We start from the raw sequence: 57,671 nt of genomic DNA, 5'->3' as shown, positions 1-57,671 counted from the left end.
TCATTGCCTTCACATAGTTTTGCACCTCCTGCCAATCCTCACGTTTTTCGGGGGCTATGAAAGACTTATCCATGAGAACTTCATCAATCTCTGTTTTGGTGCCTTCAATTTTGCTCGAGCTCTGAGCCTCCTTAAATATGTGCATACCTATATACAGATCGATATCAGGTATAAAACGAGAGAAAGCATTGAGCTCCCCTAAACACTTATTTGCCTTCTCAAGCAAAATATTTATTTTAGCATCGCTCCATATCCAGCTATGATTGATTTGTTGCGGGGAAAAGCTTTTGTGAGACCCCTGATTCACATAGCACCCTGCTTTATACTTTTTAAGCTCCATCATTTAATCCATTCGCTTGGGTTCAGATTCATTTTCTGCATTATTAATATGTTATTTTATGCTTGATATGCAAATTAAGTGTCTTGTTTTTTCTTAAATGAGCTGTATAACGCTGAGTATTATTTGTTTTATTAAGAAATCATGCAATATTATTTCTTTTCCTTAAAGAATTCCTTTTCAACGCTATCACACCTCTTTTTCGTGAGATTATTTACATGTCTTAATGGACATCTATCATTTATAACCTTGTTGGCATGCCCAAGGACATAGTTTATCTTTTCAATTGAATAGCCACTGTCCTGAGCTATAGTCGGAAAAGTAACTGTGTTAAAAGTCTAGTATTTAAATATATATTCCTCTGCTCTCAACCTCAACTCTCTGAATGACCACCGCCTGAATATGCTGTAAATATATTCACAACAAAATATGAGATTATTATAAGATGCCTTAGCCGATAATGAAGTAAAAAAGCAGTAATTTTAATAAGGATTGTAATAAAACGCTCTGACGGGATCAAAAAAAGCTGCCGGAGGTGGGACTTGAACCCACACCCTGGTAATCAGGAAAGGATTTTGAATCCTTCGCGTCTGCCGATTCCGCCACTCCGGCATGGAAAGCGTATAAAGATAAGTAAAAGGGGTATTTATGTCAAGCAGTAAGTGGCCAATGGCAGGCAGCTCAAATCCGGGACTGCGCAGATTTGAATTTTTGTCTCACTGCAATGTGCGTGATAAAACCGCAAAGGATTCTATCAGGAGATTACGCTGATTTTAAAGGTTCTTCATGAATGTTAATCGTTGTTAAAAAATTATAAAAATTCTTCTTGTCCTTCTCGCACTTGGTTGTTCAAAACCAATCCCACGAGTTTTAAAACCAATTATCGCGCAGGAAAAAAAGATATACTGTGAATAATCAGCAGTGTATTTCGCTGTCTGAAAAAATCCGGCGGTAAATCCGAGGCTGTTTAGGTTCACCAAACGGACAAGGCTTTATATTATAGATCGATAAAGACAATTAAACATTAAGATTTTTATACACAGCCATCCCATAAGTCCATAAATTTATCGTTGAGGGCTTGTTTATTGTATTAAAACGCCCTTTTCTTGAAGGATTTGAATTACCCCAGTTTGCATTTTTTTTGCTTTTGTTCAATTGGCAGTTTTTTGCTCAATACTGCCCGCTCTCTTTTCACCTCTTTATTTTCGTAAAATCTTGCTACATATTAAAACCCGGCAAATAAGCCTGCTGAGGGCTGCCAACCATACGCGGTGAACCACGTGCTGTCCCACAGGCAGCCATAACGCTAAAAACATCCAGCCGGCTGAATAATAACCCCTCAGTAAAGTAAACAATCGGCTGAATGCTCCTTTCCACTGACCGAGGAAACCTATATACCTTATTAAAATATAAGCCAGCATAGCCGTCCATACTTGCCATAGAATTGCTTTTTGGCTATGCCCTAGGAAATCGCTTAGCTGCAAAGTCTGTTTTATCTGCTTGAAAAACACCTCTATACCCCAGCGGCACTTATATAGGTCGCAAATACTGCTCGGCGCCCACTGCATATTGTTCGTGATAAATTTCATAAGCTTTTTCTCGCCGTTAATTTCCACATAAGCCTTAACTAAACGGAGCTTCTTCGGGTATGCCTCGCGGCTTTTCGGCATTTCAAGTTCAATTAAAGCATCGTATTGGATATTACCTTTTGGTTCTGTATTCTGTTTAACAAAACGATATTTCATATTATCTTTGGCTCTGGTAACCCAGAATAATTCTCGCCTGTCAAGATCTGCTAGATGCTTAAAATCCACGTAAGCCTTGTCAAAAACCGCTATTTCGCCGCTTTTAAGGTCCTGACAGAGCTGATAAGCTTCTGTCGAATCATGGGTTGAGGCTTCTTTTACAATAGCAAATTGAGGCAGGAACGTCTGGAGATTCAGCTGCATATGGCACTTTGCAGCCGCTTTTCGTCTGCGATGTTTAGCCCAGTCAATACAGTTAGCTACAAGCTGGATCGTGGTTGAGTCAACCGCATATATTGCTCTCTTAAAACGCCTCGGAAGGCCGGAATACTTATGGCCTCTCCCAAAATCAAGATGTTTGTTCTGGATATGGGACAGCACCTCCCAGAAGAGAGTCTCTGCCATAAGAGGATCTCGAACCCTGTTTGCATGAGAAAGCCCATTCCTGCTTGAAGGGGTTGCACGGCGGATAGGAGTCAAAGCTCCAGAATGATTACGCAATGTGTCGGAAACGTCGTTGAGCGAGAGACTGTGAGCAATCTGGACATGAAGCATAGATACAATGTGCGACCAGCAAGAAAATGTTCGTGATTGCTTGTCAATACCGAAAGACCGAGACAATTTTGAAACAAGATGTGCAGGAATATGTTGGCATATTTGCTTAAGAATGCTATATTGATGTTTGGCGGGTGTCATGGGTTACTCCTAATTTGTTTAATTAGACTGAAAGAATTAGTGTAACTCATACCCCGCTGGTTTTAAAGAAACATCTTGTATTTTGCTCTTCTATGGGATGGCTGTGGAAAAAATTTTGATTTTTCACGATTTTGAACGCTAAGTGAGAAATCGGGGATAAGTGAGAAATCGGGGATAACAGCCTCAAAACCCACTTTTTGCAGAGTTTTCCACAATCATACCGCCGAAGTCAGGAAAACCAAATTCAAACTCATTTTATATTTTGTAAAGTTTTATGTGTGTTTTTTTAAGAAAAATTGAATTTAATTCATAATTTCCAGAAAATACAGCAAGCTGCTGGCATATTTCACAGTAATTCAGGTATGCCGCTTAGTCGAAGGGGAAACCTGGTGATTAGGATCATACCACAGCAAATTTGCAACATTCAAGTATCTTACTGCAACAATCCTCTCTTTACCATTTAGATGAAAAGAAAAGAGATTTTCTACTTGATCATCTTTTTGAGTTTCTTTCAATCTCTTCAAAGCCTCTTTCGACAAACTCTCTTGAGACAAGTAGTGATGATTTTTACCCTCTATCTCCTGCCACTTACAGCAATCGAAATCATAAAGCTTAGACAAAATTTTAAGCTCTTTCTTTTGGCCTTTAGGCCAAGCAAACGGCCCTTTTCTATCTACAGTTGAAAACCGCCAACTTACTCTTAAAGCTGTTTTTCTTTGAGGTATTTTTACCTTCTTCTCGTTTGGTCTGTTAAGGGCCTGCTGGGGAACTTTCTTTTTTTCAGAGCGAGCCATAGTATTCAGCCATAGTCTCCAAAGATATTATCCTCTCGCCCCTTTCAGTTTCACAAAGCCCTTCGCGAGCCTCTATCCAAGGCCGTTCTGCATGGGTCTGATCACTCAGCCATTGGGGTGTTTTATCTTTATAAGCGTTGAGTACTGTATCAACAGTATCTTTTTGATTTTCGCTCAATTTGGAGATATCTCCATCTGAGAAGGTATCTGAACTAACGATGTAGCTGCCCTTGTGAAGATTATAGAGCTCTCTTACTACCGGCCCGTTAGCCCAAGCCTCTATTGGATCATCAAAAAGTTTGCAGTCGTCCCATACAAGCGACCAAGCTTGGCTGTAATACACAAGCTTCTGAAGCTTCATTGCAGTCATCGAGCCTAACTCTTCGGTGATATACTTAGCAATATCAACCGCTTTTAGAGAATTCATTTTTTCACTCCTTTGTTTTAGGACTGCCAATTTAGACTGACATCACGTCAATTTATTATAAAATCAACTTAATAATGATTCAATCTTTAATACGAAAATTGTTCAAATTTTGTTTATGAGCCAACAGTACCATTTTTTTAGCATTAAAGCAGCAAAACTTTATTCAATATCATATAAATTCTTCAAAGGCCGTGCTATATATTTCTGGAAGAAATCGTGTTTCCTCCGGACGTGGCATTTTGCCCCGCACGAATCTCCCTGCTCGTAGCTCTTCCATACGCAGCACTGGCATGGGTTTACCAGAAAGTGTTTCACCTTTTTGAAAAAGCCGAATCCAATCACCCCGAAAAGGAGAAAACCGAAAGGCCAGTGCCATCCGGGCACTTGAGGATCCCCAACATCCACTCCCTCTCCGAAAATAACCGGCACGCAGCACTGCTTTATCACAAGCTCTCCCTGCTGCCTGAAGGCTCTGTACTGATAATCGGGGAAAACGAGCCTGTCGGTGAGGTATCCCGCAGTTATCGCTAGCACAATCAGAGCGCCGGCATAGTAAACAGCAGGCTTTTTGCCCATAGACTTGCCTATTGCGTAGAGCTCGCCGAAATTTGTAGCCGGGCCGGCTATCATATACGCCATCGCTGCCCCGGGCGAAGCGCCCATAAGCAGAAGCCCCTGAATAATGGGTATAGAAGGGATGCTGCATGCGTAGGTAAAGATTCCAAGAATCACCACATACACCAGCGTAAACAAATCCTGCTGCCCGAGCCATCTGGAGATCCACTCCATCGGCAGGATTGCTAGAATAACCGATACAATCCCGAGGCCAATCAGAATATCAATACAGATATCTGCCCCGAGATCCAGAAACGACCACCTTACTGTTTCAAGCAGCTTTCCTGTCCTTCCCTTTTCTGCGAGTCTGCTGTGATACTTAAATTCCATATTCTCGCAGCAGCAGGCTGATGAAAAACCGACCTTAGGCGGGAAGAGCCTGTTTCCAATCCAGCCTATAACCATAGCCCCGACAACAGCCGAAAAAATCAATGTGAGCGTTATTTTGAAGCCGAGCAGTTTTATCGCAAGCACAATCAGCACAGGAGAAAGAACTGGAGCGGATGTCATAAACGCAAGCATATTCCCTACAGCTGCCCCGCTCCTGTACAGCCCGATTCCAAGCGGTATCGTCCCGCAGGAACAAAGAGGCAGGATGCAGCCTATCCCTACCGATTTGAGCAGTGTAAGCGGGGAGTTCCCGCCGAGATTCTCACGAAGTACATCCTGAGGCACATAATTACGAACCGCCCCCGCAATCAGCATACCCAGTATTACATACGGGGCAGCCTGCATAAGCGAATCGAAGAATATAGTGAAAAAATCCATAGCTAATCATTCTCTGCAAGCGAGCATTCAGCCTCATCCACAATAAATGCGGCTTCAAACGGTTTCGAAGTGTCTATCCGGAACCTCCCGCTCAAACGTACAATAGCCGCAGTCATCTCAACACGGGAGAGAACCCAAGGCTCCGCGAGATTCACACGCACGCGATACCTCATCATAACCTCAGGCAGGATTGTGCAGGCATCAGCAATCGATAATGAAGGAACGAGAAAAAAGTATTCCACAGAAACCTTATCCCCCGAAGCGGAGCAGCCGGAGCCGTAAAACATCGCTGCTCCGGTTAGAGTGATTTGCTCGCCGTCCTTGCGGCGAAGCTTCTCAGGAATGTCAAATTCTGCGGTCTGATTGTCTATCAGCGATGCACGAACGCGGTAAAACGGCGCCCACTGTTTATCAGCATCGCTGGCCTTCACATTATCCAAACCGGGAACCCTCTGCGAGCCGCCCACTTCAATTTTGCTCAGCTCTATAATGTATAAACAGGCAATAACTGCAAGGCCTGCAAACGCTATTGCCCATTTATTTGCTTTTCCGGATTTCATTTAATCGGATGAATCTTCCAGTCGTAACCGCCGTCATCTGTTTTTACTCTGGTTACCGTGCGCGGCCAGCCAGTCATCTGCTCAGCACTGGATTTGGTAACATCGCACTTCCTCGGCCAGCATTCAAACGTAACGCTTTTATCTTTCTTGTCGAAGCGGATAAGCCCGAAGCCGTCTTTGAGTATATCGTTTTTGATATAGGGGTTGGCATAAGCGTACATAGTAATCTTGTTATTGAATCCGTCGAGATAGTCGCCGGTGTATTTGAGCGGATTATTCGGCTCGCGGTTTTTGCCGGGCTTTTCATCCGCCGGAGACCACCAGCGATGGTAATATGTGTTGATAATAGCAGGGGCAACAAAAGCGAAAGGCCCGTCGCGGAATTCATCGATCCCGTGGCGAACAAGCGTTGTCAGGTGCTGGTCGCCGGCAAGATGCACTGCGCCGGCCTTGTTTATAACCCTCAGGGCTTTCTTTCGCCCTGTCTGCGGCCAACCGTTGCTGTCGAGGTCTGCGTGGAGCAGATTCTTGAAATTCCCGTGGCGTGTTGCCGCCCCGCAGAAGCCCGTCTGGGAGAGCACGGCTTTAAGCGGCGCAGGCTGGTCTGCCCAGTCGTTCAAGAACTTCAGCTGCCTGTCGCCCAAGAGCTTTAGCCCCTCGAGGTCGATTGTTTTGGGGTCGTAGGTGGTATCTCTAACGTGATCAGGTCTTGGCCCCATCTGCGGTATCTTCTTGGCCGGCCCGCTCTTGAATTTGCGATCTTCGACTATTGCAAAGCTCACCTCCCCAACGCTGAGCTCTGTGTAGTACACGCCAATGCCCTGCTTTATGGGTGTAGGGTCGTACGGGTCCGGCAGATGCGAGGTCTGGCAGCGTTCCACCATCTTTACGTAATCAGGGTCGTAGAAATAGCCGCCGTGATCGCCTGCTGGGCTGAGGGCCTTTTTGCCGCCCTCGCCCCAGAGATTCCCTTGGCCTATGTCGTGGTCGTCGGGGATGGTAATGCAGGGGCGGTCGCGGAAGACATCGCGGAACTGCAAGCCGAAAAGCAGCCAAGCAGCAGTATGCTCGCGATGGTCGTAGCTTTGATCGCCGGCAAAGAAGAGAAGGTCTGGGTCGAGTGCTCTTAGGTTGCGAACGTAATTCTCTCGCATACCGCGGTCTTTGTTGGAGTTGCAGTTGAGCGAGGCCACGGTAATCTCCTCCTTGTTTACGGGGTCTTTTCGTATAAGCCCTTCAAACTCGGCCTTTTTACCGTGGCGGAGGCGGTAGCGAACGTCTTTGGATTCATCCCAGTCTTCAATCCGGAAAAGACAAGACCAGCCTATATCGTTCACCTCTTCGCGTGCGGCCTCCTGCCATTTGCCGTCCTGCATAAATTCCAGACGAACCGTACGCGTTTCGTTTGGATACAGCGGAAAGAGCTGGGCAGTGAGCTTGAGCACACTGTCTTCGGTTGTGTACATACCGAAGCAGATTACCTCATCACGAGGCACATCAACATCGACAATCTTATTAGCATTGTCTTTAATCTTCTCGGCGTGATTCCACCAATCGTTCACGCAGTAGGTATCAAGCTTCTCGAACGGAGCCTTCACCGGCGGGGTCATCTCTGCTGCCGCTGCACCCGCAGAAATTAAGAACATGCAAAATAAAAACGCCTTGATAAACTTATTCTGATCCATCTTAGATCCTCTCATAAAAATTAATAACTAAAGTAAACTTCAAAACTCAGCTTCTGCAATAAATTTTTCTAATATATCAGCTTGATTCATAAGTTATATGTCTAAACAGGTTAAAATTTTACGAATTATTATATATATTTTCAATGCGCAATAATACTACGGACTAATATTTCTATTATTTTAGCCCATTTTTTGTAACATCCCTTTGACCAATCGCTGCGGAACGAACTATTCCTCTTGTATCTTAGCATACAGCAATGTTTAAGAATTTGGATTGAGTATGAGAAATATAAGCAGCGGTTTTTAGCAGACAGCAGTTTAACTGTCCTCAATTCTCAGCAGACAATCTGCGGCCTGTTCAGATTTATCAAATATAGAGGCTTCTGACGAAAAAGCCATTTAATTTTAAAATATTTCAATTTGGGAAAGGGTTTTTGCTTGCATTGGAGGCTATTTTTTGTATGTTATGCCGTCTCGCCTGATTTTAAGCATTTCATCGAGGGTGTAGCTCAGCTGGTAGAGCAACGGCCTTTTAAGCCGTAGGTCTTGGGTTCGAGCCCCAACACCCTCACTTTTATTCTACACCATTTTCACAACAAAATCTCATCACAGATTATGCAAGATTATTCCAAATTTGCAGAAAAAATTTCACACTATCATCTGCTCGGGTCTGTTCATTTAGCTTGTAGCTCTCCCATAGAATTGAACACTTTAAATTAGACGGTTCCTGAATAATATAAACCAACTCAAATATTTAGAAAGGAACTTAAAATGCGAAGATCGAGGTTTAGTGAAAGCCAGATACTTTCGATTCTCAAGGAGTCAGAAGCCGGTTTAGAGGTCAGTGATTTGACCAGGAAATACGGCATATCCCGTGCCACATTTTACAACTGGAAGAGCAAGTATTCTGGTATTGGCGGCAGTGAGATAAGGCGTTTACGCGAGTTAGAGCGAGAGAACGGCAAGCTCAAAAAGATGTATGCGGACTTATCATTAGAGAATAACGTTCTCAAGGATTTAATAGAAAAAAACTTCTAAAGCCTGCCGAGCGAAAGGATTTTGCCAGGCAGGCACATTCTAAGGGCTTATGCGTGCAATCATCTTGTAAAGCAGCAGGCATCAGCCGGGGCAGTTTTTACTATACTCCTTCAAGAAACGATGATGCTGAGGTAAAAAGACAGATAGAGCTGGTAATAGATTCCCGTCCTCGACGCGGATTTCCAAAGATATTCGACAGTATCCGCCGCAAGGGATATAGCTGGAATCACAAAAAGGTTTATCGTGTTTATAAGGAAAATGAATTTCAGCTTAACAACCGTAAAAAGAATTTGATAAGGCAAATAGAGCGTAAACCTATGCCAGAAGCCACGAGAGCTAATGAGATATGGAGTATTGATTTTATGAGCGATAGTTTGAGTAATGGTCGGCCATTCAGGGCTTTCAACGTTATCGATGAGTTTAACCGTGAGGCATTGGATATTGAGATCGACACGAGCTTACCTTCGCTTCGCATAATTCGTAGCCTTGAATTAATAGGCTCTGATCGGGGTTTCCCCCGCTTTATTCGCAGCGATAATGGGCCGGAATTTAGGAGCCTTCAATTTCGCAGGTTCTGCTGCCGAAACAGAATCAGGCACCGCCGTATAGAAGCAGGCAAGCCTCAGCAAAACAGTTTTATTGAACGATTCAATCGGAGTTATCGAGAGGATATACTTGATATGTACAGTTTTAAGAATTTATCAGAAGCTCGTAATTTAACTTTAGATTGGCTTATAGAATATAATTATGAGCGTGGGCACGAATCACTGGGAGGGAAAGCTCCTGTAGAGTATGTCCGCAGTTTTTTGCCTTTCACCCCTCAAAATAATTCTGAAGGGGCAAAAGGAAAAAACTGCTGTTTGAAGGAATTTGTCTAATTATTACTGTTCAAAGACAGGGGAGAGGCACAAGCTGAGTAAACGATTTTCCACCGATTTGATATTTTTCTCTCCAGCCGGATATTATACACACACGATTTTTTTCTCAAACCGCAATTTTACAGCCCGCAGAAAAGATGGCTATTTGGCTATACCAATAAACAGCTCTTGATTTCTGATGAAATCCTGCTATTATAATACCTGTTGTTTATGGGTGGCACCGAGCTCTGTGTTTGCATCTCCCTCCTAAGCCCTTAAAAAAAAAGACTTGTATTTTTATTTAAGGAGAAATCCAAATGAAGGAATTCACCAATCAGTATTCTCTTACCAAAACGCTCCGATTTGAGCTTCGTCCTGTTGGAGAGACAGCAGAAAAAATTGAAGATTTCAAAAGTGGAGGGCTCAAGCAGACTGTTGAAAAAGACCGCGAAAGGACAGAGGCTTACAAGCAGCTCAAAGAAGTTATTGATTCATACCACAGGGATTTCATAGAACAGGCCTTTGCAAGGCAGCAAACTTTAAGCGAAGAAGATTTCAAGCAAACTTATCAGCTCTATAAAGAAGCCCAGAAAGAGAAAGACGGCGAAACATTAACTAAACAATACGAGCATCTCAGAAAAAAAATTGCAGCCATGTTCAGCAAAGCCACTAAGGAATGGGCTGTAATGGGGGAAAATAACGAATTAATAGGCAAGAACAAAGAATCAAAGCTCTATCAATGGCTCGAAAAAAATTACAGGGCAGGCAGGATTGAGAAGGAAGAGTTTGATCATAATGCAGGGCTTATCGAATATTTCGAAAAATTTTCTACATATTTTGTTGGCTTTGATAAAAACAGGGCAAATATGTATTCCAAAGAGGCTAAGGCTACAGCCATATCTTTTCGCACCATAAACGAAAATATGGTTAAGCATTTCGATAACTGCCAGAGATTGGAAAAAATAAAAAGCAAATACCCTGATCTTGCTGAAGAGCTAAAGGATTTTGAAGAATTCTTCAAGCCTTCATATTTCATTAATTGCATGAACCAGTCCGGAATTGATTATTACAATATCAGCGCAATTGGCGGGAAAGACGAGAAGGATCAGAAGGCCAATATGAAAATCAACCTTTTCACCCAGAAAAACCATCTCAAGGGCTCTGATAAGCCCCCGTTTTTCGCCAAGCTCTACAAGCAGATTCTCAGCGACAGAGAAAAGAGCGTAGTTATAGATGAATTCGAAAAAGACAGCGAACTTACCGAAGCTCTCAAAAATGTTTTCAGCAAAGATGGCTTAATCAATGAAGAATTTTTCACTAAACTAAAATCAGCTCTCGAAAACTTTATGCTCCCCGAATATCAGGGACAGCTCTACATCAGGAACGCCTTTCTAACAAAAATCTCAGCGAACATTTGGGGTTCAGGCAGCTGGGGTATAATCAAAGATGCCGTTACTCAAGCGGCAGAAAACAACTTTACCAGAAAAAGCGACAAAGAGAAATATGCCAAAAAGGATTTTTACAGCATCGCCGAGCTTCAGCAGGCAATCGATGAATATATCCCAACCCTCGAAAACGGAGTTCAAAACGCCTCTCTAATTGAATATTTCCGCAAAATGAATTACAAGCCCAGAGGCAGCGAAGAAGATGCAGGCCTAATAGAAGAAATAAACAATAATCTACGTCAGGCAGGAATAGTTCTTAACCAGGCAGAACTGGGCAGCGGAAAGCAGCGAGAGGAAAATATCGAAAAGATCAAAAATCTGCTCGATTCGGTTTTAAATCTGGAGCGTTTTTTGAAGCCCCTCTACCTTGAAAAGGAGAAAATGAGGCCGAAGGCAGCGAATTTGAACAAAGATTTCTGCGAAAGCTTTGACCCTTTATACGAAAAACTGAAAACATTTTTCAAACTCTACAATAAGGTGAGAAATTACGCCACCAAAAAGCCATACAGCAAAGACAAATTCAAAATCAATTTCGACACAGCTACCCTGCTTTACGGCTGGTCACTGGATAAGGAAACGGCTAATCTTTCTGTTATTTTCAGAAAGCGGGAAAAATTCTATCTCGGAATTATAAACAGGTATAACTCTCAGATTTTCAACTATAAAATAGCAGGCAGTGAAAGCGAAAAGGGCTTGGAAAGAAAGCGGAGCCTTCAGCAAAAGGTATTGGCAGAAGAAGGCGAAGATTATTTTGAAAAAATGGTTTATCATTTATTGCTGGGCGCTTCAAAGACAATCCCGAAATGCTCCACCCAGCTTAAAGAAGTTAAAGCTCATTTCCAAAAAAGCAGCGAAGACTATATTATCCAAAGCAAAAGTTTTGCAAAGTCGCTTACTTTAACAAAAGAAATCTTTGATTTGAACAATCTAAGATACAACACAGAAACAGGCGAAATATCATCAGAACTTTCTGATACTTACCCGAAAAAGTTTCAGAAAGGGTATCTCACCCAGACTGGTGATGTTTCCGGGTATAAAACCGCTCTGCATAAGTGGATTGATTTTTGCAAAGAATTTCTCAGATGCTACCGCAATACCGAAATCTTTACTTTCCATTTCAAGGACACCAAGGAATATGAATCTCTTGATGAGTTCCTCAAAGAAGTTGATTCCAGCGGTTACGAAATCAGTTTCGATAAGATAAAGGCTTCATACATAAATGAAAAGGTTAACGCAGGCGAGCTTTATCTTTTCGAAATATACAACAAGGATTTCTCTGAATACAGCAAAGGAAAGCCCAACCTGCACACCATTTATTGGAAAAGCCTTTTTGAGACGCAGAATCTTCTCGATAAAACAGCTAAGCTCAACGGGAAGGCAGAGATATTCTTCCGCCCCCGGTCTATCAAACACAACGATAAAATAATACACAGGGCAGGCGAAACGCTTAAAAACAAAAATCCATTAAATGAAAAGCCCTCAAGCAGATTTGATTACGACATTACAAAAGACAGAAGATTTACTAAAGACAAATTTTTCCTTCACTGCCCGATAACACTGAATTTCAAACAGGACAAGCCTGTCCGTTTCAATGAGCAGGTAAATCTATATCTTAAGGACAACCCCGATGTAAACATCATCGGAATAGACAGGGGCGAGAGACATCTTCTCTACTACACGCTAATAAATCAGAACGGCGAAATCCTCCAGCAGGGCTCGCTTAATAGAATCGGGGAAGAAGAAAGCCGCCCGACAGATTATCATCGTCTCCTTGATGAGCGGGAAAAGCAGCGGCAGCAGGCCAGAGAAACATGGAAAGCTGTGGAGGGCATCAAAGACCTCAAAGCCGGCTATCTTTCCCGCGTGGTTCATAAGCTTGCAGGGCTGATGGTGCAGAATAATGCAATAGTTGTGCTGGAAGATTTAAACAAAGGCTTCAAACGAGGGCGGTTTGCTGTGGAAAAGCAGGTGTATCAGAATTTCGAAAAAGCCCTTATCCAAAAGCTGAACTACCTTGTATTCAAAGAGGTCAATTCAAAAGACGCCCCCGGCCATTACCTTAAAGCTTATCAGCTTACAGCACCTTTTATAAGCTTTGAAAAGCTTGGTACTCAGAGCGGTTTTCTTTTCTACGTGCGGGCCTGGAATACATCAAAAATAGACCCTGCAACAGGTTTTACAGACCAGATTAAGCCTAAATACAAAAATCAAAAGCAGGCGAAAGATTTTATGAGCAGTTTTGATTCTGTAAGGTACAACCGTAAGGAAAACTATTTCGAGTTTGAAGCAGACTTTGAGAAATTAGCCCAAAAGCCCAAAGGACGAACCCGCTGGACAATCTGCTCCTACGGGCAGGAAAGATACTCTTACAGCCCCAAAGAAAGGAAATTTGTAAAACACAACGTTACTCAGAATCTTGCAGAGCTTTTCAATTCAGAAGGCATCTCTTTTGATTCAGGCCAATGCTTCAAAGATGAAATCTTGAAAGTTGAAGACGCTTCATTTTTCAAATCTATAATTTTCAATCTGCGTTTGCTTTTGAAGCTGCGCCACACCTGCAAAAATGCAGAAATCGAGAGAGATTTTATAATCTCGCCGGTGAAAGGGAATAATTCAAGTTTCTTCGATTCGCGAATAGCCGAGCAGGAAAACATAACATCTATCCCGCAAAACGCAGATGCAAACGGGGCTTACAATATTGCCCTCAAAGGCCTTATGAATCTTCATAATATCAGCAAAGACGGAAAAGCAAAACTTATAAAAGATGAGGACTGGATCGAATTCGTTCAGAAGAGGAAATTTTAGTGATTGATAAAAGGCGGGTTCTATGCCCGCCTTAGACTTTCTAGGAGCAGATTATATGGAAGATTATATTCAAATCTCTTTTCTTAACGATTTTATATTCTGTCCGAGGTCTATATATTTCCATCAGCTCTTCGGCAGGCGAGATACCCGACTTTATCAGGATAGGCCGCAGGTTCTCGGTAAGGCTTCCCACAAAGCTATAGATTCGAGAAAATACACCTCAAGGAGAAATGTGCTGCAAGGCACCGAGATTTTCTGCCGAAAATACGGGCTCTGCGGAAAAATCGATATATACTATATCGACAGCCACACTCTGGCTGAAAGAAAGAGAAAAATAAAAAACATTTACGATGGATACTGTTTTCAGCTTTATGCTCAGTATTTCGGACTGAGAGAAATGGGGTATCTAGTTCAAAAAATTCAATTTTACAGTATGCAGGACAACAAAACATACCCTATTGAACTTCCGGAAAACAACCCTGAAATGCTGAAAAAATTTGAAAACACTATTGATAAAATCAATTCTTATGACCTTTCAGAATCTTTTACCCCTAATCCCAAAAAATGCAAGAACTGTATATATCAACCTTTATGTGATTTGTCATTATGCTGACACTGCCGGATTTCAAAGAGAAACAAATAATTTTTGCAATGCTCCGAAGCGGCGAAAAGCTGAGCTTCAAAAATGATAACGTAATAATCAAAAACAAAGAGGGCCAAATCAAGCACCAGTCCACCTGCTACAGGCTTTTTGCTTTGTTTATTGCCGGGCACACAACCTTGACAAGCGGGCTTGTTGCAAGAGCAGAAAAATTTGGTTTCAGCATAGTGCTGATGAACCACAGCTTGAGAGTTTACCAAGTGTTATCTTCGCCTGCTGAGGGTAATGTGCTTTTGAGAAAAAAGCAGTATTCATACAACGGTTTAGAACTGGCAAAACAGATAGTAGAAAACAAAATATCAAATCAAATTTCTGCAATAAAGACGATTAGATCTGCTGATGAGAAAAAACAAAAAACTGTTCAGGATTTGAAAGAGCTCAAAGAACAGATAAAAACCACCTCAGAGAACCAAAGCCTTTTAGGGATTGAAGGAGCTGCAGCAAGATCCTATTTTTCTGCAGTCTTTAGTCATATTGAATGGAAGGCAAGAAGGCCGCGCGTGAAGCAAGACCCCGCTAACTGCCTTCTTGATATAGGCTATACTTATCTGTTCAACGTCATTGAAGGTATGCTCTGTCTCTACGGCTTTGATCTTTATCAGGGAGTTTATCACAAACAGTTTTATCAAAGAAAATCTCTTGTATGCGACCTTGTAGAGCCGTTCAGACCGATAATAGACCTTAGAATAAGAAAGGCCTTCTCCTTAGGGCAGGTTAAAATTGATGATTTCACTGTTCGAAATTATCAGTACAGAATTTTCGGCAAAGCGGCAGTCCCTTATTCTCTATGGCTGATTGAAACTGTTCTTGGGAGAAAGGAGGAAATGTTTAAGTATGTGCAGAGTTATTACAGGGCATTTATGCGTGATAAGAAGGCAGAAGAATTTCCAACATTTGAACTTTAGGAGGATTAAAATTGCTTATAGTATCCTACGATATATCAAATGACAAGCTGAGAACCAGATTTGCCAAATATCTCTCAAAATTCGGCTTCAGACTTCAATACTCAGTGTTTCAAATTAAAAACAGTAAACGAATCCTTGAAACTGTATGCAGCGAAATTGAGAATGAGTTCGGCAAGAAATTTTCTCAAACCGACAGCGTTATTATTTTCCATCTGAGCAAACAATGCAGAAAATACTGCTATGGATATGCAGTTAATGACGACAAAGATGTTATCGTTGTCGAATGATTTTTCTTCCGAAAGCAGCCTTGCAAACCTCAGTCTTAATTTGTATAATAGTTCTGATATGAGGCTCAGCTTATTAAATACATTTGTCAAATCCTTGATTAAATGCTCTGAGAGCGGTTTTATGAAAAGATTTTTTGAATTAGCGTCTAAAGGCCTTATAAAATTTCTACTGTCGTAGATCCGTATTTGCCGATTTTGTAATCAACGTCTAAAGGCCTTATAAAATTTCTACTGTCGTAGATATAAACCTACTGCCGAATACAAAGATTGTCTAAAGGCCTTATAAAATTTCTACTGTCGTAGATCCCTTGCCCTCGTCGCTCGGTGCGGCGTCTAAGTCTAAAGGCCTTATAAAATTTCTACTGTCGTAGATTCCAAAAAACGAAGAAGAAATTCAAGCGTCTAAAGGCCTTATAAAATTTCTACTGTCGTAGATTCGCCAAACAGATGTTTACGACCGCTGTCGTCTAAAGGCCTTATAAAATTTCTACTGTCGTAGATTTTCTTGCCTTTCTGTTATGGGATGTGGTCTAAAGGCCTTATAAAATTTCTACTGTCGTAGATGTTACAGGGTCAACGACTATCACCTTGTCTAAAGGCCTTATAAAATTTCTACTGTCGTAGATATACGCTAAAGAAGTTCACGGGGTACGTCTAAAGGCCTTATAAAATTTCTACTGTCGTAGATAAAGGTGATTAAGGTTTTCTCACGAAAGTGTCTAAAGGCCTTATAAAATTTCTACTGTCGTAGATACACCGCTCCAGAATATCAAGTGTTTATTGTCTAAAGGCCTTATAAAATTTCTACTGTCGTAGATATAAAAAATCAGGAGTATATAATTCTCGTCTAAAGGCCTTATAAAATTTCTACTGTCGTAGATTTGGCCTGAATTGGCTCATTTAGGTGAAGTCTAAAGGCCTTATAAAATTTCTACTGTCGTAGATTGGGCGCACGAGATAACCCTGATGATGTCTAAAGGCCTTATAAAATTTCTACTGTCGTAGATTGCCGTCAAATGCGAGGGGGCTTCATGAGTCTCTGTTCTTCTTTCTCGCTGCGTAGAGTCTTTCAGTGAATCCGCCTTCGTATTCAAACGCTTCGGCGAGTGAATTGATTTGTTTCCGGAGAAGGCCGCAGGCAATGTTTATAAGGGTGATAGCGGAATTAGCGCTCAAAAAGGCCAGCTCCCTGTAAGACTCGGAAGACAAGGTGGACTCGGGATTTAATTCACGCTATCCAGCCTGTCCACAGTGTCCAGACCTCTTTTTAACCTTTGCTATCCAAATAGCCGCTTCATCAGCGTTTTTCAGCCGCTTGGCGACAAGCTCCTCACGAAGTGGGTTTGCTCTCTTCCATTCCTCCATCCCCCGCTGCCTGAGAAAATCCTCATAGTCCAGCCGCAGCTGCTCGAGGCTCGCCCTCGCAGGCGTTTGTAAGCGAACTCAAGCGAACGATGGAAGCGAAGATTCGGGAAATGCTGGAGGAAATAAAAAAGCCCCTGAGAGCTTCAAGAAAGGGTTATTAAAGCTCCCAAGGGTTCATCTGTAGTATAAGTGGTTAGGGACGGATTCGAACCGTCGACACACGGATTTTCAGTCCGTTGCTCTACCAACTGAGCTACCCAACCGAAGCTGAATTTCAGCAAGAGTGAAGAATTCTAATGAAAAGTTTGCATCTTTCAAGCATTTTTGCCAAGATTTTGAGAAATTTCTCCATCCGCCCGCTCAAAACTGCAAAACCTTCCTTTAAAAGCTTGATTGTCAATATTCTGCAAACTATAATGTGATTACAATATTAGTGTTTAAGTTTATGGCGGTTCAGTGAAATACTTTAATCCGTTAAAAATAATAAATGAAGACGAAGGCTCAGATATATGGGATGTGCTGATAAGACAGCAGGCCTCTATTTTAACAAACAAACACTACTCTTGGGGACTGAATTTATTGAAATCTGGTCTGAAAAATTTGGCCAAAGACATTGTTGTTGAACCGAGATATATCTGCAAAGACTATAGAGACCTTTTCAGCAATTATTATTCTAAAAAGTTTAAAGTTCCTTCTCCATACTGTGAAAGAATACACTTTTTTGCCGAAAATGTAAATCAGGTTGCTCTTATTCTTGAGCCGGAGGAATATCAGTAAGGTTATCTTGGCTGCAGTGTGATAAGGCCAATTCCCGGCAGGAGTATTGGAAGAACAGTTTTTGCTCCCTCCAAGGTTATTGGCAAGGATAATTTCTTCTGCCTTAGAACGGAATTCAAAACTAACCTGAACGGTGCAGAATTCAGTATAAACGGTTTCCCCTACAGTTCTCAGGATATTGAAGCAGCAACCTGCGCTCATACCTGCCTTTGGACAGTATGCCGATATCTTTCTCAGAGGTATTCTGCGTACAAAGAGATGCTGCCTTCTGAGCTGATCTCTTATTCGCTTGACGTGCACGGCAGAAAAATGCCTTATCAAGGACTTAACTAGTCGTTCCTGAAAAATCAATGATTTTGGGGAAACTAAAAAAATATATCAGGCTAATCGAGTCTTTAATTTGCTTTTCATTGCCAAATTTCTGTAAAATTCAATAATTTTAAGCATAAAAATATAGGCAAAAGTAAACTTCTTTAGAAGTTTACGCATATTGTACCCAAAAGCGCTGCCGAGGGCGTTCATTTTGTCCCCTTCTACACCTTTCAAGAAGTTTCTTCCCAACCTGTTGTCTTCTTTGAGGTGGCCTATCGTTGGTTCTATGCTCGATCTTCTCTTAATCCACCTCTTGATACTTCGTTTCTTTTTTCGCCAGCCCTTTTCTACAATTTCAACATTTCCAATATCTTCGCAGCCATGTTTCTTGTATCCTCCATCAACATAAACATCTCCAAGCTTTTCTCTCCCGATTAAATTCATTGTCTGCTTCAGATTAGCCCGAAGAGTATGGCCATCATAAGGGTTTCCTTCAAAGCCCAACGCTCCTACGATAAAATTATTCTTGGCAGTAGTTACAATTCCAACCTTATTTCCAAACTCATATTTCTTGTGGCTTTTGCCTTTCCCAATGCAGCAGACGTGAGGTTCGTGAATACTGTAGAGTTTATTTTTGCTTTTCTTTGTCTGGGCTAAAAGCTTCTTAGCGGCTTGAAGCAATGTATCAAAAATTATTCTTAACTGCTCATTGCCTGCTATATTCCGCTCGACCTCTTTCGTAATTCGCCGCAGGTAGTTCCTTAATTTCTTCACTTCTTTTTTAGCTCTTTTGAACTGTCTTGCACGTCGATACCTGCCCTGCATTACATACGCCCTTTTCCCAACCCTTTCGTAGCTTTGGCGAAGTTGGAGTTTTGATGCTTTTGCAAGATCTACAAGCTTAATGCGCAGTTTGTGGCAGAGTTTTGCGTCGGTCGGATAAGTGATGTTCTTCTGCTGAACGGTTGTATCTGCAACGAGCTTGTTGAAATCGTTCTTTTTGATAACCTTAAGCTTCAAGCCGGCTTTGATAGTTTCTTCGAGCAGCTCTTCAAGACCATCAGATTTTACCTTATTACGCCACTTAGTCATACTGGTTGGATCAATAGGAGGCTCGTGCTGGAAGTATCTTTCGCCGCAGAAATACTGCCAGTAAGGATTCTCAACCCAGCCGGCAACGATTGCTTCATCGCTGAGATTGAAAGTGTACTTGAGATACTGAAGGCCGACCATCAGGCGAATCGGCTTGGCCGGCCTGCCTGAATCAGGACTGTATAAACTGCCAAACTTTTCTTCAAAGCGAGACCAGTTGACAACCTCTGAGAGTTGGACTAAAGAGTGATCAGGATTTACAAGAGGTTTTAATGGCTGCTGAAAGAGTAAGCCTGCTTTATTGTTTTTTGCCTTCATTATTTTGTCCCAATATTGCAATGTTTTGATAGATGTAAGATAAACACTTGCAATATTATACCATATCTCGAAAGCTTTTCAATCATATAAACCATTATCAGAAAAGAATTTAAGGAAAATTTAAAACTTTTTCAGGGGCGACTAACTACAACGATTACTCTCATATCCTTTCAGAATTTGGATGCCATCCGCTTATAATTTATATGGATGACAATCTGGGCTGGAAAGGTAATTTTGAAAACTTGTATTCATATGTTGAATCAGGAATTCCGGCTTTAGCATCTATTGGCGGACATGTTGCAGCTCTTATCGGGCACACAATAGACTACAGCGCAGATGTTAAGCCCTCCGAAAAGGGTTTTATAGACAGCTCGCAATATTTGAAAAGCTTTGTGATTATGGATGATAATCTGTTTCCTTACAGCGAATTAGGTTATAAAGGCTCTGAAGATAATTCAGGAAATTTCTACCAGCCCGAAAAGTCTATAAAATCCATAAAAACAGCGGTTTGTCCGCTGCCGGAAAAGGCTTTTTTACCAGCAAAACAGGCGAGAAAAATAGCAAAAATAAGCTTGACTAAGCTAATCGAAAAATTTAACCTTGATAAATATAAACCTTTTGTTACAAGGTTTTTTCTAACCAGCGGCAGTTCCTTTAAGAAAGTCAAGAGAAAGGAAAGTGTATCTTCGAACGACTTTCTTGAATCAAGCGTAAGCAATATCAGTATGCCGCATTTTGTTTGGGTGATGGAATTTTCCACCCAAGACCAGTATAAGAATGGTAAATGCATGGGCGAAATTGTAATAAATGCAACATCCGGAGGCAAAGAAGAGCATATAATTTACTGCCGTGTTAGAAGTGAAATGTATGTAGTTGGCGAAGAGAAGCTTCATAAGGGCTTAAACGATTTCTCTCAATACAGGAATAACTTGGGAAGTTAATTATGTGGGAAGTTAATTATGAAAGATGATAAAAAAGAGCTCAGGGAAAAACTTGAATCTTTTTTCAGTAATCAATCTGAAAAAAGGGAGTATTCTAATATTACAAAAATAATAGAATCGGAAATAATGGAAAGCGATATTCTGAATATGGAAGAGAGCAGCTTCCCTGATAATTGGGGATGGCTCAGCAATCAGATTGTAGGAAAAGAGGACTGGCTTAGCCGCTCTTGAATTTGTTCCTCCAGAAGTGTTAGTTTCAAGTTAGGGCTGCTCTCTGTGCAGCCTTTTTTTATGCGCATCGTTGGGGCGGTAAAGTTGACAAGACAGTCTGATTTGTTATGCTTTTGTTCGGTTTAGCACACAAAATGTACATCTCTTTTGGGTAAAGATAATATTATGAATATTCTTGCGGTTGACATAGGCAATTCAAATATCAAGTTCGGGCTTTTTATAGATTCAGACAGGCAGCCTTCTATAAGCGTGAACGGCAGCGATTCAGATGCTCTCTGCGAGGCTCTCGTGCAATGCTGGGAGAAACTTCCCGTTGCAAGCCGCTCCACAGAGGGCAAAAAGGAGGGCGTTATCGTATTCTCGAGCGTTAAGCCTGAATGGACAGAAAGCTTCCGGCAAATCTGCCTTGAACAGCTGGACGAGAAGCCGCTGGAGGTGGGGCTGGGCAAGGATGTTGACCTTCCGATAAAGCTCAACACCGAATTCCCCGCGGACACCGGCGTTGACCGCGTGATGGCGGCAGCAGCGGCGTATATAGTAGCTCAGGGCCCGGTTGTTGTGGTCGATATCGGCACTGCGCTAACAGTGGATGCTGTGGACGGGGAGGGCAATTTTCTCGGCGGTGCAATCGCCCCTGGCCCGCAGGTTTGCGTTCGTGCGCTGAGCAGCGAAACAGCGAAGCTTCCTGAGTTGGAGGTTCAGCAGCCTGCGCTGCCTGTGGGAGTGAATACAGAGCAGGCGGTGAACAACGGCGTTTTCTATATGGCAGCGGGCTTTCTTGAGTATTCAGTGCGCAAATTTGCCGAGGAGCTTGGCAGCTGGCCGCAGACTGTCGTAACCGGAGCAGCAGCGGAGCTTTTCAAAGACGAATGCGAGTTTGTTGATAATTTCGTGGAGGATTTGGTGCTCAGCGGGATTGTGCTTTCGTATAAGAAGAAGATTGCAAACACGCCGGAATCGTGATGACCTTCGCCTCCGTTACAACGCCCAAAACCGGAGCCGCTATTTCGTGCGTGAGCCTCTTCGGCAGCGAGGCGCAGCGAATCTGCGCAGAGCTTTGCAGAATAGCCCCCCAAAAACTCACCCCGCCAAAAAACCTTCTTGCCAGAATATACAGCAGCAGTGCTGAGGTGGATGAAGTGGTTCTCGGCTGCCTCGCCTCGGACAGAATAGATATAAACTGCCACGGCAACCCGATTATCGTAAGGCAGATTGTGAGCCTGCTCGAGAAGGCGGGAGCTGAGTCTGTCGGGGTAAGCGAATTTATGGTTAGGGAAAGGCTGGCCCACTTTCCGGGCAATACAATCGCGCTCGAGGCCGAGGTTTACTCCTGTTTTGTCCATTCGCTGAAAGCCTGCGAGATTATACAAAATCAGGCAGGGGACGGGCTCAAAAAAGCGGCAGAAGATTTGCAGAGCTGCCGGCCGGAAGAAGCCGCTGAGAGAGCCGAGAAAATCCTGCATAACACCCAAACCGCAAGCAAGTATTTCGCCAAGCAGAGAATTGCAATCGCGGGCGTGCCCAACAGCGGAAAATCCACATTGCTCAACCGCCTTGCGGGCGATAAGGCAGCGATCGTTTCGGATGTGCAGGGAACTACGAGAGACTGGGTGAGCGTGGGGGCGAGGCTAGCGGATATGCAGATTGAATTTATCGATACCGCCGGGCTGTGTGCAGAGCCGAAATGCCGGATAGATGCTCAGTCCCAGCGGCGCTCGCTCGAGATAGCCCGAAGCTGCGACGGGCTTATATGGCTTTTAGATCCAGCTCAGGATATCAGCCAGCAGCTTGAACACAGAGACAGTTTAAGGCTTGCCTGCCCTGTGATTACAGCCCGCACCAAAGCCGATTTGTCCGAGCACGCAGACACCACATCCGGCGAGGATATCATAATCAGCGCACAAACCGGATTCAATATCGATAAGCTTTGCGATAAGCTGCTCCAAACCGCCGGCACGGAAGACCTGCCCCCATCTGAGGCTGTCTGCTTTACAAACCGCCAGCTTGAAATCACAGAAAAAATCGCAGCAGAAAAGGGAAGTCTTGAGCAAAACATCCAGCAGCTCACAACTGCCCGCCCAAAACTCACCTTCGACCTTATCAGTTAGTTGCCAAGAGGTAGTTTTTTGCTTAAAATGGAAGCGTTTTTATATTAAGGATTGGTCTAATGAAAAACCCATTCAGAGAAGGCACGATAAGCTATGATGATTTTAATAAAATGTCTGATTTAAGGTGGCATTGTTCTAAATGTGAGCTTCGATCCGGACAAGCAAAAACTTGGCAGGTTTGGAGGCAGGAAAAGGGAGTACAGCTTGATAAAGATGAAAATGGAAATTTTTACAAAAGGATATATTGCAGTCGCTGTGAAGCAAGAACTGTTCACAGGAAATTGAAATCTCTTGATATTCTGGAAGTGAATAAAGCAAGATACGGTATTCCATCGAAATTAGCCAAACGAATCAAGCAGCTTTATAATTTTGAAGAAGCGGTTCTTCTGAGGCAGCTCTCAGAAAGAGAGCTTGAAATAGACCACAAATTCCCGCAGGTGAGATGGGCGAAAAATGAGGAGAGCTTTGAAGAATATTCAGACCAATAACTGAAAGATAATTTTATATTGCTAAGCAGAAGCAATAATCTTTGGAAATCAAGGCATTGCGAAAACTGTCTAAAAACAGGTAAAAGAGGCCATTTCCCCGGCATAAAATATTGGTATAAAGGCGGAGAAAATTGGGAAGGTAAAAGCGAAAATGACCCTGAAGGCTGTATCGGCTGTTTTTGGCAAGACCCTTATCAATGGCGAGACAATTTACAGAAACTAATCGACAAAAGTTCATAAAATATTTTGACAAATTAAAAGTTGAGCATATCATGAGAGTGAAAGTTAATAGATATAAGGTTAAGAAGATCATGGCTGATAAACAGATACATACTTTCACTGATCTTGCATATATGCTTGGCATATCAAAAAATCAGCTCTCGAATATCCTCTCTAATAAATTTAATCCTGTTAAGAGCAACATTCAGGAATTAGCAGATTTTCTTGAAGTTAGCCCTTCAGAGCTGATAGAGCAAGCTGATGAGGAGGAGTAATGGCAAAGTTTAATGATATAGACCTTTCCAGATGGAAGGAATATGAAGATATAGAAACAGATTCTCTCTGGATAATTGAAAGGCGGGATAATTCAGGTAAGCACGACGGCTTTTATCACGGGAATTTTGTACCGCAGATACCTCGTCAGATGATAAAGAGATACACTAAAACGGGTGAGGTTGTTTTAGATCCCTTTATGGGCAGCGGAACTACAGCTTTTGAGTGCGAGGCATTGGGCAGGAACTTTGCGGGCATAGACATCAACACAGATATGGTAAAATATGTGAAACGCTCTTTTGAATCCGATCATAATACTTTTTCAGGGGTGAATTTCCATTATATGCTCTCTTCAGACAGCACTGATTTCGCTGCATTTTCTGAGATTGCAGGTTATTTGGCTTCCAAGGGAATAAATAAGGTTTCTCACGTTATACTGCATCCGCCTTATTATGACATCCTTAAGTTTACTGATGACTCAAGAGACCTTTCCAACTCAGATTCTATTGATATATTCCTAAACCGTTTTGCAAAAGTTTTGGACAACAGCCTCTCTCTTCTTGAAAACAATAGGTATGTTTCTATTGTTATTGGCGATAAATACACTAAAGGGCAATGGATACCCTTGGGTTTTTACTGCATGCAGGAAGCTATGAACAAAGGTCTTACCCTTAAAAGCATAATTGTAAAAAACATGGCGGGAAATCGCGCAAAACAGAATAAGAATACAATATGGCGTTATAGAGCCTTAAACAGTGATTATTTTATTTTCAAACACGAATATATTTTGGTATTAAAGAAAAATTAAAAACAGCTCGGCTGCGTAATTATGAATTATATAGGTTCGAAAAAATCCTTACTGCCTTTCATAGAAAAGTCTGTAAAAGAAATCATAAGAGATGACTGCGAGACTTTTTGCGATATCTTTGCAGGAACAGGCATAGTTGGCTCCCATTTCAAAAAAATGGGTTACTCTATTATAGCCAACGACTTCCAATATTATTCCTATGCACTGAATAAACATTATATAGGGAATCATCGAGAGCTTGAATTTGAAGGACTCAAGGGTATTTTCCCGCAAATCAAAAAAACAGAGCTCCCGAAAAGAAGAAAAGCAGTTTGCGATTACCTTTCTGATTTACCTCTGGTTGAAGGGTTTATTTTCAATAATTATTCTCTTGAAGGAACAAAAGGCAAAGAGTTTGAAAGGAATTATTATTCAAGCGAAAATGCGAAAAAATGTGATACAATCCGCCTCAAGATAGAGGAGTGGAAAGACAGGGGTCTGATAACTGCGGGTGAATATTTCTTTCTCATAACCTCTCTTTTGGAAAATATCGACCGCCACTCAAATACCGCCTCGGTTTACGGTGCGTTTCTAAAAAAACTTAAAAAATCTGCCCAAAAAACATTCGAGCTCAAGCCCGCAGAGCTTTTCTTAAACGATAAGGAGCATAGGGTATATAATGAAAAGGTGGAAAATATAATATCAGATTTAGAAGTCGATGTGCTTTATCTCGACCCGCCTTACAACCAAAGACAATATGCTCCAAACTACCATATGCTTGAAACTATAGCAAAATATGATAATCCAAAAATAAAAGGAAAAACAGGCCTGAGAGATTACAGCACTCAAAAATCTGACTACTGTGTGAGGGGGAGGGTAAAGCAGGCTTTCAGTGAGCTGATTAAAAATGCAAAGGCAAGATATATTTTCTTGAGCTACAACAATGAAGGTCTTATGAACATTGAGGAGATAAGAAAAATTATGTCTGATAAAGGTGAATACGGCTGTTTCACTCAAGATTACAATCGATACAAAGCGGATAACGGAAGAGTGTATTCTTCAAACTCCACGGTAGAATATCTACATTACTGTATTTGCAGATGATACAGTTGAATTGCAATTAAACAAAACGGAAAGCTAAATTTGGCTGCATACAACAATAAAAAACTGACGCCTGCGATGAAGCAGTTTCATTCATTCAAGGAAAAGTACCCCGATGCGGTGCTTTTCTTTCGCATGGGCGATTTTTACGAAACGTTCTACGAAGATGCTAAAATATGTTCTCGTGTTTTGGGTATCGCCCTGACAAGCAGAGGCAAAGACAGCGATTCACCGATCCCGCTTGCAGGGATTCCCTATCATGCGGTTGACAACTACCTCAAGAAGATAATCGAGGCGGGGTATAAGGTTGCGGTATGTGAGCAGGTGGAGGATCCTAAGGAAGCAAAGGGCGTTGTAAAGCGTGATGTGGTACGCGTGGTAACGCCCGGGACGGTTACCGATGATATCCTGCTGGAGGCGAAGGAGGATAATTTCCTGTGCGCTGTTCATCTGGGCAGGAAGTTTGCAGCGATAGCGTATGTTGATATCTCTACGGGCAAATTCTGCGCTCAGAAGCTGCCGGAGGCCGAGCTGGCTGATGAGATATGCCGGCTTTCCCCGAGGGAATGCATTACAGCCGAGCGAAGGGGCGAGCTCTTCGGCGATGATGCCGCACGAATAATCAGCGAGATAAAATCGCGCACCGATGCTGTTATTACTGAACGCCCGGGCTGGTATTTCGAGCCGAACGGTGCAGAGAGAACGCTGACAAAGCTCTTCGGCACAAAAAACCTCGAGGGCTTCGGGATTGAGGAAGGCTCTGATATTATCCCGGCAGCCGGAGCGGTAATCGAATATTTAAACGAAACGCAGAAGACCACTCTCAGACATATCCGGGGGATAAAGGTGGTTCAGAGAAACTGCTACCTCCAGATAGACCAAACCTCCCTTCGCAGCCTTGAGATTCTGCGCACCCTCCGCAGCGAGGACAGACGCGGCTCGCTTCTCTGGAGCATAGACAAAACCCGCACCGGCATGGGCGGGCGGCTTTTCAACGCATGGCTTCGAATGCCGCTCTGCGATAAGAAGCATATAGACAGAAGACTTGATGCCGCAGCTGAGTTTGCAGAAAACAAAGACCTGCTCGATTCGATTACCGGCCAGCTGAAAAACTTCGCAGACCTTGAACGTATTGCCTCTCGAATCAGCACGATGCGGGCAGGCCCGAAGGATTTCGTGATGCTTGCTGATACTCTCGAGAAAGTTGGGCCGATAAAAGAAACGCTCCAGCAATGCTCCAGTCCGCTGCTTCAGCGAATAGCCGAAGGCTGCGATATGATGGATGAATTTGCCGATCTGCTTCGGCGGGCGATAAACCCCGAATGCCCCAATCACACACGAGACGGAGGCGTAATAATTGACGGCTTCAGCGAAGAGCTCGACAGGCTTCGAAGTCTGTCCCGAGATGCAAACAGCTGGCTTGCCGAGTATCAGGCTCAGGAAGCTCAGCGAATCGGCATCCCAAATCTGAAAGTGGGCTTTAATAAAGTCTTTGGCTACTACATCGAAGTGAGCAACTCCCTGAAAGACAAAGTCCCTGAGGAGTATATAAGAAAGCAGACAATCAAAAACGCCGAGAGATACATCACCGAAAGGCTCAAGGAATTCGAGCAGCAGATTCTCAACGCAAGAGACCGCAGCCTCGAACTGGAGAACAAGCTTTTTGATGATATCCGCTGCGAGGCGGTGAATTATGTGGAAAGGCTGCAGAGGCTTTCCGATTCAATCGCCGCCGCAGACTGCATCAGCTCAATCGCCGCTCTTTCAATGCAGAGGGGGTATGTACGTCCTGAGATAACCGAGGAAAAGTCGATTCAGTTTATCGAAGGCAGGCATCCGGTGATAGCGGATAATCTCGGCAGTGAGTTTGTATCCAACGATCTCGAGCTGGGCGATGAGAGCGGGGACGTGATGATCATCACCGGCCCGAATATGAGCGGTAAGAGCACATATATCCGGCAGACGGCGCTCTTGGTTATTATGGCGCAGATGGGCTGCTTTATCCCCGCAAAGCAGGCGAGGATAGGCGTGGTTGACCGCATCTTCACGCGTGTCGGTGCATCTGATGAGCTCAGCAGAGGTCAGTCAACGTTTATGGTGGAGATGACAGAAACCGCCAACATCGTAAACAACGCCACAGACCGCTCGCTTGTGATTCTCGATGAGGTCGGACGCGGAACCAGCACCTACGACGGGCTCTCGATAGCTTGGGCGGTAACAGAGCACATAGCCAATAATATCGGCTGCAGGACGCTCTTTGCAACGCATTACCACGAGCTTGTGGAGCTTGCAGAACTGCTCAGGAACGTGAAAAACTGCAATGTGGCTGTACGGGAATGGATGGATGATGTTGTGTTTCTGCATAAGATTCTCCCGGGTGCCACAGACCGAAGCTACGGTATCCACGTTGCAAAGCTTGCAGGCCTGCCTGAGAGGATTGTTAAAAGAAGCAGAGAAATACTCTCTGATCTTGAGAGCACTTTTTCAAGAGAGGCCGAAGGAGCACAGCTCAGCAGAAACAGAACTACATACCAGCAGGAGGATCTCTTCTCCCGAAAGCACAGGGATGTCTTGAATAAGCTCGCTGATACTGACGTGAATAACCTTACGCCAATTGAAGCTATCACTCTTCTCAGCGAAATAAAGACCGAGATCTCAGACGCTTCCGAGTAAGGCAGGTGTGCCTGAAAATCAGAGCCGCACCGGGTAAATCAGAAGCTGAGCGTAAGGTCGCGCCCGCCGCACATTATGTTAGTAACGCCGCTGTCGTATAATGACTGCATATAAGGGCTGTCGAAAAGCTTGTCCGGCTGATAATCGAGATACTCATCGTTAATCATAGGCGTTTCATTGTTCGCGGCATTCAGATAGAGCTTGATTTCCTTGCCGCTGATATCGGTCGTAGTGTAAACCACTGAATAGGCCTCGGGCACAATCCCGTTTACCAGCTTAATTTCTGCCATATCAATATGCTGAATGAATTTGGTGAGATTAGAGTAGTTTGATTTTCGTCCCGCTTCAAAGATTATCGGCGAATGGCTTGATTTGAGCTTTGCGATATTTTCCAAACTGTTCCACTCGTACGAACGGTTTTCCAGTTTGCTCTCAAGCCCGTGCGGGCCTTCGAGATAATCGAATTCTCCGCCGGCCTCGTAGTAGCTGCGTACCGGCCTTACTGCGAGGAAAGAATTGCCCTGTTCGATAAATATCCAGCCCTGTTTCTCAACCTTCCTCTCGGGCTTCTCTCCGAAATGTATTCCGACCGGAAGGTCGTTGTTCTTCTCTTCCAGAAACCATGCCGGATTAACGGAAATGTACGAGCGAGCCTGCTGAGTTATCATAACGTTTTTGTGCTGCACAGAACGGAAATACCCGCTTTCTTTATAGAAATTCCAGCTTGTATCATCTTTGATATTCAGAGCTCTCGGTGTTACCATTGCCTGCGAGGAGGTGTTAAACTGAATCCCGTGCCACAAAGGTGATGCGGATAGATGATTCATAACAGCAGACGGGTGCGTCATCCTGCTTGCCATAACATAATCGGGCGTAACCCAGCTGTATCTTACTATCCTGCTCTCTTTATCGCAGAGGAAGGTTCTCTCATCGCCCAGCGGACGCGGGCGTTTGTTTTCCTCTTCCCCGGGCCTTCTTGAGATATACTCGAATTCCCCGAGCGCTTGGCGGTCTAAGGCCATATCCCATAGAACCTCGGGCAGTTTGTAGTCTGAGAGCAGCTGGTTGATTGTAATTATCTCGGCAGTTCCGCCTCCGCCCAAGTGATACTGAAGCATAAGATGAGTTGAATCCACTCTCGCATCAAGCTCGGCATAATCCTTTATCTTCACGCCTCCACGATAGCCGGCTATGCTGTCCTGCAGCCAGTCTGCCCAGTAGAGATCGAGGAATTTCCCGCAAAGCTCTCTGAGTTCTTCATCTTCACAATAGTCGTGAATGTCGTATATATAGTTTATTGTGTATTTGGCGTAAACAGGCGACGCGTTTGCAATGAAAAAGCCTTTCTTTGCCCTCTCTTTGATGTATCTCTTGAAAAATTCAACCCAGGCATTGTAATGCTCTTCGCTGTTTCCCGTGATCTTATCTTCCGGTTCTGCGCGTCCTTGAGGGCCGAATGTTTTTATATCGCCGTTCATATGGAACCAGTAACCCGCTCCGCCTCCTTTGCCGGAATCGAAATACTCCTTTGTTTCGTACCCCATTCGGTTCTTGAATATTTGCGAGCTCAAAAGAGCAGCGCTTTTGAAGCATAAGTCCAGCGATTCGCTGTTTACTATATCCCAGCTGCTCCTCTTGGCGATATTGATATCATTGCGTCTTCGGTTACGCTCCCAGATCAAATCTAAAAGTGCGTTTTGGGTCTCGCTTGTAAGACGCTTGAATTTGCCGCTGGTGCGGTTGAAGGTGAAGTAGAACCTGAAAAGCATTGAGTCGAGGTATGGGTTCCACGGCTGGTTTATCCCGAACTGCTTGCGCACGGCTGAGTTTTTTGTTGTGAATATAATATAAAGCTTCTGGTTGATCGATTCGGTTTGCCTGTCGAGGTAAAGCTTTGCGAAGTAGGCATTGAGAACGGAACTGGGGGATTTAGTCTGCGCTCTTCGCATTGCGGCTTCTATTCTGGCCTGCCTTGTTTTCTCAGCTTCAGCCATCCTTCGGTCTATAGTTTTTTCCATAACGCCGAGTGTTTCGCCGTTTTTCTTCTTGAAGTATATATCATCAAACCAGAGCTTCTTGCCCTGCGGCAGTCTTGCTCTTATCTGGAAAGTTTTCAGTTTGGTTTCATCGAATTTTGTATAGGAAGGCTTAAACTGTCCTGAACTGAATTCCACCTCTTCCCAGCTGTCTGAGGTGATTGATTCCATCTCCGAGATCGCTTTGCCTCCGTTTATATCTACAATGCTAACTGCCCATCTGGTTGGCTCGGAGTGGTTGCTTTTCATTGAGATATGCAGCTGCCATTCCGGCCCTGCATCCCAAAAGTCTGAATAAGAGGGAACCATAAAGCCGATTTCCTTTTCCTGAACGCTGTCTGAGGTGTAAACAACGCTTAAGTCTCCAGCTTTTTTGCTCTGGTAGTCTATTGAGAATCGCTCGCCTCTGCCTTCTTCTATGATGCTTCCGCTTGCAGAAGACCCGAAAATCTCGGCCACTTCAAACCAGCAGTCAACGCGTTTGTCCTCAGCCTTTACCGCTGGGCAAAAGAAAAAAACAGCTAAAACAAGTATCCAGATTCTTTTTATGTTTCCCATTGTTCCCGCCTATAGATATTAACATAGCTTGGAAATCCGCAGGAATTATAATATATATAGCCATTGCAATAAACCCTAAAACGGGAAATGAAAAATAAAAAGCCGCCGAGAAGGCGGCTTTTGGGAAAGTTTTGGAAATTGTAGTGTTATTTTTTAAGGAGTACTTATCAGAAAATTAAATTGTTTTATTAAGAACTAATTCTAATGGTATTACAGAAAACGTCAAGTAAAATTTCTTGTCATTTCATTTTTTATTGATAAGACATAGGAATATAATGTATTGAACTTGCAATTGTTCGATTAAAAAGTGAAATCAAAAATGGAGAAGCAAAAAACAGCTCCTCCATTTGTTGTTTTAGATTTTCAGTACCAGAGTGTTATTTCTCAGTAAGTTTCAGCATTCTGCAGCCGTGGGTTGGCAGCTTGAATGAGATAACCCCCCGGTATGTTCCAAGGTCTTTCTGCCTCCAAAGATCGCGCACCTCAATCTCCCCTGAGAGTCCGGCCTTGGCAAAGTCGAATTCGCATTCCTTCTGCATATATCCCATATTAACTATTGCCGCTGCATAATCCCCGCCTTCAAGTTCTCTGAGCCATACCTCGCAGTCATTCTCAGAGCTCACAATCCTCGCCTGCTTGCCGAGGGGGTCCTGATTAACCGCAATCACCTCTCTGTTGCACAGCAGGTTGAGCGTGAAATCATCGAGTTTTGTCATATCGCATCCGATAAGCAGGGGTGAATTGAGCATACTCCACATTGTTATATGTGTGTACTGCTCGCTCGGGCTGAGCCTTGATTTATGCAAATTCGGCCCCCAGCCAACCTCGCCTACAACGAGCATATCAGGGTCGTTCCAGTGTCCCGGGCTTGAATATTTATAAAGCTGTTTCTGTTTATTTAATATATTTGAAACGCTTCCCCAAGTGTCTCTGATATCCCCTGTGGTGCGCCAGCAGTTCCCGCCAACTTCAGCTCCCCACTTCCATACATCAGCCATTCCGTACTGGCATAGGCTGTAAACGATATCTCTGGGCACCTCATCAAGGCATTCACGCATAACGATATACGGTTTCTGGTAGTCGTGCAGTTCCTTTTTCTTCGGTGCAACGCTTCTGTATCCGCACCAGTCGTATTTGAGGTAGTCGAAGCCCCATTCCGCAAACTGCATTGCATCCTGCATTTCGTGCTCCCAGCTGCCCTCAAGCCGCTGGCAAGTCCAAGGCCCTGGAGAGATATACGTTCCCGCCTTCAGCCCTTTTTCGTGTATGTAGTCCACGAGGCCCTTCATATCGGGGAATTTGTCGTTGCAAAGGATGTTTCCTTCCTCATCGCGGGCATTCTCGCCCGGTTCTCTCATCCAGCAGTCATCTATGTTTATGTACTGCCAGCCGTAATTGATGAGCCCTGATTCAACCATACTGTCTGCGGCATCTTTGATCTTGTCCTCATTCACCGCGCAGCCCCAGCAGTTCCAGCTGTTCCAGCCAAGCGGCGGAGTAAGGCAGATTTTATCGCCCGCCTCGAACCGTATCTCGCACGAATCCCTGCCGAATTCATTCTCAGCAGCAGCGGTAAACTCATACGTCCCTTCTTTATTGAGAGTTCCTCGAATATCTCCAGTTTTGCTGTTGAGTTTGAGCCCGTCCGGTAGGTTGTAGGCCGTAAACTTCATTGGTCTTTTGCCAGTTGCAGCAATATGGTACAGTACGGGCGAGCCCGGGCGAACGCCAAATACCTTCGCCGAATTTATTAGAGGCCTTTTTGGAGCCTCGGGTGTGAGAATGTAAGGCTTTTCTTCTGGCTTGCCGATGGTTTCGGGTTTTTTGCCGGAGTATATGAAGTAAGCATCTGCCCAGTCTGCATGATCGAAGTTGTTTGAGCCAAGATGCTCTACCACTAACGTTATTTTTTTCGCATTTTTCAGCGAAACATCAACTTTCGCAGGCTTCTGATTTGCTGAAATCCTCCCGCTTCTAAAAATTTTCTCCCCGTCTGCAAGAACAATAAAGCGAACTTCTGCATCATTCCCGATAACTTCATCATTAATGCCTGCAAGGGCTTTGAACCTTTCCGCTCCATTAACTTTTATCTCAAGTATGCTGTGGGAATGTGTGCCGAGGCCTTTTTTGTATGTTTTTCCTTTAATCTTGATTGGGTTGCCCGCAACAGATTTGTCTTTCATCGGCTCGCCCCAGCCCTGCCTTGTATTGGAAATATCCAAATCACTGAGGTAAACCTTCTCTGCAAAGCAGAAGGCTGCTGAGATTAGCATAAAAATCAATGTCTTTCTCATTTTGGTAAGCTCCTTAAAAATTTAATAGGTTTTAATTAAATAACAGTTTTGATATTTGATTTTCCGAGTACCTAAAACCTCTCCCTGCTTTGAGCTGAATACAGTTTTTTAAGACTGACGAAATTGTAGGAAGACAGTTAATAATAAATGGCGCAGATGATGTGATTTTTACGATATTTTTTATTTTTTCGGCAAATGTATAGTGAAAGTGCTTCCTTTGTTGAGCGTGCTTTCGAGGCTGACCCTGCCGCCATGGACGGTAGAAACGATATGCTTCACGATGGAAAGCCCCAGTCCCGTACCGCCGAGCTCTCGGCTTCTGCCTTTATCCACGCGGTAAAAACGCTCAAAAAGTCTTTTCTGTTCGCTTTTTGGTATGCCGCATCCGTGGTCATGAACGGATATTCGCGTTTCTTCGCTGTCTTGATGGATTGTAATATAGACATCTGTGTTTTCACTGCTGTATTTCACAGCATTGTCGATAAGATTAATTACCGCCTGTTCCAGAAGGTTTGGGTTAACAGAACTAAAAATCTCTTTACTCGCTGTCAGGTGTATGGAGATATTCTTCTGAGAAGCCCTTTTCTCGCAAAGCTGGATTGCCGAGCTCACGATATCATTTATATCTGCAGGCTCAATGTCAACCCTGAGCTGGTCCCCTTTCTGCTCGAGTTTAGAGATTGAAAGCAGGTCTTCTATTATTGCCTCAAGCCTCTGGGCTTGGCGAGCTATTATGCCGATAAATTTGGCCTGATCGCCGGGGTCGCTGATCCCGCCGTCCTTAAGCATCTCAGCAAAGCCCTTAATTGAGGTTACCGGAGTTTTCAGCTCGTGGGAAACGTTGGCCACGAAGTCTTTCCTTATCGCCTCAAGCCTTTTGATTTCTGTTACATCATTGAGAACGTAGAGCGAACCAATAGTTTCCTCGGCAGGATTCTTCAGTACTGTCCCTTGAAGGTGGAGTATGAATTCGTTGTTGTTTCTCATCAGAACAATTTCTTTTTTTGCAGAGCCTTTGGTGGTGGTGTTTTCCACTGCCTGCTGGAAATCTGTGTTGCGTATGAGATTAGCATAATAACTCCCGATATAGCCTTCCTGAAGCCCGAAAAACTCAACAGCAGCCTTGTTGGCCATTATTACATTGTTTTCATTGCTCAGAGCTACAACCGCCTCCACCATACTAGTTAAAATTGCCTCCTGACTTGTCTGCTGTTCAGTGATTTGGGTGATTTTTCTGTCCAGCTCTCTTGCCATATTGTTCAGGCTCTTTGCAAGACTGCCCATTTCGTGCGTTTCCGGGATCTCGAGTTTTTTATCAAGCTTGCCTCCGGCGAAGTCTATTACTGCTTTACGCATTTTTATCAGAGGCCTTATAGTAATATTTGCCAGAAAGGCGGAAGAAATCGCAGTGAGAATGAGAGAAACACTTGCGATTTTCAGCATTGCAGAGGCAATAATTGCAGAGTACTGCGAGGATATGCTCTGTTTCAGGCAGCATTTGAGTATGAAGTTTCGTTTATTTGAATTTCCCGCAGGAGTGAAGATGCACATCGCCCCGTCATCTCCGGCAGTATAAATCTCTGTTTGTTTTTCTCTGCTTCTAAGGGCTTGAATAAAATGCGGATTGTCTGAATAGTTTTTAAGCCCTGATGCAGCGGCGCTGCTGTCTGCAAGGACATTCCCCTGATGGTTAATTATTGTAAATCTAAGGTCTGTTTTATTGCCAAGGATTTTGCAAATGCTTTCCATTTGGCCGTAATCAAGGCTCTCAATGTGTCTTTGAAGTAATTTTTCTGCAAGCGAGGCCGCATTTGAAAGATTTCTTTGGCTAAGGTCTTCAGAAACTTCGCTGATTGTTTTATCAAGAGAGCTGAAACAAAAAAGCAGTGAAAGAAATACTGCTGCAAAAACTGTACGGAAAAAACGCCAAAAGATGCTCTTCTTTTTCATAAGCAGCGCCGCCCTTAAGAATCATTTAACGCTGCGCAGACAGTATTTTATCTATAAAGTCCGGCAGCTTTAGCGATATTTTTATTCAATAAATCTGTATCCAACGCCGCGTACGGTTTCTATATATTTTCCCGCTTCTCTGAGTTTCTTTCTCAGGCCGACTACCTGCACATCAACAGATCGGTCGGTTACAGGATAGTCAGCCCCGTGTACGGCGTCAACAATCTGGTAGCGGGTGAAAACCCACCCAGGCCTTGCAGCAAGGAAGCAGAGAAGGCGGAATTCTGTAGAAGTAAGCTTGCAGGGCTTGCCCGATACAAAAACCTGATACTTCCTCGTGTCGATCTCAATTTCATGAACCCTTAAAAGACCGGAATCTTTCTCCCCGGTTCCTGATGTCCTTCCTGGCCTTCGAAGCACTGCATTTATCCGTGCTGTCAAAACCTTCGGACTGAAGGGCTTTGTTATATAGTCGTCCGCACCTAACTCTAAGCCTGTAACTATATCTGCCTCATCGCCTCTGGCGGTAAGCATAATTACCCTTATACCAGACGTCTTAGGTTCATTTTTGAGCTTTCGGCATACAGAGAAGCCGTCAAGGCCGGGAAGCATTAAATCAAGAAGAACCAGATTAGGCTTCCATTCTTCAATTTTATCAACCGCCAGTTTACCATCCCCGCAGGTGTCAACCTCAAATCCGTTTGCCCTAAGATTGTAACACAGCAGTTCTCTTACATCAGCCTCATCTTCTACTACCAGAATCTTTTCTTTTTCCATATTACGTTCTGAATCCTTCTTAGCATTAGCATAATATAACACAATAAAATAAATAATAAAGCGTTAATATTAGCAGTTTGTTAGCAAAAGGTTAGATTATTGCGATTATCGTGAACATTGTGAAGCGTAATGTATATATGTATTTAAAGAAACTAATGAACGTTGTTTGCGTTTGACATTGCGTTTTATTTTGCTTAAAATCAGAGCGAGTGTTTATAAAAACAATAACTCAAAAATATAGAGGTTAAATATGAGCGAAAATACAATTGCGCTTACCGACCAAGAATTTGATGAAGTGGTTAACGGTTCGGATACGCCGGTACTGGTGGATTTTTGGGCACCTTGGTGCGGCCCCTGCAAAATGCTCGGACCAGTTATTGATGAAATTGCCGAAGAATACAAAGGCAAAGCAAAGGTGTGCAAAGTTGATACAGACCAGAGCAGAGAAGCAGCCATGAAATTTAATATTTCTTCTATACCTACTGTAATCCTGTTCAAAGATGGACAGGTGCAGAAGCAGTGGGTTGGTCTTGTGTCTAAAGACGACATAACAGACGTGCTCGATTCACTCGTCTAATATCTATATCGAAACAGAAAAATATGAGTAAAGATACCGTTCTATTGAAAACCAGTCTTGGTGATATCAAGCTGCGTTTAAACTATGAAAGCGCACCTGTAACAGCAAATAATTTTGCTGAGTATGTTGAAGAAGGTTTCTTCGACGGTACAATATTTCATAGAGTTATTAAAGGCTTTATGGTTCAGGGCGGCGGGTTTACGCCGGATATGAAACAGAAGCAGACAAAAGCCCCTATAAAGCTGGAGTCTGACAATGGACTGAAGAATAAGAGAGGCGCTGTTGCTATGGCACGCACCTCAGACCCAAACAGTGCAACCTCGCAGTTCTTCATAAACCACGCTGATAATGATTTTCTTAACTTTGCCCCGGGCAATCCCGGATATGCCTCATTCGGCGAGGTTATAGAGGGTATGGAAGTGGTTGACAAAATCGCTGAGCTGGAAACCGGCAGAAAAGGCTTCCACGATGATGTGCCGCTGCAAACGGTAACTCTCGAATCTGCCTGTTTTGTTTAATGCCCTAAATTTCACAAAAACTCTCAGAGTTCTAAAACGGCTTCTTTGATGTATGGGCCGGGAATCGTTGTATTAAAAACTTTTTCGCCATCTTTGGAAAATCTGGTGTCGAAATAAAAAATCTGCTTATTCAGAAAGAAATCCTTTTCCGGCAGGTAAGGATTTAATGCAAAGAAAAAACTCCTGCAGAACATTCTATCCACGAATAAAGACTGCTGCGCAGGCTCTTTGCATTGAAGCTTTTCACTGCATTCTTTTTCGCCGAGGATATCCTTTTTTTCACAAAGAACCTTGAGCTTTAAGGGCTCGAGCTCTTCATCAGACAATTCATTGCTTTTCTCCCGCGGATCTGCCTGTTTCGCTGCGCAATATAAAGACACACTCAGCACCGCCAATACTGAAATAATAACACGTTTTTCCAAAACAGAATTCCTCTGAAATAATTACAAACTGCTTTAAGCAATTACTTTAGCTTTTCTAATAAGGAATTTTCGCAGGATTGATTAAAATTTCATTAAAAACCTGAACCAAAGCAGCATACAAAATCAACCCCCCGAATTACCTTCGGTTATCTTATTATAAAAGCCGGTGTTTTTCAAGTACTTTTTTCGAATCCCAAAGTTTACACCACGTGAGGTTCAGTTTAACCGCTTTCTGTTATAAAGCAGGAAATAATTAGAATTGAAAAAGCGGGGCAAAAAACTAAAATCTCCGTAAACTTTTGTAAAAGCTAATGGAGTAAGAAATGAAAAAAATCACCCTTATACTTGCTGCCGCAATTTTGCTGCATGGATGCGGAGGAAATAAGGAAAGAACCTATACAGACGCCGAGATTGCCAAATATCAGCAGCTAGCCAAAAAACCTGTGCCCGAACCGACCGGCGGGATGGTGCTTTCGGTAAAAGACCAGACTATATCCTCAGAGCTTATCATCTCTAAGCTTGTATCGCTATCAGGACAGGTCAATGCTCCCAGCTATCAGCAGTATAAGCAGCAGGTTTACCCTTATGTCCGTCAGTTCGTAACAGAAAAAATCTCTGATATACTAATCTATGAAAAAGCCGCCGGAAAGGTGCCTGAAGAGGTGCTTGAAGAAGACGGTATGCTCGATAAGGCAGTGGATAAAGAGGTTAGAAGGATGCTTGCCGAATCGGACTATGATTATTCCAAGATTCAGTCTCAGCTGGCCGAATCCGGCTACCACTGGAAGACATTCAAAGAAGAAAAAAGAAGAAAAATGCTCATTCAAAATTATTTCACAGCAGAATTTGAAAAGAGCGATTCGGTTAGCTTCAAGGAGATTGAGGAGTTTTATGAAGAAAACAAAGATGATAAATTCAAGATAGAGCCCGAATATAAATTTACGCTTATTCATATCCCCGAATCTGCTGAGAATGCAGATAAGAAGGCCTCTTTGGCAAATCTTGCACTTGAAGGGGGAATGAGTTTTTCTGATGCTGTTGAAAAGTTTTCCGGAGGTCCCAAAGCCTCTCAGGGAGGCAAATGGGAAACATCAGACCCTTCTTCATTTGCAGAGCCCTATGATGCGATTGCTGAGGAGCTCAAAAAGCTCGAAGAAGGCCAAATCTCTGATGTAATTGAGAATAATGGAAACTTTTTTATTGTTAAGGTTGATAAAAAACAGCAGGCAGGCTTCAAAAAGCTCTCACAGGTGCAGGATGATATCGAAGAATTTATAAGGATGAAACGCCGCTCTGAAAAGATGAATAATATTCTTAAAGAGCTCTTCGAGCAGGCAAAAATAAGCGAGGCAAACGGATTTATAGAATTCTGTATTCGTCAGGCATATTCAAGGAGCAGCGAAGGTTGAAAAGGCTCGTAAACGGGATTGACATTGTGGAGATTCCCCGGATTAAGGGTATGCTCGAAAAGCACGGCGAGCATTTCAGCAGTCGCGTTTTTACAGAAAAAGAAATCAATCTTGCCGGCAGAGGCCGTAAAGCCTATGAAAAGCTTGCCGGCAGATTTGCTGCCAAGGAGGCAGTTTTCAAGCTTCTGGGAACAGGCCTCCGCGGAGGTATGAACTGGAAAGACGTGGAAACTGTTGCGGACAATTTAGGACGCCCTGTGGTGAATCTTTACGGCCAAACCGCACTTAGGGCAAAGAAAATGAATCTCACTGAGATAGCTCTGAGCATATCTCACACCTCCCAGATTGCCGCTGCTTTTGCGTCTGCCGGAATTGAAAGCTGATGATTGTTAGCATCAACTTTAAATTTTTCTCAAATTTTCCCAGTTAAGGCTTGAAAAAGCAATTCATTATAGTATCATTGTCCTTCTCGTTTGAATGCGAGATGTTCTTTAACAACTTAACAGGGTACAGACCAGAATCGTTAGGAGTGCTTTAATTTTTGCGGCTCGCACCGCATAATTAAGGCTTAAATAATAACACAGGTGTGTTATAAATCATACTCCTTGCGAGAAACTGGAGTGTGAAGCATCCGTAAAAAAGAAATCACACAAATCGCTTAAACAGTAGATTTATGAGATAAGGATTTAAATTGAAGAGTTTGATCCTGGCTCAGAACGAACGCTGGCGGCGTGGTTAAGACATGCAAGTCGCACGAGCCTTTCATGGCTAGTGGCGAAAGGATGAGTAACGGATAGGTAACGTACCCGATGCACAGGTATAGCGTCGAGAGCTTGCTCTCTACCGAAAGGGGCGGTAATACCTGATAACATTGCCAGCTGCAGGGCAGGCAATCAAAGATTTATCGGCATCGGAGCGGCCTATTCCCTATCAGTTAGTTGGTGAGGTAACGGCTCACCAAGGCAACGACGGGTAGCGGGACTGAGAGGTTGGTCCGCCATATCGGGACTGAGACACTGCCCGGACCTCCACGGAGGGCTGCAGTAACGAATCTTGGGCAATGATCGAAAGATTGACCCAGCGACGCCGCGTGCAGGAAGAAGCCCCTCGGGGTGTAAACTGCTGTCAAGAGCAAGTAAGCGCAAGCAGAACTACTCTAAAGGAAGTCACGGCTAACTTCGTGCCAGCAGCCGCGGTAATACGAAGGTGGCGAGCGTTGTTCGGAATCACTGGGCTTAAAGCGTACGCAGGCGGTTTTCTAAGCGTTCTCTGAAATCCCCCGGCTCAACCGGGGAATTGGGGGGCGAACTGGAAAACTTGAGGCATACAGGGGCGGGTGGAACTCTTCGTGGAGCGGTGGAATGCGTAGATATGAAGAGGAACGCCAGAGGTGAAAACGGCCCGCTGGGTATGACCTGACGCTGAGGTACGAAAGCATGGGTAGCGAACGGGATTAGATACCCCGGTAGTCCATGCCGTAAACGATGTGCACTGGTTCGCAGTAATTCTGACATTATTGCGGGCGTAGCAAAAGTGTTAAGTGCACCGCCTGGGGAGTACGGTCGCAAGGCTAAAACTCAAAGGAATTGACGGGGGCTCACACAAGCGGTGGAGCATGTGGATTAATTCGAAGCAACGCGCAGAACCTTACCTGGGTTTGACATGTTTGGATGCCTTCCTGGAAACAGGACCGGGCTGCTCTCTTCGGAGAGTGAAACTTACACAGGTGCTGCATGGCTGTCGTCAGCTCGTGTCGTGAGATGTTGGGTTAAGTCCTTGAACGAGCGAAACCCTTGCCGTTAGTTGCCAGCAGGTTAAGCTGGGGACTCTAACGGGACTGCCGGTGTTAAACCGGAGGAAGGCGGGGATGACGTCAAGTCCTCATGGCCTTTATGCCCAGGGCTTCACACGTGCTACAATGGCAGATACAGATCGACGCAAAGCCGTGAGGTTGAGCAAATCGCACAAAGTCTGCCTCAGTTCGGATTGTTCTCTGGCAACTCGAGAACATGAAGTTGGAATCGCTAGTAATCGCGTATCAGCAATGACGCGGTGAATATGTTCCTGAGCCTTGTACACACCGCCCGTCAAGTCATGGAAATCGGGAGCACCCGAAGTCGGCTTGTCAACTCTTCGGAGAGACGGCTGCCTACGGTGAACTCGGTAACTGGGACTAAGTCGTAACAAGGTAGCCGTAGGGGAACCTGCGGCTGGATCACCTCCTTTCTAAGGGATGAAAAACTAAGCAGTAAGGCAATTAGGCCAAAATTTTAGCTGCTTAGCCTTTTACGTCAGACTCCTTAACGATTCAGTGCCCTGATAAGAAATTTAAAGCTCGGTGAGTAATATCGCCGAGCTTTTTTGTATTTTGCAAGTGGGTATATTAGGTAAAGGATAGCAAAGAGCTTAATCTGCTGTATTTGTGAGTGAGATGTGTCGAATCTTTAAAGCTTAAAAAGCTCTTCACATCAACTGACGTTTTAATAAGGAGCAAAAAACTGGCAGATAGTGTAAAATCTATTCTGTAAAAATTGCGGATTGAGAAAAAAAACAGGTGCTGTATAATATCCGGCTGGAGAGAAAAACATCAAAACGGTGGAAAATGGCTTACACAGTACTTGCAAGAAGATACAGATCGCAGAGATTTGATGATATAGCTGGGCAGGATGCAATCGCCCATACTCTGAAAAACGCAATCCTCTCGGACCGGGTAGCGCATGCTTACCTATTCTGCGGGACTCGGGGCGTAGGTAAAACGACGATGGCACGTGTGCTGGCGAAGGCTCTGAACTGCCAGAGCGTAGAATCTCCCACGACCGAGCCTTGCTGCGAATGCGAGAGCTGCATAGCGATAAATTCGGGCGAGGATATAGACGTAATCGAGATTGACGGAGCGAGCAACAACGGCGTAGAGAATATTCGTGATCTGCGTCAGAATGCGATGTATCGCCCTGCCCGCGGACGTTATAAGATATACATTATCGATGAGATTCATATGCTCAGCACGGGGGCTTTCAATGCCCTTCTGAAGATTCTGGAGGAGCCGCCGGCGCATGTTAAGTTTATCTTCGCCACCACCGAGCCGAATAAGGTTCTGCCTACGATACAATCCCGCTGTCAGCGGTTTGATTTCCGCTCGATAGACCCCCAAACCATCCAGAAGCAGGTGAAGATGGTTTTAGAGGCTGAGGGAATCAGCTGCGATGATGATTTCGCAGTTGCTCTATCCCGCCTTGCGAACGGCTCTATGCGTGATGCCCTAAGCCTTCTGGATCAAATCCTGAGCACTGGAGCAGACAATCTTACGCTTGAGGTGCTTGAGAACACCCTGGGCGAGCCCGGACGCGCTGAGATAGCCCGCATGACCGAGCTTATCGGCGATTCGGATGCGCCGGGCGTGCTGGAGGTTTGCGATGAGCTTCTGAGCAAAGGGATGAGCCCGGAGCAAATCACCGACAGCCTCATAGACAGCTTCCGCGATCTGATGATCACAGCAAGCGCCGGTGCAGGCAGCTCGCTAATCGTGCAAACGGCAGCTGAGGCCGAAGAGACCGAGCGGATTGCGGGAAAGTTCGATATTGCCTCGCTTGTGTATGCGGTTACGACGATGGAACGGATGCGGGGGACAGTGAAGAAATCGGACAACCCCAGAGCAATTCTGGAAGCAGCCCTTATGCGGCTTACGCTGAGCGAGCATTTTATCAACGTGCAAACTCTCGTTCGGCAGACGGCCGGCGGGGGCGGCGGAAAAAAAAACTCGCAGGCCGGCGGCAAACCAGCAGGAGCACGGAAGCCGAGCCTGAAACAGGCCTTCGCTGAGAAAAACGGCTCGGCAGCGGATAAGCTCGAGCAGGCAGGGAGCGTGGAATGCGGGAATCTTGAAGAGCTTCAATCCCGCTGGCAGGAGGTTGTGCAGAAAACAGCGAAGGTGAATATGAGCCTCGGGGCAAATCTGAGCAACGCCGAGCCGGCAGGTTTTGAGAACGGGAATCTGGTTTTGCATGCCAAAACGGGCATGGCAGGCCGGCTCCTGCAAACAAAGAAGCAGGAGGCAGAGAAGGTTTTCGCGAAGATCCTCGGAACCGAAATTGCCCTGCAAGTGAGGCAGGAGGCCTCCTCCAGCGGCGAACCTGCAAACAAACCCAAAGGAGCAAAAAGCAGCTTTAAAGACCAAAGACAAGCCATGAAAGACCCGGGAGTTCAGAAGGTACTGAACACCTTTAACGCTCAGATTATTGGGATATCAAGGCCGAAAAATCAATAAGAAGCGAGGTTTTAGAATTGCCCGAAAAAAACACCACAAATCCCGCCTATACGAAGGCTCTGAATAATCTGATAGAGAAGTTTGCAGAGCTGCCCGGGATAGGCAGGAAAACAGCGGAAAGGCTTGCTTTTCACGTGCTCAAATCCGAGAAGGCAGAGGCGATGGAGCTTGCGAGGGCTGTGAGCGAGGTAAAAACGAAGATAAAGCAGTGCAAAATATGCTGCAGCTATTCGGAGGAGGAAATATGCCCCATCTGCCAAGCCCCTTCTCGGGATAAGTCCACGGTGTGCGTTGTGGAGCAGCCGAAGGATTTGATAAGCCTTGAGAAAACTGGGATATGCAAATGGACTTATCACGTGCTCGGGGGGCATATCGCCCCGCTGGAGGGAATCGAGCCGGAAGACCTGACGATAGACAAGCTGATAAGCAGGATCCGGCAAGGGGGCATAAGGGAGATCATTATGGCAACCAATCCCACTGTGGAAGGCGATGCCACTTCGCTCTACGTTACCAGCCTCCTGCGAGACAGCAGCATAAGGATCACCCGCCTCGCAAGGGGGCTGCCCGCGGGGAGCAGTATTGAATTTTCGAATAATTCGATTCTCTCGGATGCGATTCTCGGGAGGGATGAGATTGAATAAACTTAGCGAAAGGAGCTCGATGAAAGCGGTTAAACTTCTGATATTTATGCTTGCCTGCGGAGCTTGTATGGGATATGAGGCGAAGATATGGCTCACGCAGGATGCGGTTAATTCCACAGGACTCTCGGATACCGAGCGGGCGGACGTATCTGATTTCGTTAATTTTGATATTATCGACGGCCCAATGAACGGCGCGAAGGCGCTGAAAGCCAAAGAAAAGAAGATGTATTTCTCAGGCGATCTCAACGCCCCTATATCGAAAGAAGGCACGTTTATGATCTGGATTCGCCCGCATAAAACTATGCGTACCGGCAAGGGCGAACCAGAGGAAACATACGAGATTGCGGAAGTGGATAAGCTGTTCAAATTCGATCTGGCCAAATCAGCAAACAAGCTGGATTTCAGATTCTCATGGGAGAATGGCACAAGCAGGCTGAACGATATGCATATTCTGCTGCCGGAGATACCGGGAGAGGAGTGGATGCATTTTGCGTTTGTTTGGGATGCGGATGAGGGAATCTTCAACTGCTATGTAAACGGAACGCCATACCTGAGGAAAAGACGAAGGCTTAAGCAGCTCGATAATGAAGGCGGGAACCGGCTGAATATCACTACATCTCAGATTGCTGTATCCGAGTGCAGGCTGTACGACAAGGTGATCGAGGAATCTGCAATCGATCATTACATAGAGCAGCAGAACAGGAAAAAAATGAATAAATATTTGGGCATAATCCCTACGAGGGAATTCTCACTTCTGGGCTATTTCGGCTCTGAAGATATAGAGAAAGAGCTTATCTTCAGCTCGCCCCTGCGGGCTCCGAAAGACGTTCGGGGATGGGTAGCAGAAGGGCCGGCTCAGATAAATTTCCGCAAAGACGGGCTTGTTATGGAATCTACAATGAAAGACTTTGATTTCGCCACAGGCCACATCACGTTCTGGTGCTGGGCGAATTTTCCGCCGAATTTTCTTGCAGAGTGGAATGTTCAGGTGCTCAGTGAAAACGGGGCGTGTTTAGTGTTTTTCTCTGCAATTGGACAAAACGGCAAGGATGTTTACGATTCGAGCATTGATTTTAGAACCGGAAGGAGCGAGGATTATACAAACGGAGATATAGACCTCTACTCGCTTTCGTATTATTCGGATATGCCGCTCGGGGCCTCGAGGAATGCCTCTTATCTGCGGCTCAATTCCGGAAGATACCTTGCTGATTTGGGCATACCCGGGATAGATTCGAAATCTAATGAAGTGCATAAAATCACCCTCATGCGGGCAGAAGGGCGTATTCAGCTCGCTGTTGACGGATGGGTGATAATCGATTATCAGGAAGATAAAGAGCGTTTCGGGAAGCTGCCCGGTGCGGGGAAGATCGGTTTCCGTCAGCTCAAATGGACAAAGGTGAAATATTCCGATTTTAAGGTTTACGCACTCAAGAAAGATTAGAGCGGAGTATTATTTTGCCCAAAGGAAAAGCTATAGAGATTCTGCACGATAATTTTGATTTTGCAGCGGTGAATAAGCCTGCGGGGGTTTCTGTTACAAAAGACCGCAGCGGAGCGCCGAGCGTTGCCCAGCTGCTTGAGGGAAAGATTCAGATGGGCGAAAAGCTTCGCACCGCAACCCGTCTGAGCAAGCAGGTGCCCGGGGTGGTAGTGGTTTCAAAGAATATGGATTTCCACAAACGCCTCGCCCGCTCGATTGTGAACAACACATCAGCTGCTGTTTACCTTGCGATTGTAAACGGATACGTTCCCGAACGTGTTGGCCGCACCGAAACGGGAATATCAAGGGCGAAAGACCCGGGCAGGATGAAAATCGATGAAAAAAGCGATGCTAAGGCTGTTACGCTTTGGCAGCAGATTGCTGATTTCGGGAATCTATCTCTGCTTGCAGTGAGGCCGCTAACTGCAAGGGCAGGCCAGATCCGGCTTCATCTGGATTATGAAGGTATGCCGCTTGCGATAGACCCGCTATACGGAAATCCAAAGCCGCTGTACTTATCCGAATTCAAGCGGAAATACACAAGGAGCCAGAGCAAAACCGAGCGGCCTATGGTGGAAAATTTAACACTGCATGCGTATCAGTTTGAATTTGCATCCGAGCTGGGCGGATTTGCCCCCGCCGCAGCGAAGCCGGAGAAAAAATTTCTCGCTGCTGTAAAGATGCTCGCCAAACACGCCGGCCCGCGCGAGGGAGCTTTTATAAACCCCAAACACTTCGATCAGATAATAAACTGTAAGCCGCTGGATGAGCTTGAGATACTTGAATATAAGGGAAGGAAAAATGGATATACTTCTGGCAACAACTAACGCAGGAAAAATAAGAGATTTTGAGATTCTGCTCTCAGGATTCAGCATAAACTGGCTTTCGCTAAAGGATTTTCCGGAAGCGGAGGAAGTGGAAGAAGACGGGGAAACATTCACTGAAAATGCGAAAAGAAAAGCGATCGGTTATGCACGTCAGACCGGAATTCTCACGCTTGCAGACGACTCCGGACTTGAGATTGATGCTCTCGGCGGAGCGCCGGGAGTGAGCAGCGCGAGATTCTCAGGAGCCCATAAAGACCACAGCAGTGATGCATTCCGCATAGATGAAGAGAATATAAAGAAGGTGCTCAGGCTGATGGATGGTGTGCCGGAAGAGAACCGAACTGCGAGATTCGTAAGCTCTCTCTGCCTTGCCGATTCTGAAAAGCCGATCCTTGAAGCTGAAGGCTTTCTGCCCGGCAGGATACTCAACGAAAAACGAGGCACAGGCGGCTTCGGCTACGACCCTGTATTCTACCTGCCTGAAAGAGGGCAGAGCGTTGCTGAGCTGGCAAGAGAAGAGAAAAACCGTATCTCACACAGGGCAAACGCCGTGAAAACCCTGCGGCCGATGCTTGAAGAATTCCTCAAACGCTGCCGTCAGTGAGCAAAACTTCGAGAGTTTATCACGCCAGTATCCCTAAGGGCAAAGCAGAAATGCAATCGGCCTTTAAGGCAGGCCTTTGATTTCTGCTTTGCCTTAGATAAATTTACGGGACAGCTTCATGCCCTTAGAAATAACTTTACTGCCCGCTTGTAAGCCAGTAGTCAGCGAAGACAGCAAGGTCTAACTCGTCGATTATTCCGTCTGAGTTTAAGTCGAAATTGGGCTCAAACGCCGGCGAACTGCTGGAGAGCATCCAGCTTGAGGCCAACACTGCGAATTCTGTAATCCCCACGCCTTCCGGGCAGAGAAAATCCAGCCCGTCTCGCTGCCATTCGAGAACCGGCATCTCGCCGCAGCCGGTGCAGAGATACCATTTATCGTTCGTGCCGTCTGAATCTGTGCAGGCAAAATCCCAAGCGGAATAAGTGGCTTTTTCGGTGAGCTCGGAATCAAGCTTGCCCTCACCTCCAAAGCTTTGGACTGCGCCTGAAGATTCGGTTCCGTAGAAGCTGGCATTAACATTTTCCGCTGCTCCAGCGCCTGCAATCCCGTAAGTGTTGGATGCATTCAAACTTCCTGCAAAGAGGCAGTTTCGTATAAGCCCGGCTGTATTGTCTGCTGCGATTCCTGCGGCATCTTCTACAGCAAAGACAAACGCATCAACCCTGCAGTTGGAAATTATGCCCTGATTCAGCCCTGCAATACCGCCTGCGGTACTGTAAGGCTGGGAGAGCACCCCCCTGACAGAGCAGGAATCTATTGTGCCCTGATTAACACCGGCCAATATTCCGGAAACACTCCCGCCTGAGGACTGGAAGTAAACATCTACCGCAAGCTTTTTCACCTCTCCGCCCGAGCCGACTGTTCCGAAAAAGCCGGTATTATCAGCGTATTCAAAATTATGCTGAAGACCGTAGAGCCTGTTTCCCTGACCGTTAAACGCTCCTTCAAAGGGAGAGGCCTGAGAGCCTATTGATGCAAAATCTGAAATACTGCTGCAGTCTATATCGTTTGCAAGAACAAAGCTTTTGCTGTAATCTTCAGGGCGAAGAGCAAGCTGCTTTATATGCTCGGGGCTGAATAAAACGTAAGGATTTTGAGCCGTACCGCTGCCGCCTCCGTATTCATAAACGGTGGAAACAATTTCAGACTGCGGGGAAACATTCCCGCTGGTGTCCACTGCCTCGATATAATAATAAACCTGCTCGCCGGAATAAGACAGATAATCAATAACTGATGTAACCTTAAAGCCGCCTGCGAAAAGCGAATAGCCGCTGTGTTTGCTGCTGCTCTTGTATATTCTGTACTGCTCAAGATCGGGAGCTTCTGAACCCTCCCAGCTGAGTATAACTGCTGTATCGCTAACTTCTGCCTGAAGACCTGTTACAGCAGGCGGAGGCGAAGAATCGCCAACACCTGTATATACAATTCTCACTCTATCCAGATGGAAACCGTCTTCGGCAGCACCAACTCTGAAGGTATAATCTCCCGGGCTGAGGGTTTTAGATTTGCACAGCAGAACTTCCCAAGAGAGCGAACTGGTTTGATTGTCCCATAGCTCCGGCTCCTCATCATCGCCTGTTATATCAATCCAGAAGGCATTATTCTCTGCTGTTGAGCCCCCTGCATCTGTTGCGCGTACGGTTAGCACGAATTTAACCTCGCCTTCCTGCTCCACACTGAAATCATACTCAGCCCAGCCTTCCTCCGGCGGTGCCGATGTGCTGCCTGTGCCGATAGCGGGAGCAGCATAAGCCCCGCCTGATGCGTTTTGATCCTGCAGAACAACCATCGGGTAGCTCATTCTGTCGGCATCTTCTGCTTCGTGATAAAACCGAAGCTTATCGTTGGTTTTGAAGCTCCAAACAGTACCTTTAACTGCAGGCTGACCGTCCTCTACAGTATCAACCCGCCAATAGTAATTCACAAAAGGAGAGAGCCTTTCTTCTGCCTGAAATCTCTCATCAGCCGTTCTTCCAAGATAGCAGCCTGAGGATGTGTCTGCATTTTGCACATCACTCTGGCTGGGTGAAAGATAAACATCGTATCCATCGCCCGGCTGCGGACAGTTCCATTTTAGTTCAATATTGAGCTCCGCATTCTGGAAACCGTCTTCAGGTTCAGGATCGACAGCTTTATTGCTCAGAGCAGCGGATTGGATTTGATTATAATTGAGCGAATAATTGTAGATACGTACATCATCGAGAATTCCCTCGAAGAATCTCCCGTCCATATCATCTCTTCCGATTACCGTTCTGCCTGCGAATGTATTGGGGGAGTGGGCTCTTGTGTTTACCCAGCTCTCCCAGCCGGCTGATGCGCTGTATTTATAGAGCGTTGCCTTATCCGGCTCGATTACCACTGCTCCAAATGCCCACTCATCCTGAGCGAGATTCAGGCCTGTATTCTGATCCCAGCTTCCCTGGCCGTCCCAATGGTATCTGAGCTGATTATCTGATAAGTGCATACCCACTGCTTTGCCCTCTCGATTCATCAGAATGCCTTTAACCCCTGGGTTGCTGCCTTGTGGCTTTATCCATGAGGTTATTGTAACAGAATCTGTGCTGTAAAGCTCTAAGCCGGCTGCTACGGCAAAATCGTCTGTCCCGTCAAAATCCAGGGCGCCGTTGTAAAACCCTGCCGTCCAGCAGCTGGGCGCATCCATATTTTTCAAAACAGCATCATTGTTTCCAGTCCCGGAGTCAGATGCTGTATCGCCGGCGCTTTCATCGAATTTCCAGTGGCCGATGAGAGCTGGCTCCTGCACTTCCACCCGAACAGTTCTTTCGGATACTTTGCTGTTTGAAGTGTCTGTTATTGTGATTTTTGCGTAGTAGATTCCGCCCTGATTCATTTCAGAAGCAGCAGCATCCAGCTCAGCATTCAGAATAAACTGCCCTCCTGCATCTACAGCACCGGAATTATTGCTCAAAATGAGCCAATCCTTATTTGACTGAGCAGTCCATTCGTAAGCGGTATCGGATGTGTTCATTAGGGTATATTCAACTGTTCCCTCTGAGAACCAGTCGAAGCTGTTGTTATCCTGTGTTGTATTAATTAAATCGAAATCGATTCCGGAAGTTCGTTCGCTCGCCCTAACCCAAACATCCTCAACAGGCGTTATCATCATATCAGGCAGGTCTGAATAAATTGTAACCGACGGGTCGCCGTACATAGTAGTCCGCTTTCTTGTGGGCTCATAGCCGAACCTGAGGGCATCATCCTTTGCAATTCCGCAGCTCACTCCTGCAAGCACATCTTTTCCATACTGATAGCCATTATCGCCTCGATCAGTGAAATCGCTTTCACCAACACTGTAAAAAAGATTTCTCGACCCGCCGATAGTATTTATCCCGCCGTTTTTCAGAATCGTGTATGCTAGGTTTCCGCTGTTCTCCGGCCACGCGTTCTGGCAGGACATCTGCCAAGTTGCAGCGGGTTTGCTGTCATTGAGAGAGGGAACGTTCCACGTTCCGATAATCCCGCCTGCGGAAATTTTGCTGCCGTGTGTATGCCATAATACAAGCCCAACAGGCTCGTCTCTCCAAACCTTCCAGCCCGTCTTCTCATCCTTGAGAAACTCGGGCGGAGAAATGCATCCGTAATTTTCTTCATACACCCTTATGGTATCATATCCCTTAGGCTCAGCAAGATTTTCCATTACCTGCTCGCCAAACTCAAATACAGGCGTTTTATCATCCAGCGGGACAACCGGCGTGAGCACTTTCGCCCTCCAGTCGGTATTTTGGGCGTTCTCATAGTCTATTGTTTTTTGGAGGATATGGTCTAAATCCGCAGGCACTTTGTAGTATGGAATTCGCCCTACGGACACCTCCCAGTAATTATCGTTGTTGTTCTGCAGGTCGGTAACGTTTAAGTTTGAATAGTAGTAATCCGAAGGCGCATCATCGCTTGGATCATCGGGAGTATAATCGTTTCTGTTATCATCGTACATCAGCATCGGGACGTTGCCCGTATCCGGCTCAGGCCTTCCGATTAGAAGAACATACTGCAAATCCAGGGCAAGATAGTTATCCGCAAGATACTGCCTTATCGCATCAAAACGCGGACGCCCCTTTGCTGTATCTCCGTACTCAGCCTCCTTGATAAGGTGAACATCAAAGCCCATCGCCTCTTTATGTGCAATGAAATCATCAAGCACATCGCTGTCCTTGTGGATCTGGTCAACCGTTACAATCGCATAGCCCGGTCCGTCGAGAGATTCGTAGCTGCTTGTTTTTACAGGCTCTGAGAATTTGCTCAGCTCTTTTGGCGGGATTTGGGCATCGTAGTCGGGGCTTAGTTCGTCGAAATTTGCCGCAAGCTTTTTCACTCTCACCCCGCCCGAGCCGTCGAAGCCCGATTCGCTTAGAGTTTGCGGGGCATTTATCCAGTCAACGCTGCAGCTGCCTCCTGAAAGAACGCTTACTTTACCCTGGGCAGGATTGTACTTAACAGCAGGAATGGATATCTCTACAAGCTTCCATTCACGAAGCTTGCCTTTAGCTGTTATCCGCACATCCTCTGCCGGAAAAAACGCATCTTTCTGATAAATATTCTGATCTCGCCCCTTCTCGATATCGCTGCCTTCCGGCCAGTTGTAATCATCGCCTGCTGAGGAAACTAAAGGAGGAGCCGGGACAATGCTGTACTCGCCTTCAAGCTCATTATAAACCATTTGAGCAGAAGCCGTTATGCTCGAGATATCAGCATCGGGCGCAACCAGAAGCGTAACAGCCTTCCAAGGGATCTGAGGCTCGCCTGGCTGGTTAATGTATGCCCCGTCTTTAATCTGGGGGAGAAATCCTTCCTCAAACTCTTCAAATGCAGCTGAAGGAACAGGAAAACTGTTCCGACTTTCATCGCCTGAATTAACTGTAATTTCTCCGCTCAAGACCGCTGAAGCCAAAAAAAGAACAGCAAGAATATAACAGATTTTAAGCATCTTGTAAAACCTTTAATACTTATTAGAAATAGTTTTGAATACTAAGTTCTTTATAGCTTAGAAATGATGTTTTTTACAAAAAATTTGTTTTTATTTCAGAAATTCTCTGAAAGTGTCTGATATTTCAGCATACAGGCTTTCAAGCTCCGGCAAAAGCGAGCGAGCTTTTTCTATCTCGCTGTTTCTTCCGTGCAATTCCAGCTCAAGACAAATCTGAGAAAGTCTTTCCGCTGCTACGTGCCTTGCTGAACTTTTAAGGCGATGTGAATAAAGCTCTAAATCTTTTTGATTATTATCTTTCAGAGCCTGCTTAATCTTTTCTAAACACAGGTATCCATCCTCCAAAAATACAGCGGCCAGCTGCTTTGCCATATCCTCATCGCCGCATTTTTTGACAAATCTTTTTATAAGGCCGGCATTATCTTCAATCTGAGCCTTCCCTGCTTTGGACTCCTGAAAATCCTCGTCTCTTAAATACTGCTCAAGAGCGCTTATAAGCTTAATCCTGTCTATCGGTTTGGACAGGTAGTAATCGCAGCCTGCGGCGAGGCATTTCTCCCTGTCGCCTTTCATTGCGTTTGCCGTAAGGGCTATTATAGGGCCGTTCCAGTTTTGTTTGCGGAGCCTTTGCGCTGCCTCGCAGCCGTCCATCTCAGGCATCTGAACATCCATAAATATAAGCCTGTAAGACTTTTTCATAGCCATATCAACAGCAAGCTGGCCGTTCTCGGCAACATCTACATTGAGCCCCATTTTTTCAAGGTAAATCCTTATTAGCATCTGATTGGTAGGGCTGTCTTCGGCTACAAGTATGTTCCCTGAGAACTGGTTGGTAAGCTGCTGGTGATTTTCGTAAGAGGCCTCTCTGAGATTGAGCCTGTCCATCCTTGCCTGAGAATTCACATCAAGCCCTGCCGGTACTGAAAGGGTAAAAGTGCTTCCGAGCCCCGGTTCACTGCTGCATTTGAGCTCCCCGCCAAGAAGGCCTGCGAGTTTCGATGTTACGCTCAGACCGAGCCCTGTACCGCCGTACTTCCTGGCTGTGGATTCTTCAGCCTGAGTGAAGGGGTCGAAAATATGATCCAATTTATCCTCACTTATACCAACGCCGGTATCTTCGATTGCAAATGAAATCCAGTCCTCACCGTTTTTTCTGAACGTTGAGACTATGATATTAACATGGCCGGAATTGGTGAATTTTACGGCATTGCTGCATAGATTTATCAGGCACTGATTAAGTCTGTGCTGGTCTGATACTATATTGGCAGGCAGAGCCCCGTTTTCGATTATTCCGAATTCAAGCTTCTTTTCCTTAACCTTCTGATAAATAATTGACTCTACGTTGTTCAGAAGCCGGCCGAGTGAGAATTCGTTCAAATCAACCTTCATTCTTCCCGCCTCGATTTTAGAAAAATCGAGTATGTCGTTTATAAGCTCAAGAAGCGAGCCCCCGCTAATGCTTATCTTTTCTACATAGCTCCTGGCCTCTTTAGGAAAGTCAAATTCACGAAGCAGATCGCAGAATCCAATGATTGAATTCATCGGCGTTCTGATTTCGTGGCTCATATTAGCGAGAAATCTTTCTTTGGCTTTGTTGGCCTCTTTGAGCTGCTTTTCAGCTTCTTTTCTCGCCTTTATTTCATTCTCTTTAGCAGCAGTTGATAAATGCAGTTTTCTGTTTAAGAGCACAAGCCAAACAAGGACTAAGCCGAGTATTAAAACCGAAAGTAAAATAAAATATATCGAATTTTTATAATTCAAAAAGACCTGTCCGAGGGTAACTTTACCGTGCATCTGATAAGGCGTGTATTTGATATCTTTGAGGCATTCTCGTACTTCTTTATAACGGCACGGCACTGTCCATCCGGCAATTGAAGCCTGATTGGCAGCATTATGCCCCTCCGGCATACTATACAGGGCAGTTGCAACCCGTTTGCAGACGTCTCCGGGTATGTAGCTTAGAGAAGAGAACGGCCATTCAGGATAAGTTTCAGTGGAGTAAAGAAATGGGATGTCTCTGCCTCTGCGTTCGCCGATAATTCTGAAATCATCAAAATTTATCCTGCCCTCGGCGGCAAGACGCTCCAAACTGTTGCTTCGAACAATACCTGCATCTGCAGAACCATGCTGAACAGAATAGACAACTTTATCATGACTGCCAGCAAAGCTTAGTGAATTAAAATCGCCGGGAACATCAAGCCCTGCTTTCAGAAGCTCATACTTTACAGCAAGCCAGCCTCCAAAAGAATTCCTGTCAACAGCAGCAATGTGAAGCCCCTTTAAATCCTGAAAGCCGCTGAAGCTCTTATCCCGAAGACAGAAAACTGTCCCAGCAAAACGAGTGGTGTTTCCAGAACGTCCTTTATTTACAAGAGTAGCTATTCTTTTAATATGATAATTATATTCCAGATTCACATAAACAGCGGGATTAGCAAGAACAAAATCTACCTGCCTGTTTTTAACAGCTTCTTCGATTTCATTGAAGTCAAGAGGAACTATTCCGAATGTGTCTGACTCGAACTGATCGCTGAGATACCCGCCCGTAGCAGACCATCTCTCCAGACATTTTGCATCTCCGCGTTTTGCAAGCACCCCAATATTGTAATCTTCTGCTTCAAGTGCAGTTGTTAAAAATAGTGCCAAAACCAACAAAAGATTTGCAGATTTTCTCATTATTTCTCCGTGTATTTAAACTTCCCACATCATAACCTGAATACCATCGAAAGCAATATTTTTTTAAGCTCAAGCATCCAACAGTGTGCGACACCCGAATTAACAAAGCCATCTGAGGCACGTTTCTGTTTACAGAAACCCGAAAAAGCCTATAATCTTTGGTGTATCCAAATGTGTTTTCGCAGATTAAGGGAAAGTTTATTATTTTAGCAAGGGAGTAATGAAATGCTTGGATGTCATACAGGGAGAAATTTTCAGGTTAGTGTTGCAGGTGGTTCATATCAGGACGGGCTTACATCAATGATACACGGCTGCCCTCCAGGAATGAAAATCACCGAAAAAGAAATCTACGGCGACCTTCTTCTCAGAAAGCCCGGGGCCGACGAGCTCTCGAGCCCGCGAAAAGAGCCTGACCTGCCGATAATTTACAGCGGCATAAACAGCGCAGATACAATCGAGGCAGCAGGCAACGCCTTCCATACAAACGCAACGCCTCTTACGATACTAATCCCGAATCTCGACAGACATTTCATTCACATAAAGCAGTATCAGGATACTAACAGAACCCCCCGCCCGGGACACGCATCCTACGCAACTTTTATGAAATACGGTGAATCTGATGATGCTATCGGAGCGGGCATATTCAGCGGACGCTACACTTCTACAATCGTAGCGGCGGGGTATGTGGCTAAGAAGATTCTCGCAGAGCTCGGGGTAAAGGTGTTCTCCTTTGTTCGCGAGGCAGCGGGAGTGCAGTGTCCGGATATGGACTACGAAGAGATTTACCAGTTCACCCAGAGATACAAGAAAATGCGCAAAAACTACGACCCCTTCTACCAGCAGATATACGAAAAACAGCGTTTGCGCACTGAGATGCGGTTTCTTGAGAAGATGGCCGTTTTAGCGGAGGTGGAAAACGAGATAGACCAGATCAGAGCTGCGGGCGAAGAGATGGTGCCTGAGAAAATTAAATCTGAATACGACGTGCACCATATCCTCTGCTGCCCAGACTACAGCGCCGCCTGCGAGATGGTTGAGGCGTGCGGAAAGATCACCAAAACCGGCGATTCCTCCGGCGGCATAATAGAAGTAGCCGCTACAGGGATGCCAGTCGGCCTCGGCGAGCCGGTGTTCAGCAAGCTCGATGCAGAGCTCGGGAAAATGCTCGGGATAGGGGCTGTTAAGGGCGTTGAGATTGGCGCAGGCTTCAAGGCCAAGGATATGACAGGCCACCAGTGCAACGATCAGATAAGAAGCGAAAACGGCAGGGTAATTTTCGATTCGAACAACGCCGGCGGGATTACTGGCGGAATCTCAACAGGACAGAACCTTATCGCAAGGCTCGCTGTAAAACCAACACCTACAATCGACAAAGACCAGCACACTATCGATAAATATACCCTCGAAAACACAAAGCTATCAGCTATTACAAGAAGAGACCCAACAATCGCTGGAAGGATATGGCCGGTGGCTGAAAACTATACCGCAATCGTTCTGCTCGATAATTTGATGAGCTTTTACGGTCAGAAAACACTTATGGATAAACTCGGATACAAGTAAAATTTGTTACTCCCTTTCACGTATTAAAGCCGACACAAAAAGCCGGCTTTTTCAATTCCGAACTCCTTATTCGCAAAATTAACGCTGCCTATATCATCAAAGCCACGCCGCCGCCAAATCGCTCATGCTTTCTGTCCAGCCTGCGCCCGCCGGCAACTCTGTTTTCTTCCGATTCAAATCTAAAATCTCAAATCTTGAGGCTGCATCACTTTTGATTCTGTTTCTGATTTCAGCACACCTGAGTCTTTGTCAAATTCGAAGTAGTCACCTCCAACTGTAATAACCCAGCCCTTTGATTTCTTGTAATCTGCTTTTACCCCTATCTGATTTTTCTTGTCAGAGCCCTGATATAAAAGCACTGTATATTTCCCTTTTCTTTGTTTACCCATCAGATTTCTGTTTAATGCAATATTAAAGCTCTCTTTTTCCCCTAAAAGCAAGAAGTCTTCTTCCGACACAAAGTTGTATTCATTTATAATATCATCATACCAGCTTTTACTATCCGGATATTTTCCAAAAGATTTCTCATACTCGTTTAAGGCATAGGCGACTTTCAAATAGTTTCGTTTGTGCAGCAGTGCCCAATTTTCATAACCTTCAAATAATATTCTAAACTGAACTGCTGCGAAAAGGACGCAAAAAAGCCAGCCTCCCAAAAGGAGAATATTAATAGGGCCTACATTTTTTTTAGATCTCATTTTTACTCCTTTGCTCTGTTGTACTTGTCTTTGTTTTTGAAAAAAACGCCGGAGCTTGTAACAATCCATTTAATCTTAGGATCTTTCATTTCGCTGAATTTTCGGCTCATATTTTTCTTGTTTCCAGAGATCCCAAAAAGCAAAACCGAGCTTTCGTTTAGTGAATCATCAAATATATCTTCGTTCAGTGCTGCTGAGTAAATACCACCAGCAGTAAAATCTTTGAAGTCTGAACTGTGGATATATGGGAAAGAGTTAATAAGCAAATCGCCCCATTCATTCTTAGCTGGGTATCCGCCATTCAGATCTCTGTAATTATTCAAAGCAGCTCCAAGCTTGATGTAATTATTTTGCTGAAGCCTTTCAAGCTTATCATTGTTAAATGAAATCCCTTGCCTCAAAAAGATTATCGCAATAAATACAAAAGCCCAGAGGATAACAAAAAACATTGTGCTTATGGCATTGCCTTTTCGTAATATTAACATGGGTAGTCTCCGCATAAAATTTATATCATGAACTGCAGCTAATTAAGCAGATTGCTTAAGGCTGTAAAAGTATCTTTTATATCTTTATGCCTTCTTTTAATGCCATCATATGCTCCGTAATTTATGTCTCTAACGCTTTCTTCACAATCACCTGAAAAAACATTTGCTTTTTGAATACCATCTCCTTGGTAATTTTCATAAAGATTACCAGCCATCCTCATAGCAAGATAGCCTAATCCAGAACCATGATATCCTCCCATATATCCAGCAAAATAATTTGTAAATTCTGAAGCATTCATTTCCCCCCTGCCAGGAACTTCATAGGTATCTGGGCACTCCTTGCCAGCACCAAAATCCCATCCAGGATAGAACCCTAAAGGTATAAGATTAATTATTTTATTTAGATAGGGGTGACTGTAGTTTTGAGTAGCTTTAGGAGGCATCGAATGTTTAAAAGGATTGTAAATAGTTTGTCTTCCTTTGTTTAATATAATTTCTACTTCAATTTTACTATAATGCCTCTCCCCCCAGGGATCAACGAAGTTTACGGGGTTATTGGTGCAGTAGGCGTAGAGGTTCATGCTGTCTATATAGCCGAGGGGGTCGCGGGAGTGGAATACAAGAAATTCCCTTATCTTTACGT

At 44.6% G+C, this 57,671-nt stretch carries 46 protein-coding genes, 3 tRNA genes, 1 rRNA gene, 1 pseudogene and 1 CRISPR repeat array (2 of these 52 cut by a window edge); of the genes and pseudogenes, 29 read left to right on the top strand and 22 right to left on the bottom strand.

Annotated features, from left to right (window positions below; translation table 11 throughout):
* Together L21SP3_RS11755 and L21SP3_RS11750 are read right to left on the bottom strand one after the other, a co-directional pair.
* Positions 1 to 343, bottom strand: the 5' portion of a protein-coding gene (locus tag L21SP3_RS11755; RefSeq protein ID WP_227806775.1) for a Fic family protein. It extends 788 nt beyond the left edge of the window; only the first 343 of its 1,131 coding nucleotides appear in the window; its start codon is at positions 341 to 343; the stop codon falls past the left edge of the window.
* Between the two features lie 521 nt (positions 344 to 864).
* Positions 865 to 949, bottom strand: a tRNA-Leu gene (locus L21SP3_RS11750).
* Positions 950 to 985: 36 nt separating this feature from the next.
* Between L21SP3_RS11750 and L21SP3_RS12270 the strand changes: the two genes are divergently transcribed.
* A complete protein-coding gene (locus tag L21SP3_RS12270; protein WP_261340803.1) occupies positions 986 to 1,108 on the top strand; it encodes a hypothetical protein in 123 nt (40 codons plus the stop codon).
* A gap of 447 nt (positions 1,109 to 1,555) precedes the next feature.
* Here L21SP3_RS12270 and L21SP3_RS11745 read toward each other — a convergent pair.
* The 6 genes and pseudogenes from L21SP3_RS11745 to L21SP3_RS11720 form a co-directional block, all read right to left on the bottom strand.
* Positions 1,556 to 2,778, bottom strand: a pseudogene (locus L21SP3_RS11745) (IS4 family transposase).
* Positions 2,779 to 3,134: 356 nt separating this feature from the next.
* Positions 3,135 to 3,572 (bottom strand): hypothetical protein, encoded by a 438-nt coding sequence (locus L21SP3_RS11740; RefSeq protein ID WP_077541748.1) that lies wholly within the window; start codon positions 3,570 to 3,572, stop codon positions 3,135 to 3,137.
* Positions 3,559 to 3,999 carry a Panacea domain-containing protein gene (locus tag L21SP3_RS11735; protein ID WP_077541746.1) on the bottom strand — a complete coding sequence of 147 codons (441 nt, stop codon included), beginning with the start codon at positions 3,997 to 3,999 and terminating at the stop codon, positions 3,559 to 3,561. Before L21SP3_RS11735 ends, L21SP3_RS11740 begins: the two co-directional genes overlap by 14 nt.
* A gap of 159 nt (positions 4,000 to 4,158) precedes the next feature.
* Positions 4,159 to 5,382: a permease gene (locus L21SP3_RS11730; protein WP_077541744.1), complete on the bottom strand. Its 1,224-nt coding sequence runs from the start codon at positions 5,380 to 5,382 to the stop codon at positions 4,159 to 4,161.
* A 2-nt stretch (positions 5,383 to 5,384) separates the two neighbouring features.
* A complete protein-coding gene (locus L21SP3_RS11725) occupies positions 5,385 to 5,942 on the bottom strand; it encodes a hypothetical protein (protein ID WP_077541742.1) in 558 nt (185 codons plus the stop codon).
* On the bottom strand, positions 5,939 to 7,588 hold the full coding sequence (locus tag L21SP3_RS11720) for a metallophosphoesterase family protein (RefSeq protein WP_077541955.1): 1,650 nt from the start codon (positions 7,586 to 7,588) through the stop codon (positions 5,939 to 5,941). Before L21SP3_RS11720 ends, L21SP3_RS11725 begins: the two co-directional genes overlap by 4 nt.
* A 537-nt stretch (positions 7,589 to 8,125) precedes the next feature.
* On the opposite strand from L21SP3_RS11720, the gene L21SP3_RS11715 reads away from it, so the two are divergent.
* The 6 genes from L21SP3_RS11715 to cas2 all read left to right on the top strand — a co-directional run bounded on the left by L21SP3_RS11715 (position 8,126) and on the right by cas2 (position 15,625).
* Positions 8,126 to 8,198 (top strand) — tRNA-Lys (locus tag L21SP3_RS11715).
* A 200-nt stretch (positions 8,199 to 8,398) separates the two neighbouring features.
* A protein-coding gene (locus L21SP3_RS11705) for an IS3 family transposase (RefSeq protein WP_390612107.1) occupies positions 8,399 to 9,543 on the top strand; the annotation gives its coding sequence in 2 pieces (ribosomal slippage) (positions 8,399 to 8,660 and positions 8,660 to 9,543; 1,146 coding nt in all).
* A gap of 296 nt (positions 9,544 to 9,839) precedes the next feature.
* Positions 9,840 to 13,772, top strand: a complete 3,933-nt coding sequence (cas12a, locus tag L21SP3_RS11700) for a type V CRISPR-associated protein Cas12a/Cpf1 (protein WP_077541740.1) — start codon at positions 9,840 to 9,842, stop codon at positions 13,770 to 13,772.
* 55 nt (positions 13,773 to 13,827) lie between these two features.
* Positions 13,828 to 14,385: a type V CRISPR-associated protein Cas4 gene (gene cas4, locus L21SP3_RS11695; protein ID WP_077541738.1), complete on the top strand. Its 558-nt coding sequence runs from the start codon at positions 13,828 to 13,830 to the stop codon at positions 14,383 to 14,385.
* Positions 14,379 to 15,338 carry a type V CRISPR-associated endonuclease Cas1 gene (gene cas1, locus L21SP3_RS11690; protein ID WP_077541736.1) on the top strand — a complete coding sequence of 320 codons (960 nt, stop codon included), beginning with the start codon at positions 14,379 to 14,381 and terminating at the stop codon, positions 15,336 to 15,338. The genes cas4 and cas1 overlap by 7 nt, the downstream gene beginning before the upstream one ends.
* An 11-nt stretch (positions 15,339 to 15,349) precedes the next feature.
* Positions 15,350 to 15,625, top strand: coding sequence for a CRISPR-associated endonuclease Cas2 (cas2, locus tag L21SP3_RS11685; protein ID WP_077541734.1), 276 nt, complete (start codon positions 15,350 to 15,352; stop codon positions 15,623 to 15,625).
* 144 nt (positions 15,626 to 15,769) lie between these two features.
* Positions 15,770 to 16,632: direct repeats of the CRISPR family, unit length 36 nt; unit sequence GTCTAAAGGCCTTATAAAATTTCTACTGTCGTAGAT.
* A 22-nt stretch (positions 16,633 to 16,654) separates the two neighbouring features.
* On the opposite strand, the gene L21SP3_RS11680 is transcribed toward cas2, so the two are convergent.
* The 3 genes from L21SP3_RS11680 to L21SP3_RS11675 form a co-directional block, all read right to left on the bottom strand.
* Positions 16,655 to 16,801, bottom strand: coding sequence for a four helix bundle suffix domain-containing protein (locus L21SP3_RS11680; protein WP_161488201.1), 147 nt, complete (start codon positions 16,799 to 16,801; stop codon positions 16,655 to 16,657).
* Between the two features lie 57 nt (positions 16,802 to 16,858).
* Positions 16,859 to 16,990, bottom strand: a complete 132-nt coding sequence (locus L21SP3_RS12265; protein WP_261340802.1) for a hypothetical protein — start codon at positions 16,988 to 16,990, stop codon at positions 16,859 to 16,861.
* Positions 16,991 to 17,180: 190 nt separating this feature from the next.
* Positions 17,181 to 17,253 (bottom strand) — tRNA-Phe (locus L21SP3_RS11675).
* 193 nt (positions 17,254 to 17,446) lie between these two features.
* Between L21SP3_RS11675 and L21SP3_RS11670 the strand changes: the two genes are divergently transcribed.
* Both L21SP3_RS11670 and L21SP3_RS11665 read left to right on the top strand, forming a co-directional pair.
* On the top strand, positions 17,447 to 17,767 hold the full coding sequence (locus L21SP3_RS11670; protein ID WP_077541730.1) for a hypothetical protein: 321 nt from the start codon (positions 17,447 to 17,449) through the stop codon (positions 17,765 to 17,767).
* Between the two features lie 18 nt (positions 17,768 to 17,785).
* On the top strand, positions 17,786 to 18,100 hold the full coding sequence (locus L21SP3_RS11665) for a hypothetical protein (protein WP_077541728.1): 315 nt from the start codon (positions 17,786 to 17,788) through the stop codon (positions 18,098 to 18,100).
* Between the two features lie 45 nt (positions 18,101 to 18,145).
* On the opposite strand, the gene L21SP3_RS11660 is transcribed toward L21SP3_RS11665, so the two are convergent.
* A complete protein-coding gene (locus tag L21SP3_RS11660; protein WP_227806747.1) occupies positions 18,146 to 19,489 on the bottom strand; it encodes an IS5 family transposase in 1,344 nt (447 codons plus the stop codon).
* 203 nt (positions 19,490 to 19,692) lie between these two features.
* On the opposite strand from L21SP3_RS11660, the gene L21SP3_RS11655 reads away from it, so the two are divergent.
* From L21SP3_RS11655 to mutS, 9 genes are all read left to right on the top strand, one after another.
* On the top strand, positions 19,693 to 20,430 hold the full coding sequence (locus tag L21SP3_RS11655; protein WP_077541726.1) for a hypothetical protein: 738 nt from the start codon (positions 19,693 to 19,695) through the stop codon (positions 20,428 to 20,430).
* An 18-nt stretch (positions 20,431 to 20,448) separates the two neighbouring features.
* Positions 20,449 to 20,661 carry a hypothetical protein gene (locus tag L21SP3_RS11650; protein WP_077541724.1) on the top strand — a complete coding sequence of 71 codons (213 nt, stop codon included), beginning with the start codon at positions 20,449 to 20,451 and terminating at the stop codon, positions 20,659 to 20,661.
* A 165-nt stretch (positions 20,662 to 20,826) separates the two neighbouring features.
* Entirely contained in the window at positions 20,827 to 21,624 is a 798-nt protein-coding gene (locus L21SP3_RS11645) for a type III pantothenate kinase (RefSeq protein ID WP_123785197.1), read from the top strand.
* Positions 21,624 to 22,769, top strand: coding sequence for a GTPase (locus tag L21SP3_RS11640; RefSeq protein WP_077541720.1), 1,146 nt, complete (start codon positions 21,624 to 21,626; stop codon positions 22,767 to 22,769). Before L21SP3_RS11645 ends, L21SP3_RS11640 begins: the two co-directional genes overlap by 1 nt.
* A 59-nt stretch (positions 22,770 to 22,828) precedes the next feature.
* On the top strand, positions 22,829 to 23,257 hold the full coding sequence (locus L21SP3_RS12045; RefSeq protein WP_077541718.1) for a hypothetical protein: 429 nt from the start codon (positions 22,829 to 22,831) through the stop codon (positions 23,255 to 23,257).
* Between the two features lie 179 nt (positions 23,258 to 23,436).
* Positions 23,437 to 23,751: a helix-turn-helix domain-containing protein gene (locus tag L21SP3_RS11630; protein WP_123785196.1), complete on the top strand. Its 315-nt coding sequence runs from the start codon at positions 23,437 to 23,439 to the stop codon at positions 23,749 to 23,751.
* The gene (locus L21SP3_RS11625) at positions 23,751 to 24,557 is read left to right on the top strand and encodes a TRM11 family SAM-dependent methyltransferase (protein ID WP_077541714.1); all 807 of its coding nucleotides are present in this window, start codon (positions 23,751 to 23,753) and stop codon (positions 24,555 to 24,557) included. The genes L21SP3_RS11630 and L21SP3_RS11625 overlap by 1 nt, the downstream gene beginning before the upstream one ends.
* Positions 24,558 to 24,578: 21 nt before the next feature.
* A complete protein-coding gene (locus L21SP3_RS11620; protein ID WP_077541712.1) occupies positions 24,579 to 25,640 on the top strand; it encodes a DNA adenine methylase in 1,062 nt (353 codons plus the stop codon).
* A gap of 39 nt (positions 25,641 to 25,679) precedes the next feature.
* Positions 25,680 to 28,310, top strand: a complete 2,631-nt coding sequence (mutS, locus tag L21SP3_RS11615; protein WP_077541710.1) for a DNA mismatch repair protein MutS — start codon at positions 25,680 to 25,682, stop codon at positions 28,308 to 28,310.
* A 38-nt stretch (positions 28,311 to 28,348) separates the two neighbouring features.
* Here the strand turns inward: mutS and L21SP3_RS11610 are convergent, their stop codons facing one another.
* From L21SP3_RS11610 to L21SP3_RS11595, 4 genes are all read right to left on the bottom strand, one after another.
* Positions 28,349 to 30,904 carry a hypothetical protein gene (locus tag L21SP3_RS11610; RefSeq protein ID WP_077541708.1) on the bottom strand — a complete coding sequence of 852 codons (2,556 nt, stop codon included), beginning with the start codon at positions 30,902 to 30,904 and terminating at the stop codon, positions 28,349 to 28,351.
* A 377-nt stretch (positions 30,905 to 31,281) separates the two neighbouring features.
* Entirely contained in the window at positions 31,282 to 33,198 is a 1,917-nt protein-coding gene (locus L21SP3_RS11605) for an NPCBM/NEW2 domain-containing protein (RefSeq protein WP_077541706.1), read from the bottom strand.
* A 180-nt stretch (positions 33,199 to 33,378) separates the two neighbouring features.
* Entirely contained in the window at positions 33,379 to 35,148 is a 1,770-nt protein-coding gene (locus tag L21SP3_RS11600; protein ID WP_077541704.1) for a HAMP domain-containing histidine kinase, read from the bottom strand.
* An 81-nt stretch (positions 35,149 to 35,229) separates the two neighbouring features.
* Entirely contained in the window at positions 35,230 to 35,925 is a 696-nt protein-coding gene (locus L21SP3_RS11595) for a response regulator (RefSeq protein ID WP_077541702.1), read from the bottom strand.
* A gap of 250 nt (positions 35,926 to 36,175) precedes the next feature.
* On the opposite strand from L21SP3_RS11595, the gene trxA reads away from it, so the two are divergent.
* Complete coding sequence (gene trxA, locus L21SP3_RS11590; protein ID WP_077541700.1) at positions 36,176 to 36,502, top strand: thioredoxin; 327 nt, start codon at positions 36,176 to 36,178, stop codon at positions 36,500 to 36,502.
* 23 nt (positions 36,503 to 36,525) lie between these two features.
* Positions 36,526 to 37,020 carry a peptidylprolyl isomerase gene (locus L21SP3_RS11585; RefSeq protein WP_077541698.1) on the top strand — a complete coding sequence of 165 codons (495 nt, stop codon included), beginning with the start codon at positions 36,526 to 36,528 and terminating at the stop codon, positions 37,018 to 37,020.
* 23 nt (positions 37,021 to 37,043) lie between these two features.
* Here the strand turns inward: L21SP3_RS11585 and L21SP3_RS11580 are convergent, their stop codons facing one another.
* Entirely contained in the window at positions 37,044 to 37,400 is a 357-nt protein-coding gene (locus L21SP3_RS11580; protein WP_123785195.1) for a hypothetical protein, read from the bottom strand.
* Between the two features lie 365 nt (positions 37,401 to 37,765).
* Here L21SP3_RS11580 and L21SP3_RS11575 point away from each other — a divergent pair, with 365 nt between their 5' ends.
* From L21SP3_RS11575 to rdgB, 8 genes are all read left to right on the top strand, one after another.
* Entirely contained in the window at positions 37,766 to 38,851 is a 1,086-nt protein-coding gene (locus tag L21SP3_RS11575) for a peptidyl-prolyl cis-trans isomerase (RefSeq protein ID WP_077541694.1), read from the top strand.
* On the top strand, positions 38,848 to 39,234 hold the full coding sequence (acpS, locus tag L21SP3_RS11570) for a holo-ACP synthase (RefSeq protein WP_077541692.1): 387 nt from the start codon (positions 38,848 to 38,850) through the stop codon (positions 39,232 to 39,234). Before L21SP3_RS11575 ends, acpS begins: the two co-directional genes overlap by 4 nt.
* Before the next feature lie 305 nt (positions 39,235 to 39,539).
* A 16S ribosomal RNA gene (locus L21SP3_RS11565) occupies positions 39,540 to 41,077 on the top strand.
* Between the two features lie 376 nt (positions 41,078 to 41,453).
* A complete protein-coding gene (gene dnaX, locus L21SP3_RS11560) occupies positions 41,454 to 43,115 on the top strand; it encodes a DNA polymerase III subunit gamma/tau (RefSeq protein ID WP_077541690.1) in 1,662 nt (553 codons plus the stop codon).
* A 17-nt stretch (positions 43,116 to 43,132) separates the two neighbouring features.
* Positions 43,133 to 43,756: a recombination mediator RecR gene (recR, locus tag L21SP3_RS11555; protein ID WP_077541688.1), complete on the top strand. Its 624-nt coding sequence runs from the start codon at positions 43,133 to 43,135 to the stop codon at positions 43,754 to 43,756.
* A 19-nt stretch (positions 43,757 to 43,775) separates the two neighbouring features.
* Positions 43,776 to 45,197: a DUF1961 family protein gene (locus L21SP3_RS11550; protein WP_161488200.1), complete on the top strand. Its 1,422-nt coding sequence runs from the start codon at positions 43,776 to 43,778 to the stop codon at positions 45,195 to 45,197.
* A 14-nt stretch (positions 45,198 to 45,211) separates the two neighbouring features.
* On the top strand, positions 45,212 to 46,063 hold the full coding sequence (locus L21SP3_RS11545) for a pseudouridine synthase (RefSeq protein ID WP_161488199.1): 852 nt from the start codon (positions 45,212 to 45,214) through the stop codon (positions 46,061 to 46,063).
* Positions 46,038 to 46,667, top strand: coding sequence for an RdgB/HAM1 family non-canonical purine NTP pyrophosphatase (rdgB, locus tag L21SP3_RS11540; RefSeq protein WP_077541682.1), 630 nt, complete (start codon positions 46,038 to 46,040; stop codon positions 46,665 to 46,667). The genes L21SP3_RS11545 and rdgB overlap by 26 nt, the downstream gene beginning before the upstream one ends.
* Before the next feature lie 136 nt (positions 46,668 to 46,803).
* Here the strand turns inward: rdgB and L21SP3_RS11535 are convergent, their stop codons facing one another.
* Positions 46,804 to 51,612, bottom strand: coding sequence for a LamG-like jellyroll fold domain-containing protein (locus tag L21SP3_RS11535; RefSeq protein WP_077541680.1), 4,809 nt, complete (start codon positions 51,610 to 51,612; stop codon positions 46,804 to 46,806).
* Between the two features lie 90 nt (positions 51,613 to 51,702).
* Positions 51,703 to 54,285 carry a PhnD/SsuA/transferrin family substrate-binding protein gene (locus L21SP3_RS11530; protein ID WP_077541678.1) on the bottom strand — a complete coding sequence of 861 codons (2,583 nt, stop codon included), beginning with the start codon at positions 54,283 to 54,285 and terminating at the stop codon, positions 51,703 to 51,705.
* 225 nt (positions 54,286 to 54,510) lie between these two features.
* Here L21SP3_RS11530 and L21SP3_RS11525 point away from each other — a divergent pair, with 225 nt between their 5' ends.
* Entirely contained in the window at positions 54,511 to 55,845 is a 1,335-nt protein-coding gene (locus tag L21SP3_RS11525; protein WP_077541676.1) for a chorismate synthase, read from the top strand.
* 179 nt (positions 55,846 to 56,024) lie between these two features.
* Here the strand turns inward: L21SP3_RS11525 and L21SP3_RS11520 are convergent, their stop codons facing one another.
* The 3 genes in view from L21SP3_RS11520 to L21SP3_RS11510 are tightly spaced (at most 38 nt apart) and all read right to left on the bottom strand, a layout consistent with a single transcriptional unit that may run on beyond the window.
* Complete coding sequence (locus L21SP3_RS11520) at positions 56,025 to 56,543, bottom strand: hypothetical protein (RefSeq protein ID WP_077541674.1); 519 nt, start codon at positions 56,541 to 56,543, stop codon at positions 56,025 to 56,027.
* Between the two features lie 2 nt (positions 56,544 to 56,545).
* The gene (locus tag L21SP3_RS11515) at positions 56,546 to 57,028 is read right to left on the bottom strand and encodes a type II secretion system protein (protein ID WP_077541672.1); all 483 of its coding nucleotides are present in this window, start codon (positions 57,026 to 57,028) and stop codon (positions 56,546 to 56,548) included.
* A 38-nt stretch (positions 57,029 to 57,066) separates the two neighbouring features.
* Positions 57,067 to 57,671 carry the 3' portion of an RHS repeat-associated core domain-containing protein gene (locus tag L21SP3_RS11510; RefSeq protein ID WP_077541671.1) on the bottom strand. 199 nt of this gene lie beyond the right edge of the window, so 605 of the gene's 804 nt are visible here — the last part of the coding sequence; its start codon lies beyond the right edge, outside the window; the stop codon is at positions 57,067 to 57,069.

It is taken from the genome of Sedimentisphaera cyanobacteriorum, from assembly GCF_001997385.1.
Classification (GTDB): Bacteria; Planctomycetota; Phycisphaerae; order Sedimentisphaerales; family Sedimentisphaeraceae; genus Sedimentisphaera; species Sedimentisphaera cyanobacteriorum.
The sequence above is the reverse complement of the archived record's forward strand: the minus strand, read 5'-3'. Positions and strand labels throughout refer to the sequence as shown.

What these genes read in the sequence shown, in the direction of transcription:
- L21SP3_RS11600 (WP_077541704.1), bottom strand. Translation starts at nt 35,148, where the DNA reads ATGAAAAAGAAGAGCATCTTTTGGCGTTTTTTCCGTACAGTTTTTGCA.
- L21SP3_RS11530 (WP_077541678.1), bottom strand. Translation starts at nt 54,285, where the DNA reads ATGAGAAAATCTGCAAATCTTTTGTTGGTTTTGGCACTATTTTTAACA.
- L21SP3_RS11725 (WP_077541742.1), bottom strand. Translation starts at nt 5,942, where the DNA reads ATGAAATCCGGAAAAGCAAATAAATGGGCAATAGCGTTTGCAGGCCTT.
- trxA (WP_077541700.1), top strand. Translation starts at nt 36,176, where the DNA reads ATGAGCGAAAATACAATTGCGCTTACCGACCAAGAATTTGATGAAGTG.
- L21SP3_RS12265 (WP_261340802.1), bottom strand. Translation starts at nt 16,990, where the DNA reads ATGGAGGAATGGAAGAGAGCAAACCCACTTCGTGAGGAGCTTGTCGCC.
- L21SP3_RS12270 (WP_261340803.1), top strand. Translation starts at nt 986, where the DNA reads ATGTCAAGCAGTAAGTGGCCAATGGCAGGCAGCTCAAATCCGGGACTG.
- L21SP3_RS11720 (WP_077541955.1), bottom strand. Translation starts at nt 7,588, where the DNA reads ATGTTCTTAATTTCTGCGGGTGCAGCGGCAGCAGAGATGACCCCGCCG.
- L21SP3_RS11595 (WP_077541702.1), bottom strand. Translation starts at nt 35,925, where the DNA reads ATGGAAAAAGAAAAGATTCTGGTAGTAGAAGATGAGGCTGATGTAAGA.
- L21SP3_RS11525 (WP_077541676.1), top strand. Translation starts at nt 54,511, where the DNA reads ATGCTTGGATGTCATACAGGGAGAAATTTTCAGGTTAGTGTTGCAGGT.
- L21SP3_RS11730 (WP_077541744.1), bottom strand. Translation starts at nt 5,382, where the DNA reads ATGGATTTTTTCACTATATTCTTCGATTCGCTTATGCAGGCTGCCCCG.
- rdgB (WP_077541682.1), top strand. Translation starts at nt 46,038, where the DNA reads ATGGATATACTTCTGGCAACAACTAACGCAGGAAAAATAAGAGATTTT.
- L21SP3_RS11735 (WP_077541746.1), bottom strand. Translation starts at nt 3,999, where the DNA reads ATGAATTCTCTAAAAGCGGTTGATATTGCTAAGTATATCACCGAAGAG.
- L21SP3_RS11645 (WP_123785197.1), top strand. Translation starts at nt 20,827, where the DNA reads ATGAATATTCTTGCGGTTGACATAGGCAATTCAAATATCAAGTTCGGG.
- L21SP3_RS11550 (WP_161488200.1), top strand. Translation starts at nt 43,776, where the DNA reads ATGAAAGCGGTTAAACTTCTGATATTTATGCTTGCCTGCGGAGCTTGT.
- L21SP3_RS11620 (WP_077541712.1), top strand. Translation starts at nt 24,579, where the DNA reads ATGAATTATATAGGTTCGAAAAAATCCTTACTGCCTTTCATAGAAAAG.
- L21SP3_RS11655 (WP_077541726.1), top strand. Translation starts at nt 19,693, where the DNA reads ATGGATGACAATCTGGGCTGGAAAGGTAATTTTGAAAACTTGTATTCA.
- L21SP3_RS11650 (WP_077541724.1), top strand. Translation starts at nt 20,449, where the DNA reads ATGAAAGATGATAAAAAAGAGCTCAGGGAAAAACTTGAATCTTTTTTC.
- L21SP3_RS11640 (WP_077541720.1), top strand. Translation starts at nt 21,624, where the DNA reads ATGACCTTCGCCTCCGTTACAACGCCCAAAACCGGAGCCGCTATTTCG.
- L21SP3_RS12045 (WP_077541718.1), top strand. Translation starts at nt 22,829, where the DNA reads ATGAAAAACCCATTCAGAGAAGGCACGATAAGCTATGATGATTTTAAT.
- L21SP3_RS11660 (WP_227806747.1), bottom strand. Translation starts at nt 19,489, where the DNA reads ATGAAGGCAAAAAACAATAAAGCAGGCTTACTCTTTCAGCAGCCATTA.
- cas4 (WP_077541738.1), top strand. Translation starts at nt 13,828, where the DNA reads ATGGAAGATTATATTCAAATCTCTTTTCTTAACGATTTTATATTCTGT.
- L21SP3_RS11515 (WP_077541672.1), bottom strand. Translation starts at nt 57,028, where the DNA reads ATGTTAATATTACGAAAAGGCAATGCCATAAGCACAATGTTTTTTGTT.
- L21SP3_RS11535 (WP_077541680.1), bottom strand. Translation starts at nt 51,612, where the DNA reads ATGCTTAAAATCTGTTATATTCTTGCTGTTCTTTTTTTGGCTTCAGCG.
- cas1 (WP_077541736.1), top strand. Translation starts at nt 14,379, where the DNA reads ATGCTGACACTGCCGGATTTCAAAGAGAAACAAATAATTTTTGCAATG.
- L21SP3_RS11575 (WP_077541694.1), top strand. Translation starts at nt 37,766, where the DNA reads ATGAAAAAAATCACCCTTATACTTGCTGCCGCAATTTTGCTGCATGGA.
- cas12a (WP_077541740.1), top strand. Translation starts at nt 9,840, where the DNA reads ATGAAGGAATTCACCAATCAGTATTCTCTTACCAAAACGCTCCGATTT.
- L21SP3_RS11585 (WP_077541698.1), top strand. Translation starts at nt 36,526, where the DNA reads ATGAGTAAAGATACCGTTCTATTGAAAACCAGTCTTGGTGATATCAAG.
- L21SP3_RS11740 (WP_077541748.1), bottom strand. Translation starts at nt 3,572, where the DNA reads ATGGCTCGCTCTGAAAAAAAGAAAGTTCCCCAGCAGGCCCTTAACAGA.
- L21SP3_RS11605 (WP_077541706.1), bottom strand. Translation starts at nt 33,198, where the DNA reads ATGAGAAAGACATTGATTTTTATGCTAATCTCAGCAGCCTTCTGCTTT.
- L21SP3_RS11610 (WP_077541708.1), bottom strand. Translation starts at nt 30,904, where the DNA reads ATGGGAAACATAAAAAGAATCTGGATACTTGTTTTAGCTGTTTTTTTC.
- L21SP3_RS11625 (WP_077541714.1), top strand. Translation starts at nt 23,751, where the DNA reads ATGGCAAAGTTTAATGATATAGACCTTTCCAGATGGAAGGAATATGAA.
- L21SP3_RS11520 (WP_077541674.1), bottom strand. Translation starts at nt 56,543, where the DNA reads ATGAGATCTAAAAAAAATGTAGGCCCTATTAATATTCTCCTTTTGGGA.
- dnaX (WP_077541690.1), top strand. Translation starts at nt 41,454, where the DNA reads ATGGCTTACACAGTACTTGCAAGAAGATACAGATCGCAGAGATTTGAT.